50 protein-coding genes (2 of these 50 running past the window's edge) are annotated in these 57,671 nt (G+C 48.6%); 30 read left to right on the top strand and 20 right to left on the bottom strand.

Annotation, left to right across the window (positions count from 1 at the left end; translation table 11 throughout):
* Together NC981_RS20500 and NC981_RS20495 are read left to right on the top strand one after the other, a co-directional pair.
* Positions 1–79: the end of a class I SAM-dependent methyltransferase gene (locus NC981_RS20500; RefSeq protein WP_348244626.1), read on the top strand. It extends 1,103 nt beyond the left edge of the window; 79 of the gene's 1,182 nt are visible here — the last part of the coding sequence; the start codon falls outside the window, past its left edge; the stop codon is at positions 77–79.
* 621 nt (positions 80–700) lie between these two features.
* Positions 701–3,409: a methyl-accepting chemotaxis protein gene (locus NC981_RS20495; protein ID WP_348244625.1), complete on the top strand. Its 2,709-nt coding sequence runs from the start codon at positions 701–703 to the stop codon at positions 3,407–3,409.
* Between the two features lie 101 nt (positions 3,410–3,510).
* Here NC981_RS20495 and NC981_RS20490 read toward each other — a convergent pair whose 3' ends face one another.
* Entirely contained in the window at positions 3,511–4,404 is an 894-nt protein-coding gene (locus NC981_RS20490) for a hypothetical protein (RefSeq protein ID WP_190375906.1), read from the bottom strand.
* A 90-nt stretch (positions 4,405–4,494) separates the two neighbouring features.
* Positions 4,495–5,136, bottom strand: a complete 642-nt coding sequence (gene lexA, locus NC981_RS20485; protein WP_348244624.1) for a transcriptional repressor LexA — start codon at positions 5,134–5,136, stop codon at positions 4,495–4,497.
* Positions 5,137–5,265: 129 nt separating this feature from the next.
* Between lexA and mnmG the strand changes: the two genes are divergently transcribed.
* The 7 genes from mnmG (at position 5,266) to NC981_RS20450 (ending at position 14,079) form a co-directional block, all read left to right on the top strand.
* Positions 5,266–7,170, top strand: a complete 1,905-nt coding sequence (mnmG, locus tag NC981_RS20480; RefSeq protein ID WP_348244623.1) for a tRNA uridine-5-carboxymethylaminomethyl(34) synthesis enzyme MnmG — start codon at positions 5,266–5,268, stop codon at positions 7,168–7,170.
* A gap of 819 nt (positions 7,171–7,989) precedes the next feature.
* Complete coding sequence (gene upp, locus NC981_RS20475) at positions 7,990–8,640, top strand: uracil phosphoribosyltransferase (protein WP_348244622.1); 651 nt, start codon at positions 7,990–7,992, stop codon at positions 8,638–8,640.
* A 46-nt stretch (positions 8,641–8,686) separates the two neighbouring features.
* A complete protein-coding gene (locus NC981_RS20470; RefSeq protein ID WP_348244621.1) occupies positions 8,687–9,016 on the top strand; it encodes a hypothetical protein in 330 nt (109 codons plus the stop codon).
* Positions 9,017–9,106: 90 nt separating this feature from the next.
* On the top strand, positions 9,107–9,403 hold the full coding sequence (locus NC981_RS20465; RefSeq protein WP_190375196.1) for a YggT family protein: 297 nt from the start codon (positions 9,107–9,109) through the stop codon (positions 9,401–9,403).
* Positions 9,404–9,507: 104 nt separating this feature from the next.
* Positions 9,508–11,028, top strand: coding sequence for a DASH family cryptochrome (locus NC981_RS20460; RefSeq protein ID WP_348244658.1), 1,521 nt, complete (start codon positions 9,508–9,510; stop codon positions 11,026–11,028).
* A 273-nt stretch (positions 11,029–11,301) separates the two neighbouring features.
* Positions 11,302–12,651 (top strand): FAD-binding oxidoreductase, encoded by a 1,350-nt coding sequence (locus NC981_RS20455; RefSeq protein WP_348244620.1) that lies wholly within the window; start codon positions 11,302–11,304, stop codon positions 12,649–12,651.
* Positions 12,652–12,957: 306 nt separating this feature from the next.
* Positions 12,958–14,079 carry a geranylgeranyl reductase family protein gene (locus NC981_RS20450; RefSeq protein WP_348244619.1) on the top strand — a complete coding sequence of 374 codons (1,122 nt, stop codon included), beginning with the start codon at positions 12,958–12,960 and terminating at the stop codon, positions 14,077–14,079.
* A gap of 44 nt (positions 14,080–14,123) precedes the next feature.
* Here the strand turns inward: NC981_RS20450 and NC981_RS20445 are convergent, their stop codons facing one another.
* The gene (locus tag NC981_RS20445; RefSeq protein WP_348244618.1) at positions 14,124–14,504 is read right to left on the bottom strand and encodes a hypothetical protein; all 381 of its coding nucleotides are present in this window, start codon (positions 14,502–14,504) and stop codon (positions 14,124–14,126) included.
* 332 nt (positions 14,505–14,836) lie between these two features.
* The gene (locus NC981_RS20440; protein WP_190375200.1) at positions 14,837–15,436 is read right to left on the bottom strand and encodes a peroxiredoxin; all 600 of its coding nucleotides are present in this window, start codon (positions 15,434–15,436) and stop codon (positions 14,837–14,839) included.
* A 95-nt stretch (positions 15,437–15,531) separates the two neighbouring features.
* On the opposite strand from NC981_RS20440, the gene NC981_RS20435 reads away from it, so the two are divergent.
* Positions 15,532–17,103: an aldehyde dehydrogenase family protein gene (locus NC981_RS20435; protein ID WP_348244617.1), complete on the top strand. Its 1,572-nt coding sequence runs from the start codon at positions 15,532–15,534 to the stop codon at positions 17,101–17,103.
* Between the two features lie 2 nt (positions 17,104–17,105).
* Positions 17,106–17,429 (top strand): cupin domain-containing protein, encoded by a 324-nt coding sequence (locus tag NC981_RS20430; RefSeq protein WP_348244616.1) that lies wholly within the window; start codon positions 17,106–17,108, stop codon positions 17,427–17,429.
* A 3-nt stretch (positions 17,430–17,432) separates the two neighbouring features.
* Here NC981_RS20430 and NC981_RS20425 read toward each other — a convergent pair whose 3' ends face one another.
* Positions 17,433–18,761, bottom strand: coding sequence for a hemolysin family protein (locus NC981_RS20425; protein WP_348244615.1), 1,329 nt, complete (start codon positions 18,759–18,761; stop codon positions 17,433–17,435).
* A 146-nt stretch (positions 18,762–18,907) separates the two neighbouring features.
* Here NC981_RS20425 and mfd point away from each other — a divergent pair, with 146 nt between their 5' ends.
* The 3 genes from mfd (at position 18,908) to NC981_RS20410 (ending at position 24,162) form a co-directional block, all read left to right on the top strand.
* A complete protein-coding gene (gene mfd, locus NC981_RS20420) occupies positions 18,908–22,354 on the top strand; it encodes a transcription-repair coupling factor (RefSeq protein ID WP_348244614.1) in 3,447 nt (1,148 codons plus the stop codon).
* A gap of 197 nt (positions 22,355–22,551) precedes the next feature.
* Positions 22,552–23,556 (top strand): hypothetical protein, encoded by a 1,005-nt coding sequence (locus tag NC981_RS20415; RefSeq protein ID WP_348244613.1) that lies wholly within the window; start codon positions 22,552–22,554, stop codon positions 23,554–23,556.
* Between the two features lie 39 nt (positions 23,557–23,595).
* Positions 23,596–24,162, top strand: coding sequence for a hypothetical protein (locus NC981_RS20410; RefSeq protein ID WP_348244612.1), 567 nt, complete (start codon positions 23,596–23,598; stop codon positions 24,160–24,162).
* A gap of 124 nt (positions 24,163–24,286) precedes the next feature.
* Here NC981_RS20410 and NC981_RS20405 read toward each other — a convergent pair whose 3' ends face one another.
* Both NC981_RS20405 and NC981_RS20400 read right to left on the bottom strand, forming a co-directional pair.
* Positions 24,287–24,502 carry a hypothetical protein gene (locus NC981_RS20405; RefSeq protein ID WP_348244611.1) on the bottom strand — a complete coding sequence of 72 codons (216 nt, stop codon included), beginning with the start codon at positions 24,500–24,502 and terminating at the stop codon, positions 24,287–24,289.
* Positions 24,499–26,334, bottom strand: coding sequence for a DUF5942 domain-containing protein (locus NC981_RS20400; protein WP_348244610.1), 1,836 nt, complete (start codon positions 26,332–26,334; stop codon positions 24,499–24,501). Before NC981_RS20400 ends, NC981_RS20405 begins: the two co-directional genes overlap by 4 nt.
* Before the next feature lie 116 nt (positions 26,335–26,450).
* On the opposite strand from NC981_RS20400, the gene NC981_RS20395 reads away from it, so the two are divergent.
* The 5 genes from NC981_RS20395 to NC981_RS20375 all read left to right on the top strand — a co-directional run bounded on the left by NC981_RS20395 (position 26,451) and on the right by NC981_RS20375 (position 30,963).
* The gene (locus tag NC981_RS20395; RefSeq protein WP_190375209.1) at positions 26,451–26,864 is read left to right on the top strand and encodes a hypothetical protein; all 414 of its coding nucleotides are present in this window, start codon (positions 26,451–26,453) and stop codon (positions 26,862–26,864) included.
* Positions 26,822–28,483 carry a DUF2079 domain-containing protein gene (locus NC981_RS20390; protein WP_348244609.1) on the top strand — a complete coding sequence of 554 codons (1,662 nt, stop codon included), beginning with the start codon at positions 26,822–26,824 and terminating at the stop codon, positions 28,481–28,483. Before NC981_RS20395 ends, NC981_RS20390 begins: the two co-directional genes overlap by 43 nt.
* Positions 28,484–28,585: 102 nt before the next feature.
* Entirely contained in the window at positions 28,586–29,521 is a 936-nt protein-coding gene (argF, locus tag NC981_RS20385; RefSeq protein ID WP_348244608.1) for an ornithine carbamoyltransferase, read from the top strand.
* Positions 29,522–29,581: 60 nt separating this feature from the next.
* Positions 29,582–30,025 (top strand): HHL1-like protein, encoded by a 444-nt coding sequence (locus tag NC981_RS20380; RefSeq protein ID WP_190375211.1) that lies wholly within the window; start codon positions 29,582–29,584, stop codon positions 30,023–30,025.
* A gap of 413 nt (positions 30,026–30,438) precedes the next feature.
* Complete coding sequence (locus NC981_RS20375; RefSeq protein WP_190375212.1) at positions 30,439–30,963, top strand: vitamin K epoxide reductase family protein; 525 nt, start codon at positions 30,439–30,441, stop codon at positions 30,961–30,963.
* On the opposite strand, the gene NC981_RS20370 is transcribed toward NC981_RS20375, so the two are convergent.
* Together NC981_RS20370 and NC981_RS20365 are read right to left on the bottom strand one after the other, a co-directional pair.
* Positions 30,954–32,048 (bottom strand): peptidoglycan DD-metalloendopeptidase family protein, encoded by a 1,095-nt coding sequence (locus tag NC981_RS20370; RefSeq protein ID WP_348244607.1) that lies wholly within the window; start codon positions 32,046–32,048, stop codon positions 30,954–30,956. The two genes, NC981_RS20375 and NC981_RS20370, sit on opposite strands and share 10 nt — an antisense overlap.
* Complete coding sequence (locus NC981_RS20365) at positions 32,008–32,166, bottom strand: hypothetical protein (RefSeq protein ID WP_348244606.1); 159 nt, start codon at positions 32,164–32,166, stop codon at positions 32,008–32,010. The genes NC981_RS20370 and NC981_RS20365 overlap by 41 nt, the downstream gene beginning before the upstream one ends.
* 410 nt (positions 32,167–32,576) lie before the next feature.
* Here NC981_RS20365 and NC981_RS20360 point away from each other — a divergent pair, with 410 nt between their 5' ends.
* Positions 32,577–33,629, top strand: a complete 1,053-nt coding sequence (locus tag NC981_RS20360; protein WP_348244605.1) for a cistern family PEP-CTERM protein — start codon at positions 32,577–32,579, stop codon at positions 33,627–33,629.
* A 61-nt stretch (positions 33,630–33,690) separates the two neighbouring features.
* Here the strand turns inward: NC981_RS20360 and NC981_RS20355 are convergent, their stop codons facing one another.
* On the bottom strand, positions 33,691–36,114 hold the full coding sequence (locus NC981_RS20355) for a sucrose synthase (RefSeq protein WP_348244604.1): 2,424 nt from the start codon (positions 36,112–36,114) through the stop codon (positions 33,691–33,693).
* A 142-nt stretch (positions 36,115–36,256) separates the two neighbouring features.
* Here NC981_RS20355 and minC point away from each other — a divergent pair, with 142 nt between their 5' ends.
* The 5 genes from minC (at position 36,257) to NC981_RS20330 (ending at position 40,038) form a co-directional block, all read left to right on the top strand.
* Positions 36,257–37,120 (top strand): septum site-determining protein MinC, encoded by an 864-nt coding sequence (gene minC, locus NC981_RS20350; RefSeq protein ID WP_348244603.1) that lies wholly within the window; start codon positions 36,257–36,259, stop codon positions 37,118–37,120.
* Positions 37,121–37,367: 247 nt separating this feature from the next.
* A complete protein-coding gene (gene minD, locus NC981_RS20345) occupies positions 37,368–38,171 on the top strand; it encodes a septum site-determining protein MinD (protein ID WP_190375217.1) in 804 nt (267 codons plus the stop codon).
* A gap of 43 nt (positions 38,172–38,214) precedes the next feature.
* The gene (gene minE / locus NC981_RS20340; RefSeq protein WP_190375218.1) at positions 38,215–38,625 is read left to right on the top strand and encodes a cell division topological specificity factor MinE; all 411 of its coding nucleotides are present in this window, start codon (positions 38,215–38,217) and stop codon (positions 38,623–38,625) included.
* The gene (locus NC981_RS20335) at positions 38,606–39,457 is read left to right on the top strand and encodes a shikimate dehydrogenase (protein WP_348244602.1); all 852 of its coding nucleotides are present in this window, start codon (positions 38,606–38,608) and stop codon (positions 39,455–39,457) included. The genes minE and NC981_RS20335 overlap by 20 nt, the downstream gene beginning before the upstream one ends.
* Before the next feature lie 29 nt (positions 39,458–39,486).
* Positions 39,487–40,038 carry an MOSC domain-containing protein gene (locus NC981_RS20330; RefSeq protein ID WP_348244601.1) on the top strand — a complete coding sequence of 184 codons (552 nt, stop codon included), beginning with the start codon at positions 39,487–39,489 and terminating at the stop codon, positions 40,036–40,038.
* Positions 40,039–40,050: 12 nt separating this feature from the next.
* Here NC981_RS20330 and NC981_RS20325 read toward each other — a convergent pair whose 3' ends face one another.
* From NC981_RS20325 to NC981_RS20315, 3 genes are read right to left on the bottom strand one after another with little or no spacing between them, the layout of a single operon-like run.
* Positions 40,051–41,511, bottom strand: a complete 1,461-nt coding sequence (locus tag NC981_RS20325) for a pitrilysin family protein (RefSeq protein ID WP_348244600.1) — start codon at positions 41,509–41,511, stop codon at positions 40,051–40,053.
* A gap of 34 nt (positions 41,512–41,545) precedes the next feature.
* Positions 41,546–43,069: a pitrilysin family protein gene (locus NC981_RS20320; protein WP_348244599.1), complete on the bottom strand. Its 1,524-nt coding sequence runs from the start codon at positions 43,067–43,069 to the stop codon at positions 41,546–41,548.
* 55 nt (positions 43,070–43,124) lie between these two features.
* Positions 43,125–43,439: a hypothetical protein gene (locus NC981_RS20315; protein WP_190375222.1), complete on the bottom strand. Its 315-nt coding sequence runs from the start codon at positions 43,437–43,439 to the stop codon at positions 43,125–43,127.
* Between the two features lie 297 nt (positions 43,440–43,736).
* Here NC981_RS20315 and NC981_RS20310 point away from each other — a divergent pair, with 297 nt between their 5' ends.
* Positions 43,737–44,261, top strand: a complete 525-nt coding sequence (locus tag NC981_RS20310; protein WP_190375223.1) for a photosystem I reaction center subunit XI — start codon at positions 43,737–43,739, stop codon at positions 44,259–44,261.
* Positions 44,262–44,360: 99 nt separating this feature from the next.
* Here NC981_RS20310 and gmk read toward each other — a convergent pair whose 3' ends face one another.
* Both gmk and NC981_RS20300 read right to left on the bottom strand, forming a co-directional pair.
* Positions 44,361–44,930, bottom strand: a complete 570-nt coding sequence (gene gmk / locus NC981_RS20305) for a guanylate kinase (protein ID WP_348244598.1) — start codon at positions 44,928–44,930, stop codon at positions 44,361–44,363.
* Between the two features lie 117 nt (positions 44,931–45,047).
* Positions 45,048–45,347 carry a DUF370 domain-containing protein gene (locus tag NC981_RS20300; protein ID WP_348244597.1) on the bottom strand — a complete coding sequence of 100 codons (300 nt, stop codon included), beginning with the start codon at positions 45,345–45,347 and terminating at the stop codon, positions 45,048–45,050.
* 304 nt (positions 45,348–45,651) lie between these two features.
* Here NC981_RS20300 and NC981_RS20295 point away from each other — a divergent pair, with 304 nt between their 5' ends.
* The 4 genes from NC981_RS20295 (at position 45,652) to rfbB (ending at position 52,248) form a co-directional block, all read left to right on the top strand.
* Entirely contained in the window at positions 45,652–46,752 is a 1,101-nt protein-coding gene (locus NC981_RS20295) for an EAL domain-containing protein (RefSeq protein ID WP_348244596.1), read from the top strand.
* Between the two features lie 498 nt (positions 46,753–47,250).
* Positions 47,251–50,646, top strand: coding sequence for a patatin-like protein (locus NC981_RS20290; protein ID WP_348244595.1), 3,396 nt, complete (start codon positions 47,251–47,253; stop codon positions 50,644–50,646).
* Between the two features lie 80 nt (positions 50,647–50,726).
* The gene (locus tag NC981_RS20285) at positions 50,727–50,885 is read left to right on the top strand and encodes a hypothetical protein (RefSeq protein ID WP_348244594.1); all 159 of its coding nucleotides are present in this window, start codon (positions 50,727–50,729) and stop codon (positions 50,883–50,885) included.
* Between the two features lie 268 nt (positions 50,886–51,153).
* Positions 51,154–52,248, top strand: coding sequence for a dTDP-glucose 4,6-dehydratase (gene rfbB / locus NC981_RS20280; RefSeq protein WP_348244593.1), 1,095 nt, complete (start codon positions 51,154–51,156; stop codon positions 52,246–52,248).
* A 96-nt stretch (positions 52,249–52,344) separates the two neighbouring features.
* On the opposite strand, the gene NC981_RS20275 is transcribed toward rfbB, so the two are convergent.
* From NC981_RS20275 to NC981_RS20255, 5 genes are all read right to left on the bottom strand, one after another.
* Positions 52,345–53,370 carry a pentapeptide repeat-containing protein gene (locus NC981_RS20275; protein WP_348244592.1) on the bottom strand — a complete coding sequence of 342 codons (1,026 nt, stop codon included), beginning with the start codon at positions 53,368–53,370 and terminating at the stop codon, positions 52,345–52,347.
* 246 nt (positions 53,371–53,616) lie between these two features.
* A complete protein-coding gene (locus NC981_RS20270; RefSeq protein ID WP_348244591.1) occupies positions 53,617–55,029 on the bottom strand; it encodes an SLBB domain-containing protein in 1,413 nt (470 codons plus the stop codon).
* Positions 55,030–55,090: 61 nt separating this feature from the next.
* Positions 55,091–56,173 carry a glycosyltransferase family 4 protein gene (locus NC981_RS20265; protein ID WP_348244590.1) on the bottom strand — a complete coding sequence of 361 codons (1,083 nt, stop codon included), beginning with the start codon at positions 56,171–56,173 and terminating at the stop codon, positions 55,091–55,093.
* Between the two features lie 5 nt (positions 56,174–56,178).
* Complete coding sequence (locus NC981_RS20260) at positions 56,179–57,315, bottom strand: glycosyltransferase (protein ID WP_348244589.1); 1,137 nt, start codon at positions 57,313–57,315, stop codon at positions 56,179–56,181.
* Positions 57,316–57,407: 92 nt separating this feature from the next.
* Positions 57,408–57,671, bottom strand: the end of a protein-coding gene (locus NC981_RS20255) for a glycosyltransferase (protein ID WP_348244588.1). The gene runs 900 nt beyond the window's last position; the window shows 264 of its 1,164 coding nt (coding positions 901–1,164); its start codon lies off the right edge, out of view; its stop codon occupies positions 57,408–57,410.

Raw genomic sequence — 57,671 nt, 5'->3', positions numbered from 1 at the left:
CATTCTCTCTGAAGTTTCGCTTTCATTGGAGTTGGTACGATCGCTGCAATCACAGCAATTGATCTTACTCAGTCCATAAGATGCTTTGATCCGGGTGAAGCTAAGTAGACAAGCCTCACTAAACTTGACACTCCCTACCGCATGGCGGACTACGGTGTATACACATCTTCTTCTCACTTCGTTGTCATCGGCTTCAGCCCCTAAATCCCCCATTCTGGGGGACTTCGATTCGAAGCTTTGGCTTCAAAGCCCCCCACTCGTGGGGGATTTAGGGAGCTGACTCAAACGCAGCGAGAAAGAGATGTGTATACACCGTAGCGGGAGAAGGGTTGGAAATGAGGGCAAATCGGTTAGAACGCAGATGAGAAAATCATTTGAGAAGAATGAAACAGGTCTGCTGGGGAGAAGGGATCTAGACTCCTGTTTCCCCCTCCTGCAGGAGAGAGCTAGGGTGAGGGTAGATCCAGGGTTTGTTTAATCTGCGATCCCAAGACGATCGAAGTCGCATAACAGTTTTTTTCTAAATTGTCTATAGAGTGAAGTTGGAAAAAGAATGCGCTAAAAACTCTCGACAGAGTAAGGCATTAGTGACACAATCTCTGCTAACGAATGGAAACCGTAGAAATACTGAATTCAATTCGTCACTTCAGACCCCAGCGTGGATTCTGTTCCTGAATTCGTTCTAAGGAATGCCTGTACTATGTTCAAAATTGATTCGCTCCAGCGCTTTGTTCCTGCTGCGTCAGCTGATGCAGCAGAAGGAACTGCCCAATCCTCAAAGCTATTCAACCCGCTGTCATCCCGCTTTAGCCCCCTGAGCTTTAGACATCAAGTCGCTGCGATCGCGATCGCGCTTGGAATGCTGCCGACTTTGGCGGTGGGTGTTGTGAGCTATCGATTAAACGATCATGCTGTCAATCAAGCGATCGAGCTTCAGCAACTCAGCGCCAGAATGACGAGCGATGCCGTCCGATACTATATTAAGCAGCGACAGGCAGAAATTAGCACGATCGCAACGCTTCCCATGCTGAATGATGCGAAAGTTTGGGATAGCTTGCTTCCCGCCGATCGCGCCATTGCGCTCGATCGAGCAACTCAGGCTTATAGCGCTTATAGCAACATTGTGATATTCGATCTAAACGGAACTGCTCTGCTGCAAACTCAGCCGCAGATCATCCCTAACCAAGCGCAAGAGTCTTACTTTCAGGCAGCACTCAAAGCGAATCGAGTGAGCGTGAGTGCTGCGACCGAAAATGAAAACCAGACGGTGCTGTATTTCAGCCAACCTATCCAAGAGAGTACGACCGGAAAAACTATTGCGATCGTCCGAGCCACTCTACCCACTCGTAACCTTGCAGACCTCGTTTCCATAGCGCCGCAGTCCTATAGCATTGCTGATGGTGCCAATCGCTTTGTAATTGCTTCCAACTCAAATTCAAGCGCCCTAAACAGCTTTGCCGATTCACGCACTCTACAAAGTAAGTTCTGGACAAACGACCAAACACAGCGCCGTTTGTTTCTGACTCAAGCCCCGATCGCCCCAATCGAGCAGCTACCGGAGCTGAACTGGCGCATTATTCTCAGCGCTCCTGCCGAGCAGATTTCGGAACCTTCGCGCCTGTGGGTGTTGCTCATGAGTAGCGGAACCGCGATCGCCTCTGGATTCATCGCCATCCTGCTTGCCAATGCTTTAACTCGTCGCATCAGTCTGATGAAAAATCGGGTGCGGAAACTTTCAGACGGCGATTTCAGCACCCGACTAAATGTCAAAGGCAGCGACGAGATTGCAGCGTTTGGTCAAGTGATTGATCACATGGCAGAAACGATCGAACACTCGATGCGCGAACAATCGAAAAACGTAGATCAGCTACAGCAGCTTAATCAGGCCGCCTTCAACATTCGCAAATCGATTGATTTTGATCAGATTGTCCAAACCGGAGTTCAAGAGGTTCGGTATCTGTTGAATGTCGATCGTGCGATCGTCTATCTATTTGACGAGAACTGGCAAGGCAGCGTGATTGCTGAATCGGTCGCAATGCAGTTTCCAGCAGCGCTCGGTGCGAGAATTGCTGATCCTTGTTTTGCAGAACACTATGTCGAAAAGTATCGCGCAGGTCGGGTTCATGCGATTCCGAACATTGCTGAAGCAGATCTTGATCCGTGTTACCGAGGACAGTTAGAACCCTTCGAGGTGAAAGCGAATATTGTTGCGCCGATGGTGGTGGAAGGCAACTTAATCGGATTGCTGGTCGTGCATCAATGCAGCGCGCCGCGTCAGTGGCAACCCTCGGAGATCAGTTTATTTATGCAAGTTGCCCTACATCTGGCATACGCGATCGAGCAAGTCAAGTTAGCGGCTGAGCGCGAAGCAGCGCAAGCGCAAGCTGCTCTGGCTCAAGACCGTCAAGCGCAGCGAGAAGTCTTGCAAGCGCAACTGCTCGAATTGATGCAGCAAGCAGAACAAGCGGCACACGGCGATTTAACCGTCCGGGCAACCGTGAGCGGTGCAGAGATTGGTACCGTGGCCGACTTTTTTAATACGATCGTCGAAAGCCTCCAACGCATTGTGAAACAAGTCAAACATAGTGCTTTAGAAGTCAATGCTTCGTTGAGCCAGCATGAGGTTGCGGTGCGATCGCTGTCTGAAGATGCGCTCAAGCAAGCGGAAGAAACTCAAGTGACGCTGAGATGTCTTGATCAGATGGTGCGATCGATTCACACGGTTGCAGAACGCGCCAAGCAGGCTGCCGAAGTGAGTCATACCGCAGCGCTGACGGCACAAGCGGGTAAGTTCGCCGTGAATCAAACGGCTGAGAGCATGGACGAGCTAAAGCAATCGATTAGCGAAGCGGCGAAAAAGGTGAAACGGCTGGGAGAATCTGCTCAGCAAATCTCAAAAGCTGTGTTGTTAATCAATCAGATCGAAACGCAGACGAATGTGTTGGCGGTAAATGCTGGAATTGAAGCGAGCCGTACCGAGGAACATCAGGGATTTGCCACGATCGCAGAAGAAGTGAGCGCTTTGGCGGGTCGGGCTTCTGCGGCAACGCATGAGATTTCGCAGTTGGTGACGACGATTCAGCAAGAAACGGTCGAGATGGTAAACGCGATGGAGAAGAGTACCGCTCAGGTGTTGACGGGGAGTCATTCCGTGGAATCGGCGAAACAGAGCTTAGAGCAGATTATGCAGGTGTCGCAACAGATTGATCAGATTGTGCAATCGATTTCGGAAGCAACCGTGTCACAGGTAAGTACCTCAGGTACAGTGTCGCAGTTGATGACTACGATCGCTCAAGTGGCAAAACATACCTCAAGTTCATCGCTCGAAGTTTCCAGTTCACTTAGAGAAACGGTCAGCGTTGCGAAATCACTGGAACAATCGGTGCAAATGTTTAAGGTGAGCACTTGAATTTGCAGCTAGTAATGTTTGGGTAAAAAATGCGATCGCATCAATTCCGATGCGATCGCACAAGGGCACTTCAAGAAAGGCAGAGATTAACGCCAGCTCGATTAATCCCGAAGCCGTGCTGCTTCTGGGAGTGGTCTTCCTTTCGGCTCTGGCAAGGAAGGACGGCGCTCATAAGGCAGCGGAATGTATTGCACCGAAGGACGACCGCCTTGAGGCTGCGGATACAGTTCCATCAGGTCGTAGATCTCGCGATCGAGTCCGACGGTGATCGGCAATCCAAGCTCTGAAGCCTCTTCCACGGTAATCGGATAATCGTGTGTAACTCTTCCGGTGGTGAGCGCATCGATCACCGCTTCTACCTTCTCAGACGCAATCTTGGGATTCGGAACTGTGTCGTTCAGTAAGGTACGAACAAAGCGCTGAACTTGCGCGATCGCTTTGCGCGACAAGTCCGCCATGATTAACGTTTGATCGTCGATGTCTCCGATCGGCTTATCTTCTACAACTTTCAAAACGCTGGCTGCGGGGAAGTTGCCCAACTGCGGATCAACGGGGCCTAACACCGCATTAGCATCCATCACAATTTCGTCTGCTGCCAACGCTAACATCGTTCCACCGCTCATTGCATAGTGCGGCACGTACACGGTGACTTTTGCAGGGTGGCGAATCAGAGCGCGTGCGATCTGTTCGGTTGCAAGTACCAGTCCACCGGGCGTATGCAGAATCAGATCGATCGGCACATCCGCCGGCGTGAGGCGAATTGCCCGCAGGATTTGTTCAGAGTCTTCGATCGTGATGTAGCGAGAGAGCGGAATTCCCAACAGGCTAATCGACTCTTGACGATGCACCAGTAAGATTACGCGGCTATTGCGCTTACGTTCGATGTCTTTGAGCGTGTTGTACCGTCTCGTTTCAGTTTGCCGCCGTTGCCATAGCGGTTGCAGTGAAGAAAAAATGAAGAATACCCAGATTAAATCAAAGAAACTGAAAGTCATAGAATTCACTTTGAGACAGATGGTTCTATTGTTTCAGTTTCAAATTAGGGGAATCTCTACCCTGGGGGCTAAACAGAAGGTGATTTCCAGTTAAACCAAACCGCGTACCAAGCCGACGAATACGCCTTCGATCGTCACTTCGTCCGCTTGTTTCTCAATGACGGGATAGCTTGGATTTGCAGGTTGCAAGAAGATCTGATCACCGCTCCAAAACAAATGCTTTAAGGTCGTTTGTGTTTCAAATCGGGCTGCGACAATATCGCCGTTTTTGATTGTGCGGGGTTCCGGTTCTTTTCTCAGAATTACCACATCGTTATCTGCGATCGCGGCTCCGATCATGCTGTCTCCTCGAACCCGTAGCGCAAAATACTGACTCATCTGCTGCCGTCGTTTTCCAGCAAAATGCGGCAAGGTAGAAACATCGACATATTCTTCAACTTCTGACTCTGCAAAAGTTTCGACCAGTCCGCCTGCTGCAATTACACCCAGAATCGGAATGTTGCGCGATCGTGGCTTGCAAATGATCAGTGACTTTACGGCTCCTTCTCTCCAAGCCACGTAGCCTGCATCTCTCAAATCCGCTAGATGGTAGCGGATTGTGTCTTTTGACTTGTAGCCTAATGCGACTGCCATTTCATCGTAAGACGGTACAGAGTGATAGTGATCGATATGGTCTTCGAGCCAATCTAACAGCTTCTGTTTAGGAGGAGAGAGGTCAGCCATCATATTCATAGGACGCTTGTACTTATACGGTATCTTATTTTTATGCCTAATTCTAGATTTCCCTAAGATTTCCGGTATCCTGCTTGAGTTTCAACTTGCCCTCTAGAATAGAAATTGCACCGATCGTCCGAGAGAGTTATGAGCGTAGAGTTTCTTGATGCGTATGATGTTGTCGTTGTGGGAGCCGGACACGCGGGCTGCGAGGCGGCGCTTGCGACTGCACGCTTAGGCTGTCGGACATTGCTGCTCACTTTGAATCTCGACAAAATCGCTTGGCAACCTTGTAATCCAGCAGTTGGCGGCCCGGCAAAATCTCAGCTTGTCCATGAAGCGGATGCCCTCGGCGGCGAGATTGGCAAAATCGCCGATCGCACGTATCTGCAAAAGCGAATTCTCAATTCGTCGCGTGGCCCTGCGGTGTGGGCATTACGAGCGCAAACCGACAAGCGCGAATATGCCTCCGTGATGAAGAATATCGTTGAGAATCAGGAAAATCTGACGATCCGAGAAGGCATGGCGACGGATCTGGTGTTGAACGCAAACGATGAAGTGATCGGCGTTGAGACTTACTTCGGTGTGGCGTTTGAGTGCAAAGCGGTTGTGCTGACGACCGGAACGTTTCTCGGCGGCAAGATTTGGGTCGGCAACAAGTCGATGGACGCGGGACGTGCGGGAGAGTTTGCGGCGATCGGCTTAACCGAGACGCTGAATCGCTTCGGCTTTGAAACCGGACGCTTAAAAACAGGCACACCTGCGCGGGTTGATCGCCGCTCGGTAAACTTCGATGTCCTAGAACGCCAACCGAGCGATCCAGAAGTGCGCTGGTTTAGCTTCGATCCAGAAGTTTGGGTCGAACGTGAACCGATGGATTGTCATTTGACGCGCACCACTGCTGAAACTCACCGGATTATCCGCGAGAATTTGCATCTATCACCTGTGTATGGAGGCTGGGTAGATGCGAAGGGGCCTCGATACTGTCCCAGCATTGAAGACAAGATCGTGCGATTTGCCGACAAAGAGAGCCATCAAATCTTTATCGAGCCAGAAGGACGCGACATTCCAGAACTGTATATTCAAGGCTTTTCAACCGGACTGCCTGAGAAAATTCAACTGCAAATGCTACGATCGCTCCCCGGTTTAGAAAACTGCGCGATGCTGCGTCCTGCTTATGCGGTGGAGTATGACTATCTTCCAGCAACGCAGTGTTACCCAACCTTGATGACGAAGAAGATCAACGGTCTATTTTGTGCGGGTCAAATCAACGGCACAACAGGTTACGAAGAGGCAGCGACTCAAGGGTTAGTGGCTGGAATTAATGCCGCACGATTCTGCCGCAATCAAGAAATGGTGATCTTCCCGCGTGAACAGAGCTATATCGGAACCCTGATCGATGATCTCTGCACCAAAGATCTGCGTGAGCCTTATCGGATGTTGACTTCCCGATCGGAGTATCGATTGATCTTACGCTCAGACAACGCCGATCAACGCCTAACCCCGTTAGGGCGCGAAATAGGATTAATCGACGATCGACGCTGGGCATTGTTTACTCAAAAGCAAGAAAACATCGCCGCAGAGAAAGAGCGATTGCACGAAACGCGAGTCAAAGAACATGACGAAATCGGGAAAGCGATCGCACAAAATACACAGCAGGCAATTAAAGGATCAATCACGCTTGCCGATCTTTTGCGTCGTCCTGGATTTCACTATGCTGATCTCCATCGTTATGGTTTAGGGAATGCGAACTTAAACGAGTTTGAGAAAGAAGGCGCTGAAATTGATATCAAATATTCAGGCTATATTCAACGCCAGCAACATCAGATCGAACAAATCAGCCGACAAGAAAATCGCAAACTTCCAGAAACGCTAAATTACAACGAGATTGAAACGCTTTCCAAGGAGGCGCGAGAAAAGCTGTCTAAAGTGCGCCCTCTGACGATCGGGCAAGCCTCCCGAATTGGAGGCGTGAATCCGGCTGATGTGAATGCCCTGCTTGTTTATCTGGAAGTGCAAGCGCGTCGATCGGCTGAGGTCGTAACGGGCTAGAAGCGTCAGGATGAGAGCGAGAGTTAAGTAATGAGAGAGGTTCTCACTTTTTGTCCTGGACTCAGCAATGCTTCACAGTGTTCAAGACATCGATTCGTCATTGCCGCAACATCTCATCCCTCTTTCCTCCGCGAAGCAGCTACCGTGTACACACAAGTTGATTGATCTGTTACCGCAGAAATCCTCTGCCCCCTAAATCCCCTATGAATGGAGGACTTCGATCCAAAACTCCGAGTTCAAAGTCCCCCATTTTGGGGGATTTAGGGGCTAAAGCCGACTCAAACGAAGCGAGTTACGACTTGTGTGTACACGGTAGCCGCGAAGCAGGGAGGGGATTTCCGTTTAATCCGCTAACACCTGCCGCCGTAATGGGATTCAAGGCTCGAATACAGATTTTCTAACTAATTTGTGCTGTTGCCCATCGCCGCAACAGTTCTATTTCTAAAACGGATCAGGATTTCAGAATCTCTCAAACCCGTCTCCCGATCGTGCGGCTAGAGTAGCGGCTCATTTCACAAACTGATTAACAATTTGACTCCAATTTCTGGAAGCTAAGTGCTATTCGCCCTGCGCGTTTTGCTAATAAATTTAATAGATAAAAAAATCGGACGCAAAACTCATCGTTGTTTGCGCCCGCCGATCCTCTAGAGAGGAGAACACTGAAAATTACTATACGGCTTGTTGAAAAACTTTGTCAACACTAATGAGAAAGTATTTCAATAAAATCGGCAGCGACGATCGCGCAATTTTTCAACCTATCACCGAAAATATTGAAGCAGTAAGGAGTATGATGATTCAGATTATTCAAGATGAGCGCTTATGAGTCCGCAACTGCGTGTATACGTTCCACCCCATCCCCTGATCAAACATTGGCTTGGTGTCGCTCGGAATGCTGAAACACCCTCAACGATATTTCGCAGTGCAATCACAGAATTAGGACGGTGGCTCACGTATGAAGCCGTGCGCGAATGGTTGCCAACGATCGACACCACGATCGAAACTCCTCTCGCTCCCTGTCCGGCAACCTTTGTCAATTCTGAAGTCCCGGTCGTGATCGTACCGATTCTGCGGGCTGGACTCGGTTTACTGAATGGCGCACAGTCGTTGCTACCCTTAGCATCGATTTATCATTTGGGACTGGTGCGAAATGAAGAAACGCTCGAAGCGAGTTGCTACTTGAATAAATTGCCCGATCGCTTTGATCCGCAAACGCGAGTTTTGATCGTTGATCCAATGTTGGCAACGGGTGGAAGCTCAATTCGAGCGATGGAAGAATTAACTCAGCGCGGAATTGATCCAGCTTTTGTGCGAATTGTTGCAGTCGTTGCCGCTCCACCTGCCCTGCAAAAATTAGGTGCGGCTTATCCGAGCTTGAGCATTTACACGGCAGGGATTGATGAAGTGCTGAACGATCGCGGATTTATTGTCCCCGGATTGGGAGATGCGGGCGATCGGATCTTTGGGACTTGAGGATCGATACAATAGAATTCTATAGAGTTTGAGGAACGATCGCCGTATGAGTCAACAAGATAATTTTTCTGGTGGATTTGTTCTGGGTGCGATCGTCGGTGGCATTGTCGGCGGGATTATCGGCTCGGTCGTAACCGCGCAACGATTTGCAGAAGAAACCGAAGACCCTCAAGCCAAATCAGAACTGCCCAAGCCAAAACGCCGGATGCGTCCCTCAACCGAGCAAAATATTGAGTTAGCGCGTCGAGGTTTAGAAGATAAAATTGCTCAACTGAATGATGCGATCGATGATGTGCGCCAGCAGTTAGGCAACGTGAACGGACGCGCCATTGAGAACGATTTGCCCGGAGCGCGAGAAATTATTCGAGAAGAATGACGTGCTTCCGCAGCAAGAGTACAAGAACAAAAAAGATCGCTTAAACTGTTCTGAGAGTGAATCACATTCCCTACACCAAAAGGAAAGGATATGAGTCCAGTCATTTTGCTTGCTACAACGATCGATCGGTTTCTGGGAATTTACTTTGCCCTGCTGATTATTCGCATTTTGCTCAGTTGGTTTCCGAATATCGACTGGTATAAACAACCCTTCGCGATTTTGAGCCAGTTGACTGATCCGTATTTGAATCTATTTCGTCGCGTCATTCCGCCGCTGGGTGGAATCGATTTCTCAGCAATTTTGGCGATTTTTGCGCTTCAAATCCTACAGGGATTCATTCCCGCATTGCTGAGTCCGTTGCAGAATTTATCGGCTTTTGCAGGCTAGAGTCTCGGCTTGTGAAGAGCCAACATTAAGCGATCGTCCATTTGACGATCGCGCTCTTGTTTGGAAACGTTACGATCGACGTGAAGCGTTTACAAGGCTCGATCGTGGCAGAGAAGCGGATTATTATTTGGTATCGCAATGATCTACGGATTCATGATCATGAACCGTTAGTAAAAGCACTTCGATCCGGTGCAAGTGTTATTCCCGTCTATTGTTTTGAGCCGAGGCAGTTTGGCACGACTTCGTATGGATTTCCCAAAACTGGGGCAATCCGAGCGCAGTTTCTGCTCGAAAGCGTTGCGGACTTGCGGGAGAACTTACGATCGCTCGGTAGCGATTTGATTGTGCGGCAAGGGAAAGCCGAAGAAGTGATTCCGGCGATCGCCAAAGAATTGAACGTTGAATTGGTTTATTACTATCACGAAGTTACTTCCGAAGAAACGGAGGTTGAAAAGACATTAAGTGAGGCGTTGAGAGCGATCGGTGTCTCAACCCAAGAATTTTGGGGACAGACGCTTTATCATCGTGATGATTTGCCATTCGAGATTAGCGAGACTCCAGAACTGTTTACGAGTTTCCGCAAGCAGGTTGAGAAGTCTTCGACTGTGTACGAAGTGTTTCCGACTCCAGAGCGACTGCCGCAATTGCCGGAGATTAGTCCAGGTGAGATTCCAGCGTTGAGTGTGTTTGGACTCGAAGCACCAGAACCAGATCCAAGAGGCATGATTCCGTACAAGGGCGGTGAAACAGCGGGAAAGGCTCGGCTTCAGGAGTATTTCTGGAATCAAGATGCACTCAAGGCTTACAAAGAAACGCGCAACGGAATGCTGGGAGTCGATTACTCTTCTAAGTTCTCAGCATGGTTAGCCTTGGGATGTTTGTCGCCGCGCTACATCTATTCGCAAGTTCAAGACTATGAATCGAAGCGGGTGCGGAACGACTCAACTTACTGGCTGATTTTTGAATTGCTGTGGCGCGATTACTTTCGGTTTATTGTGGCGAAACATGGCGATCGAATCTTTTATCGATCGGGCTTACAACGTGTTCCGATCGCTTGGAAAGAAGATGTCGATCGGTTTGAACTTTGGCGCGAAGGAAAAACGGGCTTTCCGCTTGTAGATGCGAATATGCAGGAAATTGCCGCGACCGGATTTATGTCGAATCGAGGACGGCAAAATGTTGCCAGCTTTCTCACAAAAAATTTGGGAATCAATTGGCAGTGGGGCGCAGAATGGTTCGAGTCTCAACTGATTGATTACGATGTCTGTAGCAATTGGGGCAACTGGAACTACACCGCAGGAGTCGGAAATGATGCGCGGGGATTTCGGTTTTTCAACATCATCAAGCAATCGAAGGACTACGATCCAGACGGCTCCTATGTGAAACACTGGCTCTCAGCGCTGAAAGAGGTTCCCGCTGCTAAAGTTCATGAGCCTTGGAAGCTTTTGTCTGTGGAGCAGCAGCGATTTAACGTGCGCTTAGGCGTGGATTATCCGAATCCAATCGTTGATCTATTCAAATCTGCCGAGGCAAACGAGAAAATCTACAACGCTGCATTCGGTAAATCGTCTCAGGCTCCTCAGAGAGAGCGAGATCGTCGATTTAAATCTCAAAAACGTCGCTAATTCTTCCGGATAGCTCTCCCACTTTGGGAATAGTGGAGTGGTAGATGCACCCTGATTATTTGCCCTGGTCTTCGGATCAGGGTTTTTTATTAGAAATTTTGCGAATCCTCCGGATAGCTCTCCCACTTTGGGAATAGTGGAGTGGTAGATGCACCCTGATTATTTACCCTGGTCTTCGGATCAGGGTTTTTTATTAGAAATTTTGCGATCGCAAGTACAGTTGAAAGCGAAAAATCCCTTTATAGTCAGAAACAAGACTATGAGGACAGCAGGATGGCAACCACCACTTCTAACGCGATCGCATCGGTTTTAGCAGATTTGGCAGGACTTGATCTCATCACCGAGCCAAGCCAAGTCGCAAAACTCTCGCAGGATTACTATCATTTCAGCCCAGTTTTGCAGCCTCAATTGCAGGACAAATTCGGCGATGTGGTAGTGCGTCCAGTGAATGAAGCAGAAGTGTTACAAGTGGCGCAGGCGTGTGTTCGATATCGCGTTCCCCTCACCGTGCGGGGTGCGGGAACCGGAAACTACGGGCAATGTATTCCACTCGAAGGCGGCGTGATTCTGGATTTAACTCGAATGACCGCAGTGAAATGGATGAAGCCTGGTTTGCTGCGAGTCGAGGCAGGTGCGAAACTAGCGGCGATCGACAAACAAACCCGCGAGATCGGCTGGGAAATTCGCATGGCTCCGTCCACCTATCGCACCGCAACGATCGGTGGGTTTATCGGTGGCGGTAGCGGCGGAATTGGCTCGGTGACTTATGGACAACTGCGCGATCGAGGTAATCTTCTGGCGGTGCGAGTAGTGACGATGGAAGATCAGCCAAGAGTGCTGGAATTGCGCGGGGATGCTGTGTACCAAGTCGCTCATGCGTATGGCACGAATGGAATTATCACGGAACTAGAGATTCCGCTTGCGCCTGCTTATCCTTGGGCAGAAGTGATTGTGACCTTTTCGAATTTTATGAGCGCGGCTCGATTTGGGCAATCTCTCAGCGATGCGGACGGCATGATCAAAAAATTGGTGTGCATTTGCGCTGATCCCATTCCGAACTATTTCGCGGCATTGAAAAGCTATATTCCGAGCAGAAAAAGTTGTGCGCTTTTGATTGTTTCTGAGACTTGTTTAGAGCCGCTCAATGAATTTGTAAAAGAATTCGGTGGTGAGATTTCTTATCAAAAAAATGCTGAAGATGCAGGAAAAGGATTTGCTTTAGCTGAGTACAGTTGGAATCATACAACGCTTCATGCTCGCAGTGTTGATTCGTCGATTACTTATCTACAAACGCTATTTCCAGATGACAAGAATCTGACGCTTTTAGAAGAGATGTATCATCACTATGGTGATGAAGTGATGATGCACTTGGAGTTTTTGAGGGTCGGGGGAACGGCGCGTCCGGCTTCGCTACAATTGGTGCGGTATTCGACTGAAGAACGATTGAATGAAATCATCGCTCATCATGAATCAAAAGGCGCGTTTATTTTCAATCCTCATACCTATTTGATCGAAGATGGTGGGATGAAAATGGTGGATTTAGCGCAACTTCAATTCAAAGAAAAAGTTGATCCCTACGGATTATTAAATCCAGGTAAAATGCGGGCTTGGCTAGAGCGATAATTCGCACTCTTTTAGCCTGCTCGTTCAAATCATTCGGCAACTTAGATGATGTTTGAAACATCTAGAAAGTCTCTTCGCTTCGAGATAACGATCGAAGACTTTTCAAGCATCCCCTTACAGAGTTCATCGGGAAATTTGTAAATACTTGATGATGATTGCTCTCCTAAGCTGAGGAAACGCCGGAATTTTTTTAGAATCTAACGTACACTAGCAGAGCATTTCTGTGAATTACCGAAACAGTTCGGATCACGAGCTGAACGTTTGAATAATCTACATAGCGTTGACGTAGGAGTGAGGTTCCAGCATATGTTTGATTGTATTGTTGTCGGAGCAGGCCCCGCCGGAGGAACTGCTGCCTATCATCTTGCCAAACGTGGGCGCTCTGTTTTAGTGCTGGAAAAAGAAGCCCTCCCCCGCTATAAACCCTGTAGCGGTGGGGTATCTCCTGCGATCGCTCAATGGTTCGATTTCGATTTCAGCCCCGTGATCTCGCGTAAAGTGAATTCGATTCGCTATACCTGGAAGCTTGGCGATCCAGTGAATGCAACGCTAAACACACCTGAGCCAATGTGGATGGTGCAGCGCGATCGATTTGATGAGTATTTGATGCAGCAGGCACAGCAAGCAGGCGCGAAACTCCAAGATGCAACCGCAGTCACAGGCATCGAATTTAAAGGCAATCACTGGCAAGTCAACACAACGGCTGGAACCTTAGAAGCTAAATATCTCATTGCTGCCGACGGTGCAAAAGGATCGATGGCAAAATGGCTCGGATTCAAAGAACGCAAAACCCGCATGGGTGCGGTAATGGAAGCGCCGCAAGCGATCGGCAATACCGCTCAGTTCGACTTCGGAATGCTGAAAAACGGCTTTATCTGGAATTTACCGAAAGCAGAAGGATTCTCTGCTGGAACCGCCTCATTTCGAGGGGACGATCGCACGGATTTTAACGCTGCTTTGTCGAAGTATGCAAAGGAAGCAGGCTTTAATACCAGTGGCGCACAGATTTACACGCATCCGATCGTATTTTGGGATGGCGATCAAACACTGCATACTGAGAATGCAGTGTTGGCAGGAGAAGCGGCTGCGATCGTTGATCCAATGACGGCTGAAGGGATTCGTCCTTCGATGTATAGTGGTATGAAAGCGGCAGAAGCGATCGATCAATCGTTGAATGGAGATCAATCTGCCTTGGCGCAATACACCGAAACGATTCAGCGCGAGTGGGGTAGCGACATGGTTTGGGCACAACGGCTAGCGAATCTGTTTTATCGTGTGCCGGGAATTGGCTACAAAGTGGGTGTGAAGCGTCCGACTGCGACCGATCGACTCGGCAAGATTATGTGCGGTGAAATGCGATATGCAGATGTAGCAAATCGGGCGCTGAAACGGCTAGGCGGCGGGTTGATTCCGGGTATGGGCGGTTAGAAGTTGGGGAGTAGAGGATAAGACTCCTCACTCCCAACAAGTAGCTAAGCCTTATGCGCGTAGTAGCTTGAGATATGTTCGTAAACGTGCTGCGGAAACTCTAAATCGCGGTAAACATTACAAGCATCTGGGTCATCGGAATTCGGGCAGATGGGAAAGTCCTGCTGCTGTTGCCATTCGAGAATACGATCACGCTTCGGCGGGTTGTAATCTTTGCCCTGAACTTGCTCGTAAAGCGATTTTGCTTCGGTTTCGTCGCAGTCCTTGTCCTTCAGGAGATATTCAATCACTTCTTCTTTTGACAAGAAATGCCGCGCAATCATCGCAAACACTAACCGCCCATAATGTCCGATGTCTTCCCCTGCATCCAGCGCATCCAGTAAATGCGCCATCATGTCGCTTTTCCTTAAAACTTCTACAGTCATTGCTATCGGTTTGATCTCATCACAACTGTTATAGAACTCCTGATCTAGCCATGCCGTCTATCAAAAGAAGGCTATTTGATACCGAATCAATTTATTAATGCGACAGATCCTTCGCCCCCTAAATCCCCCATACTGGGGGACTTTGAGAACCCGAAACAGATTGGGATTGAAGTCCCCCACGCGTGGGGGATTTAGGGGGCTTCCGAGATCTGTCGCACTCAAAAATCAATTTGGTATGAGACGATCGCACGATTGCAATAAACAATAAAACTGGCAAAATAAAACCCCCAAGACCTTAACCTTAGGGGCAATACTCAGCCTGTCTAGAATGCTTAAACCGCTGCGAAGTATTCCTTCGACTTCACCGGATCAGGATTCATCGTTTGATCACCGGGCTTCCAACCTGCGGGGCAAACTTCATCCGGGTGCGATTGTACGTATTGGATCGCTTGCAGTGTCCGCAGCGTTTCATCCACACTGCGACCAAACGACAAGTTGTTGATTGTCGAGTGTTGAATCACACCATCTTTGTCGATGATGAACAGACCGCGCAGTGCAATTCCTTGTTCAGGATCAAGCACGTTGTAAGCGGTGCTGATTTCTTTCTTGATGTCTGAAACCAATGGATAGTTCAAGTCGCCCACACCACCCGATTTACGATCGGTTTGAATCCAAGCGAGGTGCGAGAACGCACTATCGACTGATACTCCAAGGATTTCGGTGCCGATCGCTTTGAACTCTTCGTGGCGATCGCTAAATGCGGTAATTTCGGTCGGACAAACAAAGGTAAAATCGAGCGGGTAGAAGAACAGCACCACGTATTTGCCACGATAGTCAGACAGTTTAATGTCTTTGAATTCTTGATCGATGACGGCGGTAGCAGCAAAATCGGGTGCGCTCTGACCGACACGCAAGCATCCTTCTTGGGTCATGGGATTTAATTCTCCTTGCAAGAGTAGCGGGTTTCGTATTAGGATCACGAAACTTTAACAACTATATCATAGTCATTACGATTTTGACCTACGAAATGTTTACCCAAATCGAATGTGCGATCGATTTACTAGATTCTCGGAAATCTGCGTGGCTCCAGGTCAAAACGGCAGCGCGGATTGATTATCTGAAGCGGTGTATGCAGGGTGTGATGGCGGTTGCAGAGCCGTGGGCGATCGCGGCGTGCGAGGCGAAGGGATTTGATCCAAAGTGGGTAGGTGAAGAATATCTGACCGGAGCAGTAGCGACCTTGACGATGCTGCGGGCGATCGTCAGAACACTCGAAGGACGAACTGCAAAAATCGAAAATAATATTGCGCGGGTGTTCCCCGATAACTGGTTCGATCGATTGCTTTGGTTTGGGTTTCGGGGAGAAGTTTGGCTCGATCGAGGTGCGGCTGAAGACGCAGAAAGCCCCCTAAATTCCTCACGAGTGGGGGACTTTGAATCTCGTCAGGTTTCTCAAACTGGAGGGATTGCGCTGGTTTTGGGAGCGGGGAATGTCGGAGCAACGCCGCCGCTCGATGCAATTCACAAGCTATTTGCTGAAAATCAAGTCGTTTTGCTGAAGATGAATCCGGTCAATGCTTATGTCGGAAAGTTTTTAGAGCAAGCGTTTGAGCCGTTAATCGCGGATGGTTTTCTGCAAATTGTCTATGGTGGCGCTGATGTCGGCGCATTTCTTTGTCAGCATCCAAAAATTGCCACCATTCACATCACGGGGTCGCATCATACTTATGAAGCGATCGTCCAATCACTCCCTCAGCCGAAGCCGATCACCTCTGAGCTAGGCTGTGTCACTCCGGTTTTGATTGTTCCCGGTGATTGGTCTGAGTCGGAGTTAAGCTATCAAGCTCGTCATGTCGCGAGTATGGTAGTCAACAATGCCAGTTTTAACTGTGTGGCTGCACAGGTGATTGTGACGGCAAGCGGGTGGAAACTGCGCGATCGTTTCCTCGATCTAATCCGAGAAGAACTCGCCAAAACTCCCAGCCGCAACGCTTACTATCCAGGGGCGCAACAGCGCTACCAGACATTTCTCGATCGTTATCCCCAAGCTGAAATCTTCGGCACTCGCACGGAAGCGATTGTACCGTGGACATTCATTCCGAATATTGAGGATGATTATGCGCTACAGAACGAAGCTTTTTGTGGAGTTCTGGCTGAGGCGAGTTTAGACGCGACGACCGCAGAAGAATTTCTCGATCGTGTCGTTCCCTTTGCTAATGAGAAAATTTGGGGCAATTTGTCCTGCGTAATTTTGTCGAAGTCAAACGTAGAAGATGCGGTTGCGAATTTGAAGTATGGCGCGATCGGCGTGAATGCTTGGTCGGCTGCCAATTTCGGCGTGCCTCAACTGACTTGGGGGGCTTATCCAGGCAATGATGCGAACGATATTCAATCCGGTCAAGGCTTTGTGCATAACGCTTGCTTTCTCGATCGACCCCAAAAATCTGTCTTGTATGCACCGTTCCGAATGCCGCTGACTCCGGTTTGGTTTGCGGATCATCGGAATTTGCTCAATTGTTCGCGATGTTTTGCAAGACTTCAGATTAAACCCACGTGGGGCAACTTTGCTCAGGTCGTAATCGCAGCAATTCAAGGGTAGGTATGATTGGAAACATCTTTGAGATTGGGGAGCGATCGCTCGATCGAGAACTATTTGAGCCATTAATTGAAACCGATCAGCTATTAGTTGAACGCATTATTTCAACTGGACAAACCACGCCGGAGGGTGAATGGTACGATCAACCCCGCGATGAATGGGTGTTGCTATTGCAGGGTGAAGCGCAGTTAATGTATGAGGATGGGAGAACGATCGATCTCAAAGCAGGAAATTATCTATTGATTCCAGCCCACCAAAAACATCGGGTGAGCTATACCAGCAACAATCCTGCTTGTATTTGGTTAGCGATTCATGCGCTGTTCGCTTAAGTGTTACATCTCTTGGATTGTTCCGTAGGACTTAGCAGCCTCAACTAAAACTTTATCCACGCGATTGCCGTCCATATCCATCACTTCAAACCGGAGTGTTTCCCACTCGAAAGCATCCGAAGCGGTGGGAATGCGTCCCAAATACATCACCACAAAACCGCCCAACGTCTGATAGCTACCTCGCTGTTCTCCGGGAAGCTCTTGGTCTTCAAGGTCTAAAATCTCTTTGAATTGATAAATGGGCAGCATTCCATCCAGTAGCCAAGAACCATCCTCGCGCTGAATCGCTTGCGGTTCTGCTAACTCCTCAACTGTGGGAATGTCTCCGACGATCGCCTGCAACACATCCGTCAGCGTCACCAGTCCCTGAATCACCCCATACTCATCGACCACAAACGCAATCTGAGTTCCGGTTTGCTTAAACAATTCCAATACTTTCAGGGCGCGGGTACTTTCTGGCACAAACACCGGAGTCTGGAGCGAACTGGTAAACTCAAGCGACTGCCCCGACATGAGATTAACCAACAGATCATAAGTTTGCACCACACCGAGCAAGTGATCTAATCCACCCTGACAAACGGGAAATCGAGCATGGGCGCTTTCTGTTATCTGGCGACGAATCTCGTCGATCGAATCCTCCAGATCAATCCAAGTAATCTCTAATCTGGGAGTCATCAATGAGCTAATGCGACGATCGCCCAGCCGAAACACCCGCTTCATAATGTCTTCTTCTGCCTGCTCGAACATTCCCGCCTCTGTGCCCTGCTCGATCATCACGCGGATTTCTTCTTCGGTGACAGGCGGATCATCCGACGGACGAATGCCCAAAAATCGAACCGCAATATTGGTAGACGTGCTGAGCAGATAAACGATCGGCGCTGCGATTTTTGCCATCAAACTCATCGGTACGGCTGCCCAAGTTGCAATCACTTCCGGCGAGTTGAGTGCGAGTCGTTTGGGAACGAGTTCACCGACGATCAGCGTCAGATAAGTCAGACTCAGAATAGCAATTCCAAACGCCAGCGCTTGACTGTATGGCGCAAGCAATGGCACGGATTGGAAAAAGGGTTCTAACCGACGCGTTAAAGCTTGCTCCCCGAATGCACCTGACGCAATCCCGATTAATGTAATTCCAACTTGGACGATCGCTAAAAAATTATTCGGCTGCTCAGCCAGATGCAGGGCGACTCTCGCTTTGGTATCACCTTGATTCGCGCTTTGCAGAAGGCGGACTTTGCGGGCAGACACGATCGCCAGCTCAGACATGACAAATAGCCCGTTTGCCAGCGTCAGAAACAAAATAATCAGCAGGTCGGAGGTCAACGAATTCATCCAAAAATTGGCACTTCACCGAGAGAAAACGGACTGTATTAGTCTATCTCTGAATGGTGATTTCTTTCGGTCGTTCGGTCTTCCGTCTGTCAGCAGAAACTCAATTCGGTAGAATGTAAAGACCCATTAAGCATTCTCTGCCCGACATGGCTTTTTCTTCGATTACTCGCGCACTCGGTCGATCGCCGCTCACTACCGAACTGCTCAGCAAACTTAATCAACACTCGACGCTGAATCTCAGTGGCTTATCTCGCTTGGCAAAAGGAATTGTCGCTTCAACACTGGCACAGGCAAGCGATCGACCGCTCTTAGTGATTACGGCAACGCTGGAAGAAGCGGGACGCTGGAGCGCTCAGATGGATGCGATGGGCTGGGATACGGTGCATTTTTATCCGACTTCAGAATCGTCTCCGTATGAGCCGTTTGATCCTGAAGCTGAGATGACTTGGGGACAGTTGCAAACGCTGGCAGATTTGGTGAAGGGAACGGGAAAAACAGCGATCGTCGCGACCGAACGCGCCCTTCAACCGCATTTGCCGCCGCCTGAAGCGTTTACGCCCTACTTCGTGACGCTGGAGAAGGGCAAAGAAATCAACCTCGGACAGTTGAGCGATACGTTAGCGAAGTTGGGCTATGAACGATCGAACTTAGTTGAAACCGAAGGACAATGGAGCCGACGCGGAGACATTATTGATGTGTTTCCCGTTGCAGCAGAATTACCGGTGCGAATAGAGCTATTCGGGGATGAGTTAGATCAGATTCGCGAGTTTGATCCAGGAACACAACGATCGCTCGATCGCGTTACGCAAGTCACTTTAACACCAACTAGCTTTAGTCCGATCATTCAATCTGCATTAGATGAGACTGTTCTTGAATATCTTTCGCCCGAAGATCAAGAGCGCTTTGCAGAGGGCGTAGCCATTGAGGGAATGCGTCGCTTTTTAGGGTTAGCGTTCGATCGTCCTGCATCTTTATTAGATTATCTATCTAGCAATACAATCATCGCGATCGATGAACCTGAAATGACCCAGGCACATAGCGATCGCTGGGTTGAACACGTTGAAGAACAATGGCAAGAAGTCAAACCCACCTTGCCGAAAATTCATCGAACCTTAGACTCTGCTTTGATTGAGGTTGAACGGTTCGATCGCATGACTCTTAATGAGCTTGCTGAAGAAAAGAATGGCTTAAATCTGGCTTGTCGTCCGGTTCCCGCGATTCCGCATCAGTTTGCGCGACTGGCAGAAACCCTGCGGCAAGAGCGCGATCGTAACTTTGCAATTTGGCTCGTTTCGGCGCAACCGTCGCGATCAGTCGCATTGTTGCAAGAGCATGATTGTCCCGCGCAGTTTGTGCCGAATCAGAAGGACTTTCTGGCGATCGACAAGCTCCAAACACAGCATATTCCAGTTGCTCTTAAATACTCTGGCTTAGCGGAACTTGAAGGATTTGTCTTACCAACCTTCCGCATTGTTATTGTTACTGATAAAGAGTTCTTCGGACAGCAAACCTTAGCAACACCGACTTATGTTCGTAAGCGTCGTCGTGCTGCATCGAAACAAGTTGATCCCAATAAGTTACAGCCTGGAGACTTCGTTGTTCATAAAAGTCATGGAATTGGACAGTTTCTCAAGCTTGAAAGCTTAACAATTAACAATGAAACTCGTGAATACTTAGTTCTGAAGTATGCAGATGGATTGTTAAGAGTTGCAGCCGATCAGTTAGGGTCACTCTCCCGTTTTCGCGGTGTGGGAGATGCGAAACCTGAACTAAACAAAATGTCGAGCAAAGCTTGGGAAAAAACCAAGAGCAAAGTTCGTAAAGCAGTTAAAAAGGTTGCGGTTGACCTGTTGCAACTCTATGCACAACGGGCACAGCAACAAGGATTTACCTATCCGTCTGATATGCCGTGGCAGCAGGAAATGGAAGATTCTTTCCCGTATCAGCCCACACCGGATCAGTTAAAAGCAGTTCAGGATGTCAAGGTGGATATGGAGAGCGATCGACCAATGGATCGCTTAGTTTGCGGTGATGTGGGCTTTGGTAAAACTGAAGTCGCCATTCGAGCTATTTTCAAAGCAGTCACCGCCGGAAAGCAAGTTGCATTACTTGCACCGACAACAATTCTGACCCAACAGCACTATCACACCCTGAAAGAACGCTTTGCACCTTACCCGATCCAAGTTGGATTGCTCAACCGATTCCGCACGGCTGAAGAGCGCAAAGACATTCAGCGCCGCATGATTACTGGAGAATTAGATATTGTCGTCGGAACACACCAACTCTTAGGGAAAGGCGTTGCATTCAAAGATTTAGGATTGTTGGTGGTGGATGAAGAACAACGATTCGGAGTCAATCAAAAAGAGAAAATCAAATCCCTGAAGACTCAAGTTGATGTTCTCACGCTCAGTGCAACTCCGATTCCAAGAACCTTGTACATGGCGCTCTCGGGGGTGCGGGAAATGAGCTTAATCACTACGCCGCCGCCTTCTCGTCGTCCGATTAAAACGCATCTATCACCTTACGACGGTGAAATGGTGCGATCGGCGATTCGGCAAGAACTCGACCGCGGCGGTCAAGTCTTCTATGTGGTTCCGCGTGTTGAAGGCATCGAAGAAATCTCCGCTCGAATTCGGGAAATGATTCCGGGTGTGAGAATTGCGATCGCGCATGGTCAAATGCCTGAATCTGAACTGGAGGCAGTGATGCTAACCTTCGGCGCAGGTGAAGCCGATGTGTTACTGTGTACAACCATCATCGAATCCGGCTTAGATATTCCGAGAGTGAATACCATTTTGATCGAAGATGCTCAGAAATTCGGCTTATCGCAGCTTTATCAGTTGCGAGGTCGAGTTGGACGTGCAGGCATTCAAGCCCACGCGTGGTTGTTCTATCCGAAACAACATCAACTTTCAGATGCAGCCCGTCAACGGCTCCGCGCTCTGCAAGAGTTTACTCAACTTGGATCGGGTTATCAGTTAGCCATGCGAGACATGGAAATCCGAGGAGTGGGTAACTTACTCGGTGCAGAACAATCTGGACAGATGGATGCGATCGGCTTTGATCTATATATGGAGATGCTGCAAGAAGCAATCCAGGAAATCCGCGGTCAAGAAATCCCGCAAGTCGATGATACGCAGATTGATCTCAGTCTCACAGCATTTATTCCTGCCGATTATATTCCAGACTTAGATCAGAAAATGGGTGCTTATCGTGCGGTCGCGGCGGCACAATCAAAAGCTGAATTGGTGCAAGTCGCAGCCGACTGGAATGATCTTTATGGTCAAATCCCGATCGCGGCTCAACAGCTTCTTAGAGTCATGGAACTGAAGCAAATCGCTAAAAAGCTTGGTTTCTCTCGCATCAAGCCCGAAGGCAAGCAGCACGTTATTTTGGAAACTCCGATGGAAGAACCGGCTTGGAATTTGCTGAAGGAGAATCTACCGGAGCATCTACGATCGCGCTTTGTCTTCATGGCTGGAAAAGTTACGGTTCGCGGTTTAGGTGCGCTCAGTGCCGATCAACAGCTCACGAACTTAATTGACTGGTTAAGCCGGATGCAAGGTGCTTTACCGGAACCCGCATTGGTGTAATGCAATAGCTTCGCTCTAAAATTCCTATCGTTCTTCGGAGATTAGATTGCGACTAATCTCCGAAGTTTTGTTTGATTGCAATTTGCTGTAAGTCTGTCTTTGGGGGCATTTAGTCCTAAAGTGAACTCGTTAGCTTTGCTGTAGATGACTATTTAATCACTCATCAGTCAACAAACTTTTAACCAGGGAAAAGAGCCATGCTTCAAGAAGATCAGTTTAATACCAATCAAACGAACTATCCACAGCAATCGACCTCAACCCCCCAATCACAGAGCTATCCGACCTCAACCCCTCAATCACAAAGCTATCCGACCTCAACCCCTCAATCACAAAGCTATCCGACCTCAGCTAACATGGAGGCTAAAACACCCGCTTCGACTGACTACAAGCCAGAAGTGAAATCTGATAGCTCTAGCCTAGGTTCACCCCTCTCAAGAGCGTTAGTTGGTGCGCTAATTGGAGCATCGATCGGACTGTTAGCTGGTCGAAAAGTATCTGAAGGCTTTAACCGCGCCTCTAAAGGCTTTGGTAAAGCACTGGGTACGATCGGGGAAGGCTTGGGAACCACTGCAAAAGGCATCGGAGAAGCAGCACAAAGTATTGGAGACGGTGTGAGCTATGCAGTTGTAGGAGGAACATCTGAGGCTGCACATAACGTGGCACATGGCGTTCAACAAGTTGCATCTGGAACGGCGGATGTGATTCAGCAAACCGGACACGCCGTAAGCCAAGGGGCGCAACAAGCTGTTTCAACGACTGCGGATGTGATTCAGCAAACCGGACAAGCCGTGAGCCAAGGAGTACAGCAAGCCGCTTCGACCACTGCTAATGCTGTCTCTCAAACCGGACAAGCGGTAAGCAAAGGAACACAACAAGCGGCTTCAACCACTGCCAATGCGATCGACCAAACTGGACAAGCGGTAAGCCAAGGAACGCAACAAGCGGCTTCGACCACTGCCAATGCGATCGACCAAACCGGACAAGCAACAAGCCAAACGATCGATAATGCTGCTTATGCTACACAGTCTTCAACTGGAGAATCTGTGATCGATCGCGAAATGTCTGCAAAATCAGTCGAGATGGATGTCGATCAGCCAGTGGACATTCAAACAGAACAGTCCTACACTTACCCGACGATGGAACAAAACGCAGAAGTCGATCCGGTTGACGCTTTCTACGAATCTTTTGAGCGGAGAGAGTAAGCAGAAGATCGAAGTCAGTCAATCAGGAGACATGCGACCGTGACGAATAGCAATCAGTTTTTAACAACAGAAACTCCTCCGGTTAATAGTTCTAGCTATTCATCAGCTAGCCCACCAGGGAGCGGAAATGGCTTGACGAAGATTGTGATTGGAGCATCGATCGGAGCAATCTTGGGTGGTTTTGCAGCATCGCTTCTGACCCCAGAAGTGACAGAGCGATTCAATCGCAGCATCCGTAACGTAGGCGGAACTGCAAAATCAACTGCTGATACTCTCAATGATGCCGTTCAGCAGATTGGAGATTCGGTCAACAGTGTCGCTGAGAATATCGATGGTTCTACCAAAGATGTGAACGAGGCGGTTAACAGTGTGACAACCAATGTAAGTCATACTGTGAGAAGCACTGTGAGTACAGTGAGGCAGACAGCAGATGGTGTCAACGAAACTGTGAGAACTGTGATCAATGCGGTTAACGCGGTAAAAGCGATCGCCAATGATGTTCAAGCTCCAGCACAACGAGTCGTCAATATGCCCACTGCTTCACCCACTGCCCCCACGGGTGACACGCTTTATAAGCTAGTTCCGGTGAATGAAGATCCGAAATAGCTTGCAAAACCACTTAACTAACTTAACTAAATAGGGTAGCTGGGCTAGACTTCGCTGGCTCAGCTACCCTATTTACTTGAATTAAAGCTGCCTTAAGTGTTTCTGTATTTGCGCTAAAACAGCATTAGAGAATCTGAAACTGTTTCACTTCAAGAATTTGTCCGATCATTGCAAAGCTCATCACATCATCGCGGATATCTCCTTCAACGGTGACTTTTAGCCCTGCGTGCTGCAATTCTTCCGGGGGCTTGTGTAATTCGTAAGACTTGCCATTGTCGGCATCGATCGCCCAAGCTCCTGTCCCAAATCCTTTCCGCTGAATCACTCCGGTCACGGTCATACTGTTCTTTCTCCCGCTTTCAAAGCCAATCGCGCTAGCCCATAGCAGAGTAGTGCATTCACAATCAAATACGCTCTCCCGATGAAACCCTCACCGAGCCACATCACTTGTGGATCAACGATCGCGCTCATTCCCAGGAAAGCCGTTACACCGATCGTCGTACCGATCGCAAACAATCTTCCCTGAGAATGTCCTAACAATAACGCAAGCAGCATAAACGGAATCAGCACACTGGCAGAAATCGGATTGAGCGCTCCACTCGCTTGAATTGCGCTTCCCAGTTCAGGCAGCGAACTTCCCAGGATGCGGAACGGAAATTGCGGCATATCAAATCGGTACAGTCCCCGGAGAAAGAACAGTCCAGAACTTCCAGCGACTAAACCTGAAGACATCGCCCAACCCCAGTTGAACGGGAAGTACACTTTCAAGAACCATGCCAATAGATAAGAACCGAGTACCATTGCCAGTTTTGGCAGTAGTCCTACGACTCCACCATCGATCCAGAAGCGCGGATTTAGATAGCCATTATCCCGCAGCCAGCGCCAAAAATCGTTAAACGTAATCTTGCCGTGTAGCGCGAGTTTGACTGCTGCTGAGGCATCCAGCTTTCCGGCTCCAAAATGATTTAGTTCATCAGCTTCAACTTTGCGAGCGGATTGCTTCAGAACAGCTAACACTTCATCAGGTTCGGTGACTCCTGCGGCTTTGATCAAAGCTGCCACTCCCGCAACGTGCGGAGCCGCCATGCTCGTTCCTTGAAAGGCTGCAAACACAGATTCACCCGTTTGGGGATTCAGTGTATTTTGCAGAATGCCGCCTGCTTCACCTTGAGCCGTTGAGCCACCCGGAGCAGCAATATCCACCCCGGCACCAAAGTTAGAATAAGGCGCTTTTTCTCCAGAGGCATCTAATGCTGCCACCGCGATCGCATGAGGATACCGTGCTGGATAATCTGCCGCATTGCTGCTGGAATTTCCCGCCGCTGCGACGACCACGACCCCTTTACCGTGAGCATAGTCGATCGCATCTTTCAGCACTGAACTTTCACCACCGCCACCCAAACTGAGGTTGATCACATCAGCTTTGTTATCTGCTGCAAATCGAATGGCTTCCGCAATGTCTGCAACGGTTCCACCGCCAAAAGAACTCAGAACCTTGAGCGGCATAATGTTTGCTTCGTAAGCAATTCCGGCAACGCCAAAGTTATTGTTTGTGGACTGTGCGATCGTGCCTGCAACGTGAGTTCCATGTCCGTTGTCGTCTTCGGCATTGTCGCTATCGTTCACAAAATCGTAGCCTGTAACAAAGTTAGTCTGCTCTAAATCGGGAACCTTCGAGACTCCGGTATCAATCACTGCAACCGTTACACCCCGTCCTTTCGTTTCTGTCCAGCCTGATTCGATGCCAATGTTGTGCAAGTTCCATTGTTGGCTGTACATCGGATCGTTGGGCGCTAGAGCGGAGAGCTTTGGTTCAGAGTTTGAACGAACCGCTTTCGGCGTTTCACCTTGGGGAATGCGATAGATATAATCCGGCTCGATCGCTTCGGTGTATCGCTTCAAATTGGATGTTTTCAGTTGGTCTAACAGCGATTTGTCGCCTTCAACCGTATAAAGATGTTCGAGTTGTGAAAATTGACTATTTAACTGAGGGCGGACATGATAATTTTGCGCGATCGCATCAATCTGAGATTGAATCTCAGCGTTGGCGAGGTCATCGCGGAAATCGAGAATGATGCGATCGTAAGTGCCTTGAGTGGCTAAACCGGGAAACTGCACGATCGCCCAACCCAATCCCACAAGACAGAGGGCGATGATCAGGAGCTTTCTCATAATAGAAGCCAAAATCCTACTTGCACTCCAACCATAGCCGATACTGCTGTTCTCGTGTGTTTAGAACAATAAAGCTATGGCACGATGGAAACTGTCGATCGTGCGCCTTCAAAATTATGATTCACGGGTTGTTATGGTTGCCGTTATTGGCAGCATTTATTGGATTAGCGTATGCAGGCTGGAATGAATATCAAACCTTAGAAACCTACCGCCGTTGGGCAGAACCGTTTGGACGAGCGAAATACGATATTTACTCAGTTTTGGGACAAAAAGAAGATACACTAACGGTCGGCAAAGCAACCCGCAAAGCAGTGACCGAAACCGATACTTTTTCATTAGAATCTGTGCAAAATATTCGATTGCTGGTAAACGGTGAAGCCGTTGATCTCAATGCGCCACCCACTAAGGGAAAAACGATCGCACTTGCATTTGATTTGGGCGATCAATCCATTGAAGTGCCCTTTACTCAAGTCAGTTTGGCAGCACGATGGGGCGAAGTATTGACCAAGGACTGGCAGGCGTTGAAATGAGGATTTTGAAGCGAATCGTCCCGGATCGCCATCAAGTAGGATTGCGACGAGCGTTCATGCTTGCGATCGTATTTTTTACGATCGTCCTAGCAATTTCGCTCAACCGTTATTTCTCGTTTTATACCTCTTACGATCAAGGACTTTTCAATCAGCTATTCTGGAACAACTTACACGGGCGTTGGTTTCAGAGTTCACTCACGTCTGCAAATTCCATTGCTTCACTCGAAGACGGTGCGACTCCAATTGTATCTTTTATTCATCTAGGGCAGCATTTCGTTCCAGATTTCTTGCTCTGGCTTCCGTTGTATGCCCTCTTTCCTCATCCGATTACATTAATTGTGTTGCAAGTAGGATTGATGACCGTGGGCGGATTGGTGCTATATGCACTAGCACGACAGCGATTATCAGAACAGTTATCGGTCTGGATTACTGCCAGTTATTACACAGCGATTCCCGTCGTGGGTTCAACCGTTGCGAACTTCTACGAACACTGCCAGATTCCATTGTTTACGTTTGGAACACTTCTGGCACTGGAGAAAAAAAACTGGCTTTGGTTTTGGATCTGTGCGGTCTTGGTGCTGGGCGTCCGGGAAGATGCAGGGATTATCCTGTTTGGTATTGGCGTGCATTTGATGCTGAGTCGGCGGCATCCGGGGATTGGCATTGCGCTCTGCATTCTCAGTTTTGGCTATGTCGCGTTCGTGACGAATGTGATTCAACCGCAGTTTTCATCGGATGTTTCACGATTGTATTTAGCCAATCGATTTAGACAGTTTGTAGATACGGATCAGCCCACGACCTTGCAAGTGCTTTGGGGCATGGTCACGCATCCGCTCCGGCTGGCGCAATATTTGCTGCTGCCGATCGATCGTCGCATTAACTATCTTGCGGGGCAGTGGGCGGCGTTAGCGCTTGTGCCTGCGGTATCGGGAGCGGCTTGGATTCTCTCAGCGTTTCCGTTGATTGCGATCTTTGCTCAAACCGGACAGACTGCGCTCTCGGTGACGCTGCGATATGCCGTTGCTGTGGTTCCGGGTGTGTTTTATGGTGCGATTCTGTGGTGGGAGCGCCATCCACACTGGTTTACCGCCAAGTTCCGTCGATGGTGGAAAGTGTGCATTGTGCTATCGCTGTTATTTATGGTGAGCGGAAATCCGCATCGAGCGTTTTCGTTTATGATTCCAGATTCGGTGCGCCCTTGGGTGTTTGTGCCACTGCCGCGCCAATGGGAACACGCAAGCCATATCTATAACGTGATTCGCAATGTTCCAGACAATGTGAGTGTTAGCACGACGACCTATCTTGTGCCGCAGCTTTCGACCCGTCGGATCATCGTCCGCCTTCCAACGTTGGAGATCTATGACGATCGCCGACAAAAGGTTCGGGTCGATTATGCGATCGCAGATCTCTGGCAACTGAAGGAATACAGCAAAGCGTTCAAAGATAGTCAAGCATACCTCGCCAGAACCTTACCGCTACTGGAGAAGCTGGTCAACGAGAATCAGTACGGTGTGCGCCAAGTTGAAGATGGCGTGGTGATGATGGTGCAGGGTCAGCCTTCTGATCCAGCGATGTTGGCGCAATGGCAGAAATTAGTTCTGCAACTGAAACAGGGATAAAGCATTGATTATTTGCTCGATCGGATAGATTTGCTACGCTGGGTAAAACAACGCTCCTTTACGCTTGAGTAGGGAGCGATTTTTATTTTTTTGGAGAAGCACATGGGATCACTAAAAGGACGAGATTTATTGAAATTGTCAGATCTCAGCACGGATGAAGTGATGGAACTGTTAGACATCGCCGCGCAGTTAAAATCAGGAAAATTAAATCCGCGTGTGACCGTCAACGGACATCCCCCTGTGTTGGGTTTGTTGTTTTATAAAGCCTCTACTCGAACCCGTGTCAGCTTCTCAAGTGCGATGTATCACTTAGGTGGACAGGTACTCGATTTACCACTGAACGCCACTCAAGTCAGCCGGGGAGAACCGATCGCAGATACCGCTAGAGTCCTCGATCGCTATCTTGATATCCTCGCGATTCGCACCTTCGAGCAATCCGACCTCGAAACCTTTGCGAAAGAAATGGAAATCCCCGTGATTAATGCTCTGACGGATCTAGAGCATCCGTGTCAAATCCTGGCAGATCTCCAAACTATTCAAGAAACCTTTTCGACGCTTTCTGGCTTGACCCTAACCTATGTCGGTGACGGAAACAACGTCGCGCACTCGTTGATGATTGGGTGTGCGCTGGTGGGAATGAATGTCCGAGTTGCAACTCCCAAGGACTACCAACCCTTGAGCGAAATTGTCGAACTGACCGAAAAGATTGCCAATGGTCAATCCGAAGTGCTGTTAACTGAAGATCCGATCGCTGCCGCCAAAGGCGCTCATGTGATTTATACCGATGTGTGGGCAAGCATGGGACAAGAAGACCTCGCAGCCAGTCGAATTCCGATTTTTCAGCCCTATCAGGTAAACGATCAACTGATGAGCTATGCCGACAAAGACGCGATCGTGCTGCACTGTCTCCCGGCGCACCGAGGCGAGGAAATCACCCATGAAGCGATCGAAGGCAAGCAATCGAAAGTCTGGGATCAGGCGGAAAACCGGATGCACGCTCAGAAAGCACTGATGGCAAGCCTACTTGGTGCAGTCTGATCCCCATTCATTCTTAAAATGTCGTAAACTTTTGTTAATAGACATTTCTGCACTGCGATTATGACAAGCTCTCCTGGATTCGGTAAAAAGGTTCACAAAGAAAAGAAAAAGTCTACGGGAACCGACAAACGCGCTCAAGCCTCGAAGCAGTTTGATAATTTCAAATCGCAAGGGTTACCAGAGTATGAAATTTACCTCCGAGTCCAGGGGAAAAAGAAGCTTCAGTGGTTCCCGATCGGCGCGATCGCAGTCAAACGATCGTCTCAAATTGATGACGCTATTTTTGCGAACGAAGAAGAACTGCTCAAAGGTGCATTCCGATTGTTTCCCGCGCTCCGCAAAGAGCGTGATTCGCTGGAATATGGCTATCGGCTAAAAGAATTCAAAGACGAAGAGATTCAATTAGCGGTGCGTCCGACTCCGGGTGTTGCGAATGCGGTGCAAAGCGCGATCGCATCTGTGGGTGAAAAACTCGGCGGATTGTTCAAGCCTAAATCTGTATAGATTCAAGCTGAGTCTACGGTAAAGCGCTCGATCGACTGGATCGGGCGCTTTTTTTATTGTCTTGATCAGATGCCTTCCGATGGTTAGACGACCCCGATTTTGATTGTGAATACCGTTGTGAAATACGAGCATTTACGCTCACCCCGATCGCAATCATTTAACGTTAGTTTGACGGAGTTTCTTGCTTCGGTTTGAGCGGCTTCTTGCCCCCTAAATCCCCCATAAATGGGGGACTTCGAGCCAGGAATTTCAACCTTCAAAGTCCCCCACAAGTGGGGGATTTAGGGGGCAAGAAGCCGTAACCGAAGCCAATTTTTGCTGTTGAACTCACGCAATTTATCCCAACCTAACCGCGCCATTGAATCCAATACGTTGATTCAAGGCATTCTTACAAACTAAGGAGAATCTTTGAGATGGAACCGAGAGAACTGAGCCTTGAATTGCGTAGAGGCGACAATCCTGACCTATCCCGCCGTCGATTAATCACTGGACTATCTGTACTCGGTGCAACGATGGCAGAAGCTGTTTCGCTCTATCAAATCGGTGCAGTCAAGGAACTACCAGACTTGCCGCTTCCAGGGATTGATTCCAATAAAGTCGATGCCTCCGACTATGCTTACAGCGTTTTGGATACGCCCGATGGCTTCTTTATGCTGGTGAACTATTCCATCACCGCATTGTTAGCTGGAGCAGGCACCGCCAATCGAGCAAAGGATGCCCCTTGGTTGCCGATCGCAATGTCAGGCAAAACCTTGATGGATTCGATCTTTGCACTACGCTTAGCTCGGATTGAATGGCGTGATAACGAAGCCTTCTGCGCCTACTGTCAAGTCGCAACGCTGTGTTCGATCGCATCGTTCCTGCTCTCGATTCCCGAAGCAAGTCGCGCCTTCCAGTTTCTCACGGGCAAGGGCGACGTGGATATCGCTCAGAGATAGTTCATCGGATCGACAGGTTCTCCATCTTTTCGCACCTCAAAATGCAGGTGGGGGCCTGTCGATAGTCCGGTCGAGCCAGTTGCAGCGATCGCTTTTCCACGTTCTACGGTTTGCCCGTCTGATACATAGAGTTCCTGAGCATGGGCATACATCGTTGTAATTCCGTTTCCGTGATCCAGAATCACCGAGTTTCCATACCCGCCATACCAGCCCGCAAAGATGACTACGCCACGATCGGCAGCTAAGATCGGCGCACCATAATCCGCTCCAAAGTCCAATCCTGCATGAAAGCGCTGATAGCCCAAAATTGGGTGCATTCGATAGCCAAATGGGCTAGTAATCGGGCCTTCACTCGGTAAGTTAAATTGCCCCGTTCCTAAAATCACAATTCCATTTCTGGCGCGTTCTTCGGCAATGCGTCTTTGAATCAATTCTCCAATGCTTTTCGAGTCTTGTTCAAGTTGGGCTTCTGCGGCTTCGAGAGCGCGGCGATTGGTTCTGAGCCGATCGACGACTTGCTTCTGAGAGTCTGCCTGCTGCTCAAACTCGGACTTTTGCGCCATCAATTGTTGGCTAATTATTACGATGTTGTTCTTTTGCTGTTCAACTTGTTGACGCTGACGATCGACTTTTTCGGCTGCGGTTTGCAGATCGGCTAGAGTTTTGCGATCGTTCTTGTAAATCTGCTTGAGACGAAATCGGCGATCGAGAAAATCATTGAGATTTTCACTTTGCAGCAAAACTGCCCAACCGCTACTCCTCTGCTGGCGTTGCAGAAATCGCAGCCGTGAAACGGTGGCAGATTGTCTCTGCTGATAGCTGTTTTCCGCTTTACTCAAATCGGCTTCTAATTTTTTCAGCACTCGATTGGCGTTGCTGAGTTGTGCTTCAGTCGTTTGAATCTGAGCGGTCGTCACTTGGATGTTTCGACGAATGCCTGTGAGATTCTTTTGCGCCGATCGCTCTTGGCGCTGCAATTTTTCGCGTTCTTTCTGGATGTACGATCGCTGCTGGTCGAGTTGCTGCTGCTGCTGCTTGAGTTGGTTAATTTCCGGTGGGGTTTGCGCGGCAAGCGGTAATCCCACGAAAATTAAGGCGATGCAGCATACACCGATCAGGAACGTTCTTATCGGCTTGAGAGCGGTTATAGATTGGACGATCGCCAGCATATCCTCGACCTACGGCATCAGAACAAGCAACCATTATGTCGAGAACCAAAACTTCGGCAATGCTGAAATTACGGGAGCGTTTTGAAGTGCATTCGGGCAAAATGGATCGCTACACTTCTGCAAACCGCCCTCAGTAAAATTCCGGTACTCTTGATACTTGAATCGATCCCCGTATCTCTTCTCAATTCCATTCCTGCCTTCCGCGGAAATACGGAGATACACAAAATAATTTCATCTATTTCTATTTATGTTTACTAACAATCCAGCAAATTCTGTCCTGCTTAATCACAAACTGAATTAGCCTTATACAAAATTCACCGTAATAATACTGACTTAACTGACTCTTTAAAGAGTTTCTTAAGTCCGCAGAAGTATCATGCTCTTCTGGCAGTCCGATGCAATAGCTTATACATATCGTCTAAAACCACGCAGATGTTTAAAAACTTGTCTTTTGCAATTTTGACGCTCTGTTCTGGGGTTGCGAGTTTAGGCTTGTTGCTTGCTGCTGATCCAGCATTCGCAAGAAACGGCAATGGTAACGGTAACGGCAACGGTGCCTCAACTCCCCCAACTCAGACCACACCGCCTACAACTTCCACTCAGACCACAACGTCTACAACTTCCACTCAGACCACAGCACCTACCCAAAGCGCAACTCCAGCCACCAGTTCTTTTGCAGTTGGACTTGCAGATTTGGGTAAAATCTTCCGCGTCAACTTTGACGGCAACGTTGCGACTGAAACAGTGAACGGGATGTCCTCGTTTGCCGACTTCACCTTCAAGGGATTCACATCTCAGGGTGGAAACACGATCGCAACATTCGACGTTTTGCTTGATAACACCACTGGCGGTGATATCTTCTCTCGCGTTTCAGCGCTGGGCTTCAACACCTCAGCAACGCTTACAGGTGCTAGCACCAGTGGTTTGTTTAGCAACGCTCATCTCGACGGCGCTTTCCCGAATCAGTTTGGTAATATCGGAGTTTGCTTCACGAATGGTAATGCCTGTCAAGGTGGAACCAGTGGTGGTGTGAACAACAGCACTTCGCTGCCTGGAACCTTCGATAAGGGCACATTTAGCTTTTCGCTTGCGTTGAGCGGTAATGTGGACACGCTGAGTCTGAGCAATTTTGGCGTTCGCTATCAGAGCATTGATAGCAAATCTCTAGGCTTTAATGGTGAGAGTGGTACAGGTCGCGGAACGTCAGTTACGACTGTAACACCACCAACCACAGTCACCCCCCCCCCGCCGACGACTGTGACACCTCCACCACCAACCACGGTCACACCTCCGCCTCCACTGTTTGACAAGCCGATCGACGGAACCCCACCAGGTGATCAACCGACTATGCCCCCAGTCAGCCCACCCACGTCGCCTAAACCTCCTACACCAAAGCCTACGAAAGTCCCAGAACCCGGCACGATCGCAGCTTTGGCTCTCGTGAGTGCGATCGCACTCAAATACCGCAAGCAGCAAGAAGCCGACGCTGAAGCGTAAAACCAAGCAAAAGAGGGTCGAGTTTAATCTCACCCTCTTTTTGGTCTATATTCGCTTTGGTTTATGATCGCTGCATTTGCTCTTGTAGTAATTGCTTTGCTCTAGGCTTGTAGAGCAGGTAAAACAGCGATTCGATATATCTCAGCATATCCTCGCGATTTTCTTGCGATGTGTAGTTCCAGAAGCCGTAGATTTTTGCGAGGGACAGTAATCGAGTCGTGTGAATTTTCCAGGTGTAGGTGCTGAAGACGCGATCGATCCCACGTTGGGAAATTTCGCTCCAGTAGTTTGGATTGAGATCGCACTTCTCCAGAAACTGCAGAACCACGGCTGCAACTTCTTCATGATTGGTCGGATTGATGTAAAACCCGTTCACTTTGTCCTGAATGATTTCAAGCGGGCCACCGAACCGAGTTGCAAACGTGGGTAGACCTGTCACCATCGATTCGAGAATCGTCAATCCAAACGCTTCAAATAAAGCAGGCTGTACGAAGATGCCTTGACGATCGGCAATCACGCGATAGACTTCTCCGGTGTCGCTTTTCGGCAATCGCACACCCAACCAGCGAATTTTGCCTTTGAGATCGTAGCGATTGATGATTTCGTAAAGCTTCTCGATTTCGCTGATTTCCTCGTAATCGCTAGAGTCATCAATCCGAAGCTTACCCGCGACTAGAATCAAATTACAACGCTCTTGCAGGGCTTCGCTCTTACCGTAGGCTTCTGCCAATCCCGTGAGATTTTTAATGCGATCGAGCCGTGCCATTGAAAAGAGTGGGCGTTTAGTGGGGTCGTCGAGCTTGCCGTAAATCAGATCGGGGTCTTCATCAGTAAACAGAAGATTTTCGAGGCGTTCTCGATCGTTCAGCAATCGGTCTTCGGTGCGCGTAAATGGGAAAAAAACGACTTCATTCACACCCGGCGGAACGACGTTAAACTTCGGGCTAAATAACTCAATGCCATTCACAACATGGTACAAATCTGGCATCGTAAATGATTTATAAGATTCATACTGTCCAACGCTTTCTGGAGTTCCAACAATCTCCTGATAGGTGCTGCTGATAATGAAATTTGCCGCGTTCATGGCAATCAAATCTGCGGTAAATTGCAGCGAAAAATGATACTTACCTTCGGATTCTTGCCAGTAAAGGTTACTGAACAAGTATTTTGATTTTTCAAGGGCGTGAGCAATGATGCAATACGTCACTTTTAAGCGTCTTGAAAGCAGGAACGCAACTAAATTTCCGTCTGTATAGTTGCCAATAATTAAATCAGGTCTGCCTTGAAATTCGGCTCGAAGCTCGTGTTCGGCATCGATCGCAAACGTTTCCAAATAAGACCAAATCTCAAATCGAGAGATCCAATTTTGAGTAAGATTCAGATTAAATTCGCGGAACGGAACGCGCAAAACCCAAGCATCTGTTGTACCGTGAATTTTCTCAAGCCGCTGATTGCAAAGCGTCCCATCGCTATTTGGAATTAACCGCGTTAACACAATTACTTTCGGGCTCACACCCAGCCCACCTAATCCCGCTAGAGTAATATCCTCCTGCAATTGCTTCTCTAAACTTTTGACCTGATCCAGAATGTAAACAACTTGTCCACCTGTATCTGGTCTGCCTAATACGCCTTCTTGCCCAAACCAGCCATGCGGCGAGATAATTGCTACTCTAAAAATCATCGGAATCCGCGATACCAGCGCTTCTAAGGCTTGGTGATCGGGTGAATCAATTAACTGATCCAAAATCTCTAACGTTTCTCTGACTCGCCCTGCTGTGTTTCCCCACCCTGGCTCAAATCCAAGATCTTGTAGGTCAAACTGAAATGTTTCATACGCCTCATTCGGATCACGATCGCTGACTAAATTCAGCGCTTGTTTCACACGATCGCTCAATTGATTTGGAGATTGAATCCGCTTATTAATTAATAATTGAATCCCATTATATTGATGTAGCTGCAAAAAATTAAATAGCGGATTTTGTCCCTGCTTTGGATCTTGGAAGAGCTGGCTTGATAAATAGCGATTGAGAAAATCTACACCCTTTCCAATATTTTTTGGGTCGCGCAATACAGGTGAATAATCATAAAACGGCGCAAAATCAATCTCGAATACATCCCCTTCTTGCGGATGATAATGATTAACAAAGCGATCGCGCACGTCTAAAAGTTCCTGAATCGTCATCGGCTCGATCGTCAAGTCTTCGAGCAAACGATACGCTTCCTGCCGCGCAATTCTAGGACGAATAATCAGACATAAACTCTCATCTTCTAAAATAATCTCCTGCACATATCGAATTAATTTTCCTAATTGAGACGAAGCCTGAAAATCATCTGGTTTTTTGTACTGTTCGCAATACTCATCGAACACCTGCAAGATTTCGTTTCTCAGGAAATAGCGTTTGTCATAAGCTCTCAACACGCTTGCAAACTGCCGCACACAGGTTTTCTCATCACTATCTAGAACGGCTTGAATTAGGTCTGACATTTTAACTCCTAATTGTTCTCTGTCAGAAAATCGCCATCACACAATAATGAAAAAACTCAGGCTTTACGTCTGTCGATCGAAACAATGTTGCCAACATCCGAATGTGTGAATATGATCTATCCGTTGCAGCCCCACATTAGGCATGACTTCTGATACCTCTGTTTCGCCAATCTCGAACGACTCCAGCCCCATTTCCCCAGAATCCGTTTCTAGCCCAAATCTCGAACCGGATTTGCCAGAACTGCCGCCGCTCGAAACCCCGGACACGCCCAGAATTGCGCTCGAAGATCTGCAAGTCCGCCTCAAAACCAAAGACGGTGCGCTGCATTTAATTCTGCCGCCTGAATCTGAATCTGTTTCCAAAGTCGCTTTAGCATGGAGTGAACTCTGGCAGCAGTTCAAACAGCTTTTAGCCGGACGAGAACGCCACTGGCAGCCCAACACTGTTGTGCATCTGATCGCAGACGATCGCCTCCTCGATACCCGCCAGCTCAGCGCGATCGCCCAAGCCCTTGCAGAAGCGCAACTGCAACTCAAATGCGTTCACACCCGTCGCCGTCAAACGGCTGTCGTCGCCGCTACCGCAGGCTACTCCGTTGAGCAAATCACTGCCGCTTCACCGCTGATCGCCAAGCCTGGAACGGCAACCGCGATGGAGGAGCCGCTTTATATTCAAATGACGCTGCGCTCCGGCACGGAAATCCGCCATAACGGAACCGTGATTGTGATGGGTGATCTCAATCCAGGAGGATCGATTATCGCAGAAGGCGATATTCTCGTCTGGGGTCGCCTGCGCGGTGTGGCTCATGCCGGATGCAAAGGCAACTCGAAATGTCTGATCATGGCGCTGCAATTAGAGCCGACCCAGATTCGGATTGCGGATTACGTCGCCCGCGCCCCGGAGACCCCGCCCGCTCAGTATTTCCCAGAAGTAGCGTATGTTTCACCACAAGGCAATATTCGGATTGCGAGAGCCGCAGATTTTGTGATTCGGAAACAGGACTAAATTAGTCTGAGTCCAAAAATCAGAATCGATCACGGTGATTTCCAACGTGCGGTAAAGCTTTGTAGAGCCAGCCTTGCGGGACTTGCTGCTTGCGGTATGCTAATCAGCGATCGACCCCGAATTTGAAAGTTTCTCGATCTAGTTCTTAAATCATGCTAGATTCCGAACACTTCAAATTCCGAATTCTGATATCCTATAAAACCTGTAATCGGCATACTCCGTTCCTCTCGAAAGCGGATTTTTATTAATGGCGCGTATCATCGTTATCACTTCGGGTAAAGGTGGAGTCGGAAAGACGACCACTACCGCAAATCTCGGTATGGCATTGGCAAAACGGCGACGTAAAGTTGCTGTGATCGATGCGGATTTCGGATTGAGAAATTTAGATTTATTACTAGGGCTGGAAAATCGCGTGGTGTACACCGCCGTTGAAGTGCTCGCGGGTCAATGTCGATTGGAACAAGCACTGGTGAAAGATAAGCGGTTCCAGAACTTAGTGCTGCTTCCTGCGGCTCAAAATCGCACCAAAGAAGCAGTGACCCCCGATCAAATGCGGCAATTAGTGAATGCTTTGGCGCGAGTGTATGAGTATATTTTGATTGATTGCCCGGCTGGGATCGAGCTTGGATTCCAAAACGCGATCGCGGCTGCACGAGAAGCGATTATCGTCACGACTCCTGAAATTGCGGCGGTTCGAGATGGCGATCGGGTGATCGGACTGCTCGAAGCGAACAACATTAAACGCATCAGTCTGATTGTGAATCGCATTCGACCGAATATGGTGCAGGCGAACGATATGATGTCCGTCGAAGATGTGCAAGAAATTTTGGCGGTGCAATTATTGGGAGTCGTTCCTGACGATGAAAAAGTGATTGTTTCCACGAATAAAGGTGAACCCCTGGTATTATCAGAAACACCTTCAATGGCGGCAACCGCTTTTGATAATATTGTGCGCCGTTTGGAAGGAGAGCGAGTACCCTTAATGAGCTTAGAACCGCCAAATGAAGGATTTTTTGCTCGCTTGTTTGGTCGATTTTCTAAGAAGAATTAACCCGATCGCTGCACGTTTTATTTAACCGTTCGCATCTCTGCTCATGATCACCGAATTTCTAGAACGCTTATTTCCGCGTGGCGCAGATAATAGCCGCAGCGATGTCAAACGACGGCTGAAGCTAGTCCTAGCACACGATCGCGCAGATTTACCGCCCCACCTGGTTGAGGAATTGCGAAAAGAAATTCTAGAAGTGGTGTCGCGTTATGTCGAGCTGGATGAAGGCATGGAGTTTGTGCTGGAAAACCACCAGCGATCGACCGCGTTAATTGCCAATTTACCGATCCGTCGAATTCGCTCGATGCCAGAACCCAGCCCGGAAGAAATGGCAAAGATTGTGCCGGATTTGACGCTGACTGAAGCGACTTTGACCGAAGACCCGCCCAAAGCTCAACCTGATCAATCTGAGCCGTCCGAACCCCCAAAGCCGAAAAATGAATCGAATCACGGGTAAAACAAAGCTGCTGGGTGTGATTGGCGATCCGATCGAACACTCGCTCTCTCCGATCATGCACAATGCTGCGATCTCTGAGATGCAGATCGACTTTGCGTATGTTCCGTTTCGCATTCGCCCAGGAGATCTCAGAACTGCGATCGCTGGATTCGAGGCGATCGATCTGCAAGGATTCAGCGTAACGATTCCTCACAAGCAAGCGATTATGCCGCTCTTGACTGAGATTACCGATGTCGCAAAAGCGATCGGAGCCGTCAATACGGTTTGGAGAACTAATCGCGGCTGGAGCGGCACAAATACCGATATTGTTGGCTTTATTGCACCGTTAAAGCATCGAACTTGGAATCAATCGATCGCGCTGATTCTTGGTAATGGTGGCGCTGCAAGAGCTGTTGTTGCGGGATGCGTAGAGCTAGGATTTGCAGAAATTCACGTCGTTGGACGTAATCCTGACAAGCTTCAAGAGTTTGCACAATCTTGGTCGTTAAATTCTCTATCAGTTCACACCTGGGAGCAGCTTTCTGGACTTCTACCGCAAGCAAACCTGATTGTGAATACCACACCGATCGGAATGTCGCCGCACGTTGATCAATCGCCTCTAACCGAGGAACAAGCAGATCAAATTCGATCGAGCGCGATCGCTTACGACTTAATCTATGTGCCGAATCCGACTCGATTTTTGCAGCAGGCGCAACAGCGAGGAGCAGACGCGATCGACGGATTAGAAATGCTGGTTCAACAAGGTGCGGCGGCTCTAGAAATCTGGACAGGGGAATCTGTCCCAGATGATGTCATGCGGCGATCGCTGCGGACTCATTTAGGTTTGAATTAAGAAAGTTTTTACCGTTTGGAGTGAGTCAAGTGGTGCAACTCAGTGGAGCCGTCGTTGCCGTTAGCCGCAGCGCAACTCATAGCTTCAGCAAGCAGAATCAGGAGCGCATTCGACTTTTGGGCGGTCTTGGAGTTGAGGGTGATGCTCACTTAGGCGAGACGGTCAAACACCGATCGCACGCGGCAAAAAATCCAACCCAGCCGAATTTGCGGCAGGTACATCTCATCCACGCTGAATTGCACGACGAACTGCAAGCGGCTGGTTTCTCAGTTTCAGCGGGGCAAATGGGTGAAAACATTACCACACGCGGTATTGATCTTCTGAATCTGCCGGTTGGAACACGACTACATCTAGGCAACAGTGCGATCGTTGAACTAACAGGTCTACGGAATCCTTGCGCTCAACTCGATCTATTTCAGCCTGGTTTGATGTCAGCAGTGCTTGATCACGATGAACAAGGAAAGCTGATTCGTAAGTCTGGAGTGATGAGTATTGTTGTGGCGGATGGCGAGGTGCGCCCTGGCGATGGGATTCAAGTTGAACTACCACCAGCTCCTCACCAACCGCTCGATCGAGTCTAATACAAAGCGAGATTATCGGCTGCTCTGGGGCGGCTTGGGAATTGTGATATCAACAGGTATGACAGGCTGCCCCAAGCTCGATAGCGGCGGCTGAATTTCTTTTTCATTGCCGACAACCAAAGTAACAAGCTTTTCAGGCTGAAGATATTTCTGAGCGACTCGCTGAACATCGGGAATTGTTGTTGCTTCTACCGCTTTGCGATATTGAAAGATGAAATCTTTGGGATATCCATAGTATTCATATCGCAGCAAACGCGAAAGAGTTTGACCCGGATCTTGGAAGTTAAAGATAAAAGAATTCAACACGGTATCTTTCGCGAATCCTAATTCATCGGCTGAAATCGGCTCTTTGCGAATGTGATCGATTTCATTCATCACCGAGCGAATAAACGGAACGGTTGCATCCGATCGCGTTTCTCCACTGGCAATAAACACACCTGGATAATCAAACTGAGCGCTCCAGCTTGCCCCAACTGAGTAAGCCAATCCTTGGCGCGATCGCACTTCGTTAAACAATCGTCGCCCGAAGCCACTTAATACATCTTCCATCACGCTTAATGCTGGGTAATCCGGGCTGTTTAACTGTCCGCCTAGATGCCCGATTTGTAGATAGCTTTGATTCAGTTGCGGCTGATTGACGAAGAAGATTCCACCTTGTTTTGCTTGGGAAACCGATGGAAGCTGTGATGGGATAGCCTGTTCTGCGGGTTTCCAAGCTTCGAACTTCGATTCGATCGCTGATCGCATTTGCTTCGAGTCAAAATCTCCCACGATTCCGAGCAGCATTTGATCCGGACGGAACGATCGGCTATAAAACTGAATCAAATCATTGCGAGAAATGTTCGTGATCGTCGAATACTCCACAGTACGAGCATAAGGGCTATCGCTGCCGTAAATGAGCTTCTGGAATTCTCGCCCGACAATGCCGTTAGGATCGTCATTCCGTCGAGCAATGCCGCCTTGCAGTTGAACTTTGGCGATCGCTAACTGATCGGGTGCGAATGCAGGCTGCTGGATGACTTCGGCAAACAGATCAAACACTTCCGGCAAATCTTCGGTGAGCGTGTTAAAGCTGGCGCTTCCCGCAGTCGTGGAAATTCCAGTTTCAACCACTGCCGCTCGTTGCTCAAGTAATTGATTCAGTTGATTAGCAGTGCGTTTTTGAGTTCCCCCTGATCGCATCACCGTTCCCGTGAGTTCTGCAAGTCCAATTTGATTTGCAGGTTCAAAGCGATCTCCCGTTTTAACAAGCGCCGTTCCGCTCACTAAAGGCAATTCGTGGTCTTCCATGAGATAAACGATCATGCCGTTCTGAAGCTGAAACCGCGTGTACTCCGGGACTCTAATTTCTGGGGGCGGTGTGAATTTTAGATCGGTATAGTGTTTCGGTGTCTCTGCGATCGCCGGATGTACAAACAACAACACAGCCAGAAACGCCAAAACAAATAGAGTTGAAATTCGGAAAGTTTTCATTTGAGTTAACAACGCATCACATCAATAGAGTGGCTTATCCTTGCGGCAAAATTCGTCCGATCGTGCGATTGGAATCGGTAAACGTGGCGTTTGCAACTCGCTGGATATCAGCAGGCGTAATCTTGGCGATCGCGTCAATTTGCTGGAATAAGTTGCGCCAGTTTCCGGTTTTGACTTCGTACTCTAATAGCGACTGAGCCATGCCCATATTGGAATCGAGCGATCGTAATAATCCGGCTCTCGCTTGAGTTTTGACGCGATCGAGTTCTTGCGCCGAAACAGGCTGAGTTTTCAGGCGATCGATTTCGGCTCTCAGAGCAGGCGCGACTTCTTCAATCGATCGTCCCGGACTCGTCAGCGCATAAAACAGCATCAAATTTGGAAACTTATCGCCCGGAAAGCCGTTAATTCCTTGAGCGGCTAATGCGACCTTCTGCTCTTCAACTAACGATCGGTACAGCCGAGAAGTGCGCCCATCGCTCAAAATTGACGCGATCGCTTCATACACAACGTTATCCGGATGATTTAACGCAGGACGGTGGTAGCCTTCTACGTACCAGGGTTGAGATTGTAGCTGCAAACTGACTTCACGCTGCTGGGTTTGTGGCGGCTCAACGGCAACCACTTCCGGCGGCGCGGGCTTCGTTTTGTAGCGACCAAAATAGGTTTGAGCAAGGCGCTTCACTTCGGTTGGATTGACATCGCCCACGATCGCGATCGTCAAATTATTCGGGACATAATGCGTATCGAAGAAGGTCTGCACATCTTGTCGGGTGAGATTGGCTAAATCAGTTGGATAACCAATCACCGGACGGCGATAGGGATGAACCTTAAAGGCAGTACCCGTAAACGCTTCGATCAATTGCCCGATCGGTGAATTCTCCGTCCGCAATCGTCGCTCTTCTAGAATCACCGCTTTCTCTTTGTAGAACTCTCGAAATACCGGATCGAGAAAGCGTTCTGACTCCAACGACATCCAAAGCTCTAATTTGTTAGACGGAAAACTATAGAAATAGCGAGTGGCATCTGCCGAAGTATTGGCATTCAGCCCCACGCCACCTGCTTGCTCCACGATGCGTCCTAATTCGTTTTGCCGTCCCAATTTCGTGGCTTCGGCTTCAACGCGATCGAACTCCGCTTGCAAGGTGCGAACATCTTTCTTTTGCTCTCTTGCCGTTTTAATCTGTGCTGCAAGCTGATCTAGCTGGTTTAATAACGGCTTTTCCGCTTGAAAATTCTGTGTGCCGATCCGAGTGGTACCCTTAAACGCTAAATGTTCTAGGAAGTGTGCAACTCCGGTTCTTCCTTCCGGTTCATCCGCTCCACCCACATCTGCATAAGTTACAAACGAAACCACTGGAGCTTGATGACGCTCTAAAACAATAAACTTCAGACCATTTTCTAACTTAAACTCGGTCACGTTTTGGATCACTCGATCCAGATAAGGCTGAATCGACTGTGAAGGCAGCGTCCGCGCTACGCTAATTCCAGGAACGCTACCCCAACCCAACAGAAACACTAAAACAAAGATTACGATCGTCCGACTTATTCTCACCATGTCAACGAACTCTTAAGGCATGTTCTCTAGCATAGGGAGTTTTGTCGGCAATGGCTTATTTCGAGAGCGGCTTGCTCAAGGTCAGCGAGTGAGTCACCGTAAAAATATAGGTATCAAATAGAGCACCGACGACACCGCAGGTACAGCCGATCACGATCGCTCCTTCCCAAGCGCTACCATTTCCAAACGTTTCAAGAAACGACAGGATTTGAGCCGCACAAGCTTGTCCAAAAGGCATCAATCCCGGTACAACGCCAAGCAACAGCAGCAGCGCGATTGTTCCCCCGATCAAGGCGATCGGTGCAAGAAAGCTCAGCAAGCTGGCTAACAAGAGCGATCGTAGATAATTTGGGGTGGGGCTAAACGACATACTTCACCTTTCCATCGCAAATGAATAACAGGCTGGAACTTTCCTAAAGATAGGGGGGATTCCTCAGTTTGGGGCACGATGTTGCAAAATCTTAAATCTTTATAAAGAAACTTGGTTAAGTCGTGGGATGACTTTGTGATTATCTAAGCTCAGGCGTTTAATCGATCGCACCGTTCATAAACTCTTACATTCTTCGAGAACGGGTTATTCAGGTTGTGTCTTGAGAGTGATGAAGCCGCAAAAACGAACCCCCTACAATACGCTTCCAGCACCCTTGTAAAACAGGACATTTCATTTATGCAAATTCTTAGACATCCAGAAGCGACCGATCGTCCTGACGATCCTCGTAATAAAGAGGTTATCTATCCTGCCTTTGATATTCAAAACGGCAACCTCGCAACACCAATTAATGCGTCCCCGCTCGTTCGGACTTATATCAACGCCCTCCCCGCTTATCGCGAAGGTCTCTCCCCGCTGCGCCGTGGATTAGAAGTGGGACTCGCTCATGGCTATTGGATTATTGGCCCTTTTGCAAAATTGGGCCCTCTGCGTGACACCGACTTGGCAAACTTAGCCGGATTGCTCAGCACGATCGGACTCCTGATTATCTCTACGCTGGCAATTTCGCTCTACGGCGCAAGCAATCCGCCGGCACCCATGACCACAATCACCACTCCGAACCCACCCTCGGAACTCAAAACCGGACATGGTTGGAACGAATATGCTGCTGGCTTCTTAGTGGGCGGTGTTGGCGGTGCAGCCTTGGCGTACTTCCTGCTCACCAATCTAGCGCTGTTCAAAAACTTCACAAGCGGACTGTAAAACTGCTACACAGCAAAACGAGTGGGTATCCAAACAGATCGCCCACTCGTTTTGCTGTGTAGTGAAATTAACCGCACACCTCTGCGTGTCGTAATGCGATTAACACACTGCGGCAACTGGCTTAAACAGCGTGCGCTCAATTTCTCCTACCGCACGCTCTAAATCGTCGTTGACCACCTGAAGGTCGAATTCTCCAGCCGCATCAACTTCCTCCCAAGCTCTCTCCAGCCGACGCACGATCGCGGCTTCAGAGTCTTGGCCGCGTCCTCGAATGCGGGATTCGAGTTCCACCATCGAAGGGGGTGCAATGAAAATTTGGAGCGCGCTTGGAAATGACTTGCGGATTTGGCGAGCGCCATCAAGCTCGATTTCCAGAATGACCCACTTGCCTTCGCGAATTTTCTCTTCCACAGTGCGTCGGGGTGTACCGTAGCAATTTCCCGCAAATTCTGCCCATTCTAAAAATTCTCCCTGTGCCACCATTCGCTCAAATTGAGGGCGAGTGGCGTAGTAATAGTTTTTGCCCTCGACTTCTCCAGGACGGGGAGATCGGGTGGTGACGGAGACTGAGAGATAAAGCTGCTCGTGGCGCTGAAGAAGCGATCGAAGCAAGGTTCCTTTGCCGACGCCGCTTGGCCCTGTTAAAACAATGAGTCTACCCTTGCTCATAGCTACGTAATAATTTTGTGCGCTAGTGTTCCCAGTTTTCTGATTCTGTGAGTATAGCTTGCAACTCGACTGAATTAGTTAATAAAAGGGTGAAGGATTGGGATGATTTTTCAAATTCTAGATATCCGTACTGTCTTTGGTGAATAGAAATCGATTAGCAACTGTCTCAGGTTGAATTGCCGAAAGAATAATGTGACCGGAATCCATGACGATGACTGCACGGGTACGTCTCCCATAGGTGGCATCAATGAGCTTTTCGTGTTCGCGGGCATCATGAATAATGCGCTTAATCGGGGCGGATTCTGGAGCGACGATCGCAATCACCCGATGAGCCGAGACGATATTGCCAAATCCAATATTGATCAGTCTGATTTCACTCATCGATTGCAAAATTGACGTTGAAATCGATCGTGACATAGATAGCGCCAACGGGAACTTTATAGCTATCAAGATTTAATTCTCAATTCGGGATCTACGGTTGATTTTGCCAAGAGCCTTTATAGTTTTTTGCCCCTAACCTCTCGTAACTCGATTGCAACAAAAGATAGAGTATTGTTTTTTTTTAATTAAGTTTTTGTGCTGATGCAAATTATCAATAGAGGTGTTGTAATCTATTTCATCCCCATATGAGTAGGATTTAATCTACTCCTTTAGAGGTATTTATTCAGCGAAAAAGTGCGGAAACACTAGATTAAATAAAGTAAGTTTGGAAGCTATTCCGATGAGCCAGCCTCTACCAGTCGCTAAAACCTGTGTTTGCCATAATCCTAGAGGTCGTTGCCCCTCCGGTGCAGGACAGCTTTTCATTTGGTTTCCAGTTCCCCATGCTTTGATCAAAATCATTCCTTTTCTCAAGCAAGCTGCCTTTGACTATGAACTTATGCAAGCACGATCGGGGCTGAGAGTGACTTGCAAAACTGGACAGGTTCAGGAAGTTGCTGCCAAGATTGCTCACCTACTCGCGCCCAGAGAGCTAGGGGAGACGCGGGTTTTGTTTTTACAGGGTATGGCTCAACCCCAACTGCACGACTTTAGCGATATCACCTCACTACAGCACTTTGTTGGACGGAACGAAAGCGACTGGCTGGTCGAGATGCTTACAGCCGAACGGTTTACAACCTATTTTCAACCGATTGTCTCGGCTCAGGATACTTCTCAAATTTATGCGTATGAATCTCTCCTGCGGGGTCTAGATGCCGACGGTAATTTAGTGATGCCGGGATTAATCTTAGAGCAAGCCGCGAAAGCAAATTTGCTCCCACAACTTGATCGAGTCGCTCGTCTCAGCGCGATCGCTCACGCCAGCCAACATCAATTGAACAGCCACATTTTTATCAACTTCATGCCCACGGCTCTTTATGATCCCGTGTCTTGCTTACGGAGTACCGTAGAAGCGATCGACAGAGCAGGCATTGCTCATGAGCGTATTGTGTTTGAAGTGGTAGAGACAGATACGCCGCAAGACCTCAATCATCTCAAAACCGTGTTGAAATACTATCGAGACGCGGGTTTTTTAGTGGCGCTTGATGATTTGGGTGCGGGATATTCGAGCTTGAACCTACTACATCAGTTACGCCCTGACTTTATTAAGTTAGATATGGCGTTGATTCGGAATGTTGATCAAGACCCTTATAAAGCTTCAATCACTGCAAAGCTATTAGAGATTGCTCAGGCGCTCGGTGTGCCAACAATAGCAGAAGGCATTGAATCGATCGCAGAGTTACACTGGTTGCAAAAGCATGGTGCAACTTTTGCACAAGGCTATCTGTTTGCAAAGCCTAGTGCTATCCCTGCAAGCGAAACGCCACGCTACCCACGCTAGTTATTACAAAATGTGGCTTTCGGCGGAAGAGTGCAGCAATTTTAGGTAGAAAGTTAGGTATCCAAACATTGTCTTTCTAGATTCATGGTTTGTAGATTCATGGAGAGATTCTAGTCGCTAGACAAAATCTGTTACCGCTTCAAAGTTAGTCTATGCACCTACTGCTCAAACGCTAATTCAGCCACGCTTAAAACCGCTGCAATGAAGCTGTCTGAGTTCTGAGGTATCTTTGCTTGAGTTAGCTCTTAAGCTTAAAGTTGCTGTCTAGCTACACAAAACAGATGCGATAGAGCGTTAGCCATCAAAGGTTAGCATAACAGGATTGTGGAATCGTCGCTCACTAACGTTTGTTCAAATAAAGCGAAGCGTTGCTCGGCGTACTTGCAACGCTAACCCTACTTTGAAACTTAGCAAAAGGCAAGCTCAGCGATCGGAACAGTCTTTCAAAGATGACAAGTTCATCTGTAATTCTTTTTAACCTAAAACTGTGTAATTCCTATGTCTTCACATCCACCACTTCTAGAAAAGATCGAATTTCAGCAAGAATTTCGTTTGGGTTTAGTCGTCTATGGCGGTGTGTCTCTGGCAATTTATATGAATGGGGTTTGTCGAGAGTTCTACAATGCAGTGCGAGGGCGAGGTATTTATAAGCTGATCAAAGCATTGACCGACTCTGACATTATTGTGGATGTCGTTTCAGGAACATCAGCCGGAGGCATTAATGGCGTACTGTTGAGCTATGCCTTAACCAACAGCGATCGAGACACTGTTGTTGATTTTAAGAATTTTGCTGATATTTGGCGAGAAGATGGAGACATTAGTAAACTTCTACGAAACCTAAAGCAAAAAGACATAGATTCGCTCTTAGATGGTGAAGAATACTATCAAAATCAATTGGAAGCTGCCTTTCAAAAAGCTTTTGCTCAGAAGCCTCCTGCGGAACCAGGAGAGTGGTTTTCTGAATCTAAAGAACTGGATTTATTTGTTACGGGTACAGATACTTTAGGTAAAGTGTATCAAGCATTCGATAACACGGGCTGCATTATTGAAGTTAAAGATCATCGCGCTGTGTTTCTGCTGAAACATCGCGAGGGACGTAAACACCCCTTTCAACCTTCCCCAGCCACCCATCAAGCCCTTGCTAAGCTCTGCCGAATTACCTCTTGCTTCCCGGTTGCTTTTCCCGTTGTCAGCGTCAAACTGCCTCATCCCTCTAGCACAAAGACAACTAAAACGAAGCAAGCTGATCGGACAACCACTCATACAAGAGCAGAAGAAATACCGGAAATAGATCCAATCGATCAGCGACTTGTGCGCTGGGGGGCATTAGCCGATCGAGCATTACCGCAGGAGAAACCCAAAGATGGGTATCAACTCCACTTTGTAGATGGGGGTGTACTGGATAATCGCCCGTTTAGTTATACGATCGAACAAATTTATCGACGCACTGCCTATCGTCCTGTCAATCGAAAATTATTTTACATTGATCCCAGTCCTGATCAATTCTTGGGGAGCCTTAAGTTTAATCAGATGAGCAAGCCAAACATCTGGGAAGCTGCCTTAGATTCGCTTGTTGGTATGCCGCGATATGAGAGCATTGCTAATGATTTAAACGAGATTCAAAATCGCAATGAAAAGGTTCGCCGCTACAAATTTTTGCGCGGTACTGCAGAGAGGAGTGCTGAGAGGGCAGAAGAGCAACAAAAGCCCTCAGAGATGCAACCCCGATCGGGCAGCTCAGAATCTACACCAGAACAAGTTTATTTACGCTGTCGATTGGTTGGTCTGCGCGATCGAATTCTGCCGCTCATTCTTAGATCTCAACAAATTGACCGCTCAGACCCCCAGAATGATAGTCCACTCAAACAACAAGAATTACTAAAAAAGACAGCCGAATTTATTACACAGTATAGTGCTAACCCACAAGAGCAAATCAAGCGCGATGATTTCCTGCATGCGCTAAGTGTTGAAATTCGCAACCTTGATGTTGATTATGCTCGAAGAAAGCATTTCTTCCTATTGGAGAAGCTTTGTCAATGGATGGAAGATCCAGCCCATGAAAGAGCGCATGAATTGCTGGTACAGCTAGCCTCTAAAATCAAATCTCAAATGGAACTCCTAATTGTGATTCAAGCAGGGCTGGAGGAGATGCTGTCTTCTACAGCCGTCAGCGATAGGTTTCTCCAAATCATTCGGAATGCTGAAAACCGTGACCAGGCGCGTGAGCCTATCTATGACTATTTGCTGCGACTGCATCGTTTCTTGCTGGATGCTAACTGCCTACCAGAGTTTGATCCAGAGAACGATCAGAGGTTTCTCAACACTTCAGAGCTAGATCGCCCTGAACGGCCTCAACTTTCTGCCAAGACTGCATCTAACTTTTTCAAAACTCTTCCGTCTTCTCTTCTCTCTGGAGCGGAAACAGACGATTTGATCTCATCCCGAATCTCCGGCGTACTCGCTCAATTGAGAAAAAGAAGTTGGGAATTGCAAAGCTCTCCGGATAAACTTGATCGAGCTCGCTCTGATTCGATCTGGAGCAGCCAGTACAATTATGATCAGAGGGAAAATAAAAGTTTAAGCATTCTATTTTTAGTAGAAGAAGCAACAGCGGAATTGATTCGAAAGAGCAACCTTAAAGAAAGTGAATGCAACGACCTATTAAAACTGTTTCAATGCTTCAGGAATATCGATCAGTCGGTTTATGCTTACGAGTACCTATCAGGGCTGCAAGCGAAGGAGCAGCTTGAGATTTTTCGCATTAGTCCAAATGATGCTCAACTTGGTTTTAGTTGTCGTCCACCAGAAAACAAACTGGCTGGAGATCAACTGAAAGCATTTGGTGGCTTCTTCAAAAAAAATTGGCGATCGAATGATATTCTCTGGGGTCGTTTAGATGGCTTAAATCGTCTTGTAGAAGCGACGCTGACGCCAGAGTCTCTCACAGCACCAGATACTCGATCGCGCTTCTCTCATTTTCTCAGTCGTCAATGTGACACAGAACAAGCCAGAACCGATTACGTTGATCAATTAGTGGAGGAAACGCTACCGGAGGCAACGCCAATCGAAAAAGAGGAGATTAAGCAAACGCTACAGCAGATGGCTCGCGGTGAAATCTTACAGGATAAGGATGAGACCAATCATCCGCTCACAGATTTCCAGGAAAAGCTTGTTACAGCCGCTCATCGAACAATTCTGAAGTTTGATCTGGGTAGCGTTCTAGAAGATGCTATCAGCGATCAACTTGCCTGGAGTCAACAATCTATTTATTTGGATCAAGCTGTAACTCCGTTTGCAGTCAAGGAATTAGTCAAGGCTTCGCTTGAGGAGATGCTGAATGATCAGGAGAAACTGGAACATTATTTCCGCAATCAATATCAGGTTGGTGCTGAAAAACTAACAGAAAATATTCCACATATTATTCTTGCAGGGACTCTAACACGAGCGGGACTGGTTTTACGAAATATCCTGGAATCGCCTCCTACGGATCGGCATGTGAGAAATAGCTCTATTTTCCAAGTTTTGAATCGATTAATTCAGGCTTTTTACTGGTGGGTGCAAGCGAATGACCCTAAAACATCCTTAATTCCTGTAAGTTTTCGGTCTTTGATAGCTTTTCTTTTACCAATTCTTGCGATCGTGGGTGTAGCATTCTTTGTGAGCCAATTACCCGTACAAGTGCTGGTTCTCGGTGTTACCCTTATTCTTTTGCAATCAATCAATCGCTTTACAGGTAGATTCGGTTTACCTCAATGGGCTTCCTGGCTGCTCATAGTAGTCGCTGTGATTTCGCTGATTGCGCTCCCCTATTTCGCCCCTAACGGCGCGATCGATTGGGCAGCTCCCTTTACCTGGCTGCGCGAAAGGCTCCATCTCCTACAAATGCAGGACTAGCATCTATTGCTTCAGGACAAGCAGCAATCCGATAGGCGTACTGTCCAGCTAAAAGCAGTGCTCACGTCTTCAAGACGATCGTGAGCACTGTGTTTGCAGGCAAAGATGAATTGAACTCGACCCATACGATTAAAGGTTCTGATCGTGGCAAGCATTTTGCATCATTGCTGTTTGCTGATGGAGTTTCAGTCCCGTTGCTGGGATTAAAAGGAATGGGCGATCGCTATGAACTGCGCTAGTTCAACTAGCTTGTGCTGGGCTTTATCTGAGCGCTACTTATACTTTCTAAACGAGGTTCATCTATCCCCGTTGAAATCGACATTTTCAGTAATTAAATTTTATTCGGGTAGACTGGTCTTACTCAATTGCAAGACCCTCTTACTGAGTGAAGAAAACCGAAGTTACGGGGAATGTCCTCATCAAAACTTGGCTTCTAAAGTACGTGATTCCGTATTGAGATCGGGCGCTTAAATTCGCCTGCGATTCATTTCATAACTTACTCATCGTATGCAAACTCTAGTGACTGGTGGGATGGGCTTTATCGGCTCAAACTACATCTTGAAAGCGCGGCACCAACATTGGAGCAGCATTGTCAACCTGGACAAGTTGACCTACGCAAGTAACCCTCAAACCTTATCGACCCTATCAGAAGATTCGGGCTACAAATTCTATCAAGGTGACATTGGGGATGCCGAACTCGTCAATCAACTGCTGGAGCAGCATCAACCCGATGCCATTCTCAACTTCGCGGCAGAAAGCCATGTGGATCGATCGATTTCCAGCCCAGATGATTTTATTACCACAAACATTGTAGGAACCTTCAAACTCTTAGAGGCAGCTAGAGACTATTGGCAGCGTCTTTCCGCAGACAAACAAGAAAAATTTCGCTTCCTGCACGTCTCAACTGATGAAGTGTATGGATCACTTGGTCTAGATGATTTGCCATTCTGTGAGGACAGCCCCTATGCTCCCAACAGTCCTTATGCCGCCTCAAAAGCTAGTTCAGATCATTTAGTCCGGGCATTTCACCATACCTACGGACTGCCAACACTCACGACCAACTGTTCTAACAACTATGGTTCTCGGCAGTTTCCTGAAAAGCTAATTCCACTAATGATTCTGAACGCGCTAGAGGGTCAAGCGCTTCCCATTTATGGAGATGGTCAAAATATTCGAGATTGGATTTATGTGGAAGATCATTGCGACGCACTCCAACTCGTTCTCCAAAAAGGAAAAGTGGGTGAAACCTACAACATTGGGGGAAATAGCGAACGCAGAAACATCACGGTGGTTGAGCAAATTTGTGCAATTCTTCAAGAGCTAGTCCCTAAACCAGATTTTCATTACACCTCGCTGATTACGTTTGTGAGAGATCGACCGGGGCACGATCGACGATACGCTATTAATAGCAGCAAGATTCTGGCTGAACTCGGTTGGCAACCGCAGGAAAGTTTTGAAAGCGGATTACGCAAAACGATTCACTGGTATTTAGAGAACCCAGACTGGATTGAGCAAGTGCGCTCTGGCTCCTACTTATCCTGGATCAAACAGCACTACGGCACTCCTTTTTCAGCAGATTCGGTGCCTCCGTCACGCTCTTGAGCATGAAAGGAATTATTTCGGCAGGGGGTTGACGCTGATTGGATCAGTTCATCAACCCTAAAGTTCTACAAACTATAGACTGGAGCTTCTGCAACGCTAGGAAGGCTGCGCTCCGTGAACCTTACCATTGGGCATGATTGCGCCTTGAAGATTTGCTCCGGTGAGTTTTACCATCACCCGATCTTCAAACCCGACTTTTGCTCCGCGCAAATCTGCCCCGCGTAAATCCGCTCCACTCAAATCTGCGCCAATCAAATTCGCCTCGCGCAAATCTGCCCCACACAAATTCGCTTCTAGCAAGTTCGCCCGAAACAAGTTTGCTTTCTCCAATTTCGCCCCTTCAAGATTTGCCTTGTGCATAAATGTGTCGCTTAGGTCAGCATGAGAGAGATTGGCGCGACTGAGGTTATAGCCAGAAAGATCTTTCTCCTTCAAGTTCTGTCCGCTCAAGTCCTTTCCGGTCATGTCCGGCATTTGAGGGCGTGCCGGAGACTTCGGTGGATGGTGATACTCTGCGCGGTAATGCGACTGACGATAGTAATTTTGCGTATTGTCTGGGGATTTGGGCGGTTCAGCTTTTCGGCTCGCATCCGTCGATCGCGTCTGATCCGATCGACCATTCGCGGAATAGTTCGGACGAGGATAAGGTTGGTAGGTTTGGTGACCCGGACGGGGGGTATGTCCGTTTGACGAGTGCCCATTGGACGAATGCCCGTTTGAGTGACCATTCGCTGAATGTCCGTTCGTCGAGTGCCCCTGGGAATGTCCATTGGTCGAATGCCCCTGAGCCTGTCCGGTTTGTCGCCCGTTCGTTTGAGCGTTCGTCGAGTGAGTCGGTGGGCGGTAATAGTAGGACTGGTAGTAGGTTTGCGATGCCGGTTTTGGCTGTGCCGCAGTGGGTTTCGCAGCCGTCCCGTTTTTCAGATGCGATCGCAACATATCCCGCGCATGGTTTAGCTCTTTGATTTTCGCTTCTGCTTTTTGAACCAAACGCGGATTATCCTTGGGGACGCGATCCGGATGCCAAATAAACACAAGATCTTTGTAAGCTTGGTTCACTTCTTCAAGCGAGGCTCCAAGCTCTAATCCTAATAATTGATAGCAGCGTTCTAGCTCGCCCATCTACTTCACCATCCTACGCGATCGACCAAGTACGACTGTGATTACTCACTCATTCATTCTCCTGGAATGAAGTAGAAAGTTTGCTTTGATTCAGTCTACTGGTTTCTTTGGCTTTCTGCCTCAGAATAAAGAGTGATTTAATCTCCTTAACTGAACGATTAGCTTTACAAATCAATAGAATAAGGGAACAAGGCTGCTTCTATGGTAGTCAAGCCTCGTTCCCTGTGGATCGAACTGAGTTGAAATTTAACGGAAAATCCCAAAAATTCCAAGCGCTGGACTCAAGACTTGACCCAAGCCTTCGGTAAAGGTTTGGAATCCGGTCTTGCGAACTACGATCGTATCGCCTGCTTGCAGCGGTGGATTCTTCGCTTGGTCAATGCCTCGTGAAAAATCAATATCAACGCTGCGGCGATCGACCGCTCCATTCGGCTGAAGTCGGATGAACTCAACGCGATCACGCTTCGCACCTCGCGCAAATCCACCTGCTGCAAGTAACGCCTGGTTCATTGTCGTATAGGGCGCAACTTGAACGGCACCGGGTCGCTCGACCTGCCCCACAACGTTAACGGTAATCAGTTCAGGCGAAATGACTCCGCGACCCATAATTGCGGCATCTTCTGGCGTAACTGCCACCGTTGCCATGGGCACGATCACGCGATCGCCTTCTTGGAGGATGAGGTCTTGTTTGGCATCGCCTTCGCGCAGGAGGCTCATCAAATTGACTTTGAGCACTTGCTCAGCTCCATCTGAGACAGTACGGCGCACCTGAATATCGCGAATATTCGCCCGTTGCGTAATGCCGCCTGCTTGCTGGAGCGCTCTGGTTACCGTCGGAGCTTGGAGTCGCTGCCGCGTCGTTGCGGGCTGTCCGGGCGTGACGGTTGCACCCGCATCGGAGACGGCGATCGTTTCACCCCGGACGGTTTGCGGCCCTGGGCGGTTCACCTCACCTGCGATAATCACGCTAATGGGGCGATCGAAACTTGCGCCTAAACTTGAATTTGCCAAGTCGCTTGAAGCCGCGAAATTTAACGCGGTCGCAGCAGGAACGATCACGGTATCGCCATCTCGCAACTGCACATCTTGCGATAAGTCGCCCGATCGCAGCAGCTTGCCCAAGTCCACATTAAACGTCTGCATCCCGCTTCCGCCCGGACGGCGACGGCTCACCTGAACTTGCTTGAGATCGGCGGATTGCTTGATGCCGCCTGCCATTTGTATCATGCGACTCAAGGTAGGAATGCCCGTGTCGTTTAGGGTAGTCGTGTAGGTTCCAGGGCGCGAGACTTCGCCGGAAACGGCAACTTGAATCGGGCGGGCGGCGAGGAGGCTAATGGTAATGACTGGACGGGTGAGATACTCACTGTAGCGTTTTGCGACAGTCGCAGAGGCTTGGCGCAGCGTCAGTCCTTGCACGGACACGCTCCCGGCAAGCGGGAAGTTAACCGAGCCGTCTGCCATGACTTGATATTCGCCGCTGTATTCTGGTACACCAAAGATGTCAACCCGGAGGCGATCGCCTGAGCCGAGCAAGTAGCCTTCATCAACCCGCACGGCAGCAGGAGCCGATTGAGTCTGGCTGCCTGAACTTTGAGCCAGGGCAGGAGTCGCTTGCGCCAGAGGCATCGCTGTCAATCCAAGTAGTGTCACTATCATCAGCGGGTTAGGCTGAACCTTTCTAACTGCTGAATTCAAATCCATAAATCTTTTAAGTCTCCTAAGCACAAACAGTCCGAGTCATTTCTGCGATCGCAGCCTGGTACACTTCTAGCGTTTCTTGATGCACTCGTTCCACTCGCAGCCAGTCGAGATTCGTCTGGGCGCGGTGTTTCCAAGATTCGAGGTCTTTGCGACATCGAAGCAGCCCTAAGAGTGCTTGGGAGAGCGCTTTCACGTCTCCGGATCGAACGAGTTGACCTGCGTTTCCACCCTCTAGGACTTCGGGAATCCCGTCCACGTTGCTTGCTACGATCGCACATCCCGCTTCTCGCGCCTCAGAGAGTGCCAGTCCAAACGGTTCTTGACGCGAGGCAAGCACGAAGATGTCGGTCGAGAGCAGGTAGCGTTGTGGCTCAGTTTGAAATCCTTCAAAGTGAATCCGCCCTGAGTGAGCGCTTTGCTGAGCTTGCCGCTCAAACGCTGCCCGATGAGGTCCGTTTCCTACTAAATATAGATGGGCGGCTGGAGATTCGTCAGCTACCTGCACAAAGGCTTCAAGTAAGTCGCGAATTCCTTTACGGGGATAGAGTCCAGCGACGGTCGTAATCGCAGGATGCTGAAGTGGTAAGGGTTTGACGTGATCGAGCGGTGGGCGGCGCGGGCTTCCGATCGTGCCGTTGGCGACGATGTGGAGCTTCTGTAAGGGAATGCCGCGATGTTGCATCGATCGTGCAACCGATCGACTGACGGCAATCACTCGATCGGCGATCCCCATCAAAGAGGCGTGGAATTGCCATTCGTTATGCACGGTCGAAACCAAGACATAATCAGAGTTTCCGCGTAATGTCTTTGCGGAAATCACGCCCCTCACCATATGGGCATGTACTACATCAGGTAAAAAGATCTGCGTAATTTCTCGGAAGGCGCGAGCAAATTTAATAACATCCAGAGGCGATCGAGGAATTTTGAGCGTGAAATGCCGGATTCGATATTGCTTCATCAAAGATTCATATTCCCCACCGCTGGATATGATCGCAACTTCCAATCCTGCCTGTGCTTGCCAACAGGCAAGATCGACTGCGGCGTTCACGATGCCGTTACCGACATCCTGAGCGTGATTGAGAACATGAAGAATTCGCATCTTAGCTATAGCAAGCGTTCTATAAGTGCCACATACTGATCGACGATGCGATCGCGCTCGAATAATTGCGATCGACGTTTTAGCGCAGCACGATCGGCTGGAGTCTCTAACAGGGTTAGAATTGCGGTAGTCATGGCGGCTGCGTCACCAACTGGACTTAGCCTACCGTATTTTCCGTAATCTAGAATTTCAGCAGGACCACTAGGGCAATCTGTAGACACAACAGAGACACCGCAAGCTAAAGCTTCTGCAACCACATTGCCAAATCCCTCAAACCGCGATGACAGCGCAAATATTGCGGCTCTTGATAAGTAGGCATAGGGATTCTCTGTAAATCCAGGTAGCGCCACCTCTGCGTCGAGTCCAAGTGTGTGAATCAAAGCTTCTAGCGACGATCGCTTTTCCCCTTCGCCTAAAATCATCAATCGAGCTGGGCGCTGTTCTCGCACTTTCGCAAACGCTGCAATCAGAGTCGGGAAATCTTTTTGGCTAACCAATCGCCCAATTCCTAAGATCACGGGCGGCTCGCCGGGCTGAAACCAGGGATGCTCTAGCGGTTCTTCGCTTTTTTGAAACACTTCTTCAGTAATTACAGGATTGTAAATCACCTGAATCTGCTCTAACGGGAGGTGTGTCAACTCTGACACGTCTTTCGCGGTTCCCCAGGAAGCGGCAACGATCGCATCGCATTTGGGATAAAGCCATTGCACCATGCGCGATCGCAGTTTGCCGAAGGTTGGTCTTTGATCATCTTTAAACTGTTCTGATAAATATGTTTGAACGCACATTACAAGGCGAGTCGCAACATTTGTGCCCAATCGCGCCCAATACGCCGAACTCAGGATGTCTAAAGCTGAAAATAGAATGGCAGGTTGTGCCTGTTGGAGATAGTGACGGAGGGCGAGCGTTTTAGACAAAATTACAGGAAATCTTGCCTTCAAATCGACTAGCTGAACATCAGGCGGAACGCGATCGAGATAAGCGCCTTTTGCCTCTGCCACAATTAAATTGACTCGCCAACCCCGCTCCGCTAGTCCGACAGCAAGGTACAACATGGCGCGTTCGGCTCCTCCTCCCGCCAAAGCGGGCAGAAAGACGCTGATCAGTGGTTTATCAGTGATCAAAAGTGGGCGAACAGCCATATTTTTAGACGAAGATAAAATCTTAGAGTGAGGTAATTCTAGAGAAAATTCGTCCCCCTGTAGTTTGGAATACAGGTTAGCGCTAATGAAGTTCAGTTAGCTTTCTCGACATAGTTCACTGGAGAGAGCCGATTTTGCAAATGCTGGTGAATTTGAGCATTAGTCTGAGTAAGTTGGAAATTTTGACAAGCTTGCTGTTGAGCAAAAGCAGCAATTTGAGCCGCTTCGGTTGGGAATTTGCGGCAGGATTCGATCGCTCCTGCTAGGGCTTTTGCATCCCCAGATTGAGTCAGCCATCCTGTTACACCCGGATCGATTAGCTCTACTGCCGCACCAGACGCGGCTGCGATCGTCGG

It is taken from the genome of Leptolyngbya sp. DQ-M1, assembly GCF_039962505.1.
Lineage (GTDB): Bacteria > Cyanobacteriota > Cyanobacteriia > Leptolyngbyales > Leptolyngbyaceae > Leptolyngbya.
This window is presented reverse-complemented; position numbering and strand designations above follow the sequence as displayed.

What these genes read in the sequence shown, in the direction of transcription:
- NC981_RS20270 (WP_348244591.1), bottom strand. Translation starts at nt 55,029, where the DNA reads ATGATAGTGACACTACTTGGATTGACAGCGATGCCTCTGGCGCAAGCG.
- NC981_RS20430 (WP_348244616.1), top strand. Translation starts at nt 17,106, where the DNA reads ATGATTGGAAACATCTTTGAGATTGGGGAGCGATCGCTCGATCGAGAA.
- NC981_RS20415 (WP_348244613.1), top strand. Translation starts at nt 22,552, where the DNA reads ATGCTTCAAGAAGATCAGTTTAATACCAATCAAACGAACTATCCACAG.
- NC981_RS20260 (WP_348244589.1), bottom strand. Translation starts at nt 57,315, where the DNA reads ATGGCTGTTCGCCCACTTTTGATCACTGATAAACCACTGATCAGCGTC.
- NC981_RS20450 (WP_348244619.1), top strand. Translation starts at nt 12,958, where the DNA reads ATGTTTGATTGTATTGTTGTCGGAGCAGGCCCCGCCGGAGGAACTGCT.
- NC981_RS20395 (WP_190375209.1), top strand. Translation starts at nt 26,451, where the DNA reads ATGATTCACGGGTTGTTATGGTTGCCGTTATTGGCAGCATTTATTGGA.
- minD (WP_190375217.1), top strand. Translation starts at nt 37,368, where the DNA reads ATGGCGCGTATCATCGTTATCACTTCGGGTAAAGGTGGAGTCGGAAAG.
- NC981_RS20490 (WP_190375906.1), bottom strand. Translation starts at nt 4,404, where the DNA reads ATGACTTTCAGTTTCTTTGATTTAATCTGGGTATTCTTCATTTTTTCT.
- NC981_RS20315 (WP_190375222.1), bottom strand. Translation starts at nt 43,439, where the DNA reads ATGTCGTTTAGCCCCACCCCAAATTATCTACGATCGCTCTTGTTAGCC.
- NC981_RS20295 (WP_348244596.1), top strand. Translation starts at nt 45,652, where the DNA reads ATGAGCCAGCCTCTACCAGTCGCTAAAACCTGTGTTTGCCATAATCCT.
- NC981_RS20470 (WP_348244621.1), top strand. Translation starts at nt 8,687, where the DNA reads ATGAGTCAACAAGATAATTTTTCTGGTGGATTTGTTCTGGGTGCGATC.
- upp (WP_348244622.1), top strand. Translation starts at nt 7,990, where the DNA reads ATGAGTCCGCAACTGCGTGTATACGTTCCACCCCATCCCCTGATCAAA.
- NC981_RS20405 (WP_348244611.1), bottom strand. Translation starts at nt 24,502, where the DNA reads ATGACCGTGACCGGAGTGATTCAGCGGAAAGGATTTGGGACAGGAGCT.
- argF (WP_348244608.1), top strand. Translation starts at nt 28,586, where the DNA reads ATGGGATCACTAAAAGGACGAGATTTATTGAAATTGTCAGATCTCAGC.
- NC981_RS20390 (WP_348244609.1), top strand. Translation starts at nt 26,822, where the DNA reads ATGGGGCGAAGTATTGACCAAGGACTGGCAGGCGTTGAAATGAGGATT.
- NC981_RS20445 (WP_348244618.1), bottom strand. Translation starts at nt 14,504, where the DNA reads ATGACTGTAGAAGTTTTAAGGAAAAGCGACATGATGGCGCATTTACTG.
- NC981_RS20440 (WP_190375200.1), bottom strand. Translation starts at nt 15,436, where the DNA reads ATGACCCAAGAAGGATGCTTGCGTGTCGGTCAGAGCGCACCCGATTTT.
- rfbB (WP_348244593.1), top strand. Translation starts at nt 51,154, where the DNA reads ATGCAAACTCTAGTGACTGGTGGGATGGGCTTTATCGGCTCAAACTAC.
- mfd (WP_348244614.1), top strand. Translation starts at nt 18,908, where the DNA reads ATGGCTTTTTCTTCGATTACTCGCGCACTCGGTCGATCGCCGCTCACT.
- NC981_RS20310 (WP_190375223.1), top strand. Translation starts at nt 43,737, where the DNA reads ATGCAAATTCTTAGACATCCAGAAGCGACCGATCGTCCTGACGATCCT.
- NC981_RS20325 (WP_348244600.1), bottom strand. Translation starts at nt 41,511, where the DNA reads ATGAAAACTTTCCGAATTTCAACTCTATTTGTTTTGGCGTTTCTGGCT.
- NC981_RS20380 (WP_190375211.1), top strand. Translation starts at nt 29,582, where the DNA reads ATGACAAGCTCTCCTGGATTCGGTAAAAAGGTTCACAAAGAAAAGAAA.
- minE (WP_190375218.1), top strand. Translation starts at nt 38,215, where the DNA reads ATGATCACCGAATTTCTAGAACGCTTATTTCCGCGTGGCGCAGATAAT.
- NC981_RS20365 (WP_348244606.1), bottom strand. Translation starts at nt 32,166, where the DNA reads ATGGTTGCTTGTTCTGATGCCGTAGGTCGAGGATATGCTGGCGATCGT.
- NC981_RS20335 (WP_348244602.1), top strand. Translation starts at nt 38,606, where the DNA reads ATGAATCGAATCACGGGTAAAACAAAGCTGCTGGGTGTGATTGGCGAT.
- NC981_RS20425 (WP_348244615.1), bottom strand. Translation starts at nt 18,761, where the DNA reads ATGAATTCGTTGACCTCCGACCTGCTGATTATTTTGTTTCTGACGCTG.
- minC (WP_348244603.1), top strand. Translation starts at nt 36,257, where the DNA reads ATGACTTCTGATACCTCTGTTTCGCCAATCTCGAACGACTCCAGCCCC.
- NC981_RS20300 (WP_348244597.1), bottom strand. Translation starts at nt 45,347, where the DNA reads ATGTCACGATCGATTTCAACGTCAATTTTGCAATCGATGAGTGAAATC.
- NC981_RS20455 (WP_348244620.1), top strand. Translation starts at nt 11,302, where the DNA reads ATGGCAACCACCACTTCTAACGCGATCGCATCGGTTTTAGCAGATTTG.
- gmk (WP_348244598.1), bottom strand. Translation starts at nt 44,930, where the DNA reads ATGAGCAAGGGTAGACTCATTGTTTTAACAGGGCCAAGCGGCGTCGGC.
- NC981_RS20375 (WP_190375212.1), top strand. Translation starts at nt 30,439, where the DNA reads ATGGAACCGAGAGAACTGAGCCTTGAATTGCGTAGAGGCGACAATCCT.
- NC981_RS20465 (WP_190375196.1), top strand. Translation starts at nt 9,107, where the DNA reads ATGAGTCCAGTCATTTTGCTTGCTACAACGATCGATCGGTTTCTGGGA.
- lexA (WP_348244624.1), bottom strand. Translation starts at nt 5,136, where the DNA reads ATGAATATGATGGCTGACCTCTCTCCTCCTAAACAGAAGCTGTTAGAT.
- NC981_RS20265 (WP_348244590.1), bottom strand. Translation starts at nt 56,173, where the DNA reads ATGCGAATTCTTCATGTTCTCAATCACGCTCAGGATGTCGGTAACGGC.
- NC981_RS20290 (WP_348244595.1), top strand. Translation starts at nt 47,251, where the DNA reads ATGTCTTCACATCCACCACTTCTAGAAAAGATCGAATTTCAGCAAGAA.
- NC981_RS20320 (WP_348244599.1), bottom strand. Translation starts at nt 43,069, where the DNA reads ATGGTGAGAATAAGTCGGACGATCGTAATCTTTGTTTTAGTGTTTCTG.
- NC981_RS20355 (WP_348244604.1), bottom strand. Translation starts at nt 36,114, where the DNA reads ATGTCAGACCTAATTCAAGCCGTTCTAGATAGTGATGAGAAAACCTGT.
- NC981_RS20275 (WP_348244592.1), bottom strand. Translation starts at nt 53,370, where the DNA reads ATGGGCGAGCTAGAACGCTGCTATCAATTATTAGGATTAGAGCTTGGA.
- NC981_RS20435 (WP_348244617.1), top strand. Translation starts at nt 15,532, where the DNA reads ATGTTTACCCAAATCGAATGTGCGATCGATTTACTAGATTCTCGGAAA.
- mnmG (WP_348244623.1), top strand. Translation starts at nt 5,266, where the DNA reads ATGAGCGTAGAGTTTCTTGATGCGTATGATGTTGTCGTTGTGGGAGCC.
- NC981_RS20400 (WP_348244610.1), bottom strand. Translation starts at nt 26,334, where the DNA reads ATGAGAAAGCTCCTGATCATCGCCCTCTGTCTTGTGGGATTGGGTTGG.
- NC981_RS20495 (WP_348244625.1), top strand. Translation starts at nt 701, where the DNA reads ATGTTCAAAATTGATTCGCTCCAGCGCTTTGTTCCTGCTGCGTCAGCT.